The sequence below is a fragment of the Chryseobacterium hilariae genome, from assembly GCF_051400735.1.
Classification (GTDB): Bacteria; Bacteroidota; Bacteroidia; order Flavobacteriales; family Weeksellaceae; genus Chryseobacterium.
The window spans coordinates 230686-288356 of record NZ_JBLFFJ010000004.1 but is presented as its reverse complement, the minus strand read 5'-3'; the positions used below and the strand labels follow the sequence as shown (position 1 = coordinate 288356).

The 57671-nt window shown below is 37.6% G+C and carries 53 protein-coding genes (2 of these 53 only partly in view); 14 read left to right on the top strand and 39 right to left on the bottom strand.

Annotated elements, in window-relative coordinates; all coding sequences use genetic code 11:
- The 7 genes from murD to mraZ all read right to left on the bottom strand — a co-directional run.
- On the bottom strand, nt 1-780 hold the 5' portion of the coding sequence (gene murD / locus ACMGDK_RS13820) for a UDP-N-acetylmuramoyl-L-alanine--D-glutamate ligase (RefSeq protein ID WP_436808493.1). 546 nt of this gene lie to the left of the window's left edge; the window shows 780 of its 1326 coding nt (coding positions 1-780); it begins with the start codon at nt 778-780; its stop codon lies beyond the left edge, outside the window.
- Between the two features lie 83 nt (nt 781-863).
- Nucleotides 864-2105: a phospho-N-acetylmuramoyl-pentapeptide-transferase gene (mraY, locus tag ACMGDK_RS13815; protein ID WP_306841195.1), complete on the bottom strand. Its 1242-nt coding sequence runs from the start codon at nt 2103-2105 to the stop codon at nt 864-866.
- A 20-nt stretch (nt 2106-2125) separates the two neighbouring features.
- Entirely contained in the window at nt 2126-3586 is a 1461-nt protein-coding gene (locus tag ACMGDK_RS13810) for a UDP-N-acetylmuramoyl-L-alanyl-D-glutamate--2,6-diaminopimelate ligase (RefSeq protein ID WP_436808492.1), read from the bottom strand.
- Between the two features lie 62 nt (nt 3587-3648).
- A complete protein-coding gene (locus tag ACMGDK_RS13805) occupies nt 3649-5640 on the bottom strand; it encodes a penicillin-binding transpeptidase domain-containing protein (RefSeq protein ID WP_436808491.1) in 1992 nt (663 codons plus the stop codon).
- The gene (locus tag ACMGDK_RS13800) at nt 5624-5989 is read right to left on the bottom strand and encodes an FtsL-like putative cell division protein (RefSeq protein ID WP_040992842.1); all 366 of its coding nucleotides are present in this window, start codon (nt 5987-5989) and stop codon (nt 5624-5626) included. The genes ACMGDK_RS13805 and ACMGDK_RS13800 overlap by 17 nt, the downstream gene beginning before the upstream one ends.
- A gap of 106 nt (nt 5990-6095) precedes the next feature.
- Nucleotides 6096-6989 (bottom strand): 16S rRNA (cytosine(1402)-N(4))-methyltransferase RsmH, encoded by an 894-nt coding sequence (rsmH, locus tag ACMGDK_RS13795; protein WP_436808490.1) that lies wholly within the window; start codon nt 6987-6989, stop codon nt 6096-6098.
- Between the two features lie 41 nt (nt 6990-7030).
- Complete coding sequence (gene mraZ, locus ACMGDK_RS13790) at nt 7031-7489, bottom strand: division/cell wall cluster transcriptional repressor MraZ (RefSeq protein ID WP_048501622.1); 459 nt, start codon at nt 7487-7489, stop codon at nt 7031-7033.
- 272 nt (nt 7490-7761) lie between these two features.
- Here mraZ and ACMGDK_RS13785 point away from each other — a divergent pair, with 272 nt between their 5' ends.
- The 3 genes from ACMGDK_RS13785 to ACMGDK_RS13775 all read left to right on the top strand — a co-directional run bounded on the left by ACMGDK_RS13785 (nt 7762) and on the right by ACMGDK_RS13775 (nt 9655).
- A complete protein-coding gene (locus tag ACMGDK_RS13785) occupies nt 7762-8523 on the top strand; it encodes an alpha/beta fold hydrolase (protein WP_436808489.1) in 762 nt (253 codons plus the stop codon).
- A gap of 66 nt (nt 8524-8589) precedes the next feature.
- Nucleotides 8590-9213, top strand: coding sequence for a ribosome biogenesis GTP-binding protein YihA/YsxC (gene yihA, locus ACMGDK_RS13780; RefSeq protein WP_436808488.1), 624 nt, complete (start codon nt 8590-8592; stop codon nt 9211-9213).
- Nucleotides 9206-9655, top strand: coding sequence for a GNAT family N-acetyltransferase (locus ACMGDK_RS13775; protein WP_436808487.1), 450 nt, complete (start codon nt 9206-9208; stop codon nt 9653-9655). Before yihA ends, ACMGDK_RS13775 begins: the two co-directional genes overlap by 8 nt.
- 39 nt (nt 9656-9694) lie before the next feature.
- Here the strand turns inward: ACMGDK_RS13775 and ACMGDK_RS13770 are convergent, their stop codons facing one another.
- From ACMGDK_RS13770 to ACMGDK_RS13725, 10 genes are all read right to left on the bottom strand, one after another.
- Nucleotides 9695-10000, bottom strand: a complete 306-nt coding sequence (locus tag ACMGDK_RS13770) for a hypothetical protein (RefSeq protein WP_436808486.1) — start codon at nt 9998-10000, stop codon at nt 9695-9697.
- A 43-nt stretch (nt 10001-10043) separates the two neighbouring features.
- On the bottom strand, nt 10044-11111 hold the full coding sequence (locus tag ACMGDK_RS13765; RefSeq protein WP_436808485.1) for a type I restriction endonuclease: 1068 nt from the start codon (nt 11109-11111) through the stop codon (nt 10044-10046).
- Nucleotides 11112-11243: 132 nt separating this feature from the next.
- Nucleotides 11244-12794, bottom strand: coding sequence for an AAA family ATPase (locus tag ACMGDK_RS13760; RefSeq protein WP_436808484.1), 1551 nt, complete (start codon nt 12792-12794; stop codon nt 11244-11246).
- Between the two features lie 2 nt (nt 12795-12796).
- Nucleotides 12797-13309 carry a hypothetical protein gene (locus ACMGDK_RS13755; RefSeq protein ID WP_436808483.1) on the bottom strand — a complete coding sequence of 171 codons (513 nt, stop codon included), beginning with the start codon at nt 13307-13309 and terminating at the stop codon, nt 12797-12799.
- On the bottom strand, nt 13306-13482 hold the full coding sequence (locus ACMGDK_RS13750; protein ID WP_436808482.1) for a hypothetical protein: 177 nt from the start codon (nt 13480-13482) through the stop codon (nt 13306-13308). Before ACMGDK_RS13750 ends, ACMGDK_RS13755 begins: the two co-directional genes overlap by 4 nt.
- Nucleotides 13483-13493: 11 nt before the next feature.
- A complete protein-coding gene (locus ACMGDK_RS13745; protein WP_436808481.1) occupies nt 13494-15197 on the bottom strand; it encodes a hypothetical protein in 1704 nt (567 codons plus the stop codon).
- 19 nt (nt 15198-15216) lie between these two features.
- Nucleotides 15217-15666 (bottom strand): hypothetical protein, encoded by a 450-nt coding sequence (locus ACMGDK_RS13740; RefSeq protein WP_436808480.1) that lies wholly within the window; start codon nt 15664-15666, stop codon nt 15217-15219.
- Between the two features lie 124 nt (nt 15667-15790).
- Nucleotides 15791-16456 carry a response regulator gene (locus tag ACMGDK_RS13735; protein ID WP_436808479.1) on the bottom strand — a complete coding sequence of 222 codons (666 nt, stop codon included), beginning with the start codon at nt 16454-16456 and terminating at the stop codon, nt 15791-15793.
- A 13-nt stretch (nt 16457-16469) separates the two neighbouring features.
- A complete protein-coding gene (locus ACMGDK_RS13730) occupies nt 16470-18128 on the bottom strand; it encodes an ATP-binding protein (RefSeq protein ID WP_436808478.1) in 1659 nt (552 codons plus the stop codon).
- A 48-nt stretch (nt 18129-18176) separates the two neighbouring features.
- Nucleotides 18177-18356 carry a hypothetical protein gene (locus ACMGDK_RS13725; protein WP_436808477.1) on the bottom strand — a complete coding sequence of 60 codons (180 nt, stop codon included), beginning with the start codon at nt 18354-18356 and terminating at the stop codon, nt 18177-18179.
- A gap of 381 nt (nt 18357-18737) precedes the next feature.
- Here ACMGDK_RS13725 and ACMGDK_RS13720 point away from each other — a divergent pair, with 381 nt between their 5' ends.
- Nucleotides 18738-19592: a hypothetical protein gene (locus ACMGDK_RS13720; protein WP_436808476.1), complete on the top strand. Its 855-nt coding sequence runs from the start codon at nt 18738-18740 to the stop codon at nt 19590-19592.
- Nucleotides 19593-19642: 50 nt separating this feature from the next.
- On the opposite strand, the gene msrA is transcribed toward ACMGDK_RS13720, so the two are convergent.
- The 9 genes from msrA to ACMGDK_RS13675 form a co-directional block, all read right to left on the bottom strand.
- Nucleotides 19643-20197 (bottom strand): peptide-methionine (S)-S-oxide reductase MsrA, encoded by a 555-nt coding sequence (msrA, locus tag ACMGDK_RS13715; RefSeq protein WP_436808475.1) that lies wholly within the window; start codon nt 20195-20197, stop codon nt 19643-19645.
- Nucleotides 20198-20475: 278 nt separating this feature from the next.
- Nucleotides 20476-21444 carry an ROK family protein gene (locus tag ACMGDK_RS13710; RefSeq protein WP_436808474.1) on the bottom strand — a complete coding sequence of 323 codons (969 nt, stop codon included), beginning with the start codon at nt 21442-21444 and terminating at the stop codon, nt 20476-20478.
- Nucleotides 21445-21529: 85 nt separating this feature from the next.
- On the bottom strand, nt 21530-22741 hold the full coding sequence (locus ACMGDK_RS13705; RefSeq protein WP_436808473.1) for a PepSY-associated TM helix domain-containing protein: 1212 nt from the start codon (nt 22739-22741) through the stop codon (nt 21530-21532).
- A gap of 51 nt (nt 22742-22792) precedes the next feature.
- Nucleotides 22793-24910, bottom strand: coding sequence for a TonB-dependent receptor (locus ACMGDK_RS13700; RefSeq protein ID WP_436808472.1), 2118 nt, complete (start codon nt 24908-24910; stop codon nt 22793-22795).
- Nucleotides 24910-26106 (bottom strand): PepSY-associated TM helix domain-containing protein, encoded by a 1197-nt coding sequence (locus ACMGDK_RS13695; protein ID WP_436808471.1) that lies wholly within the window; start codon nt 26104-26106, stop codon nt 24910-24912. Before ACMGDK_RS13695 ends, ACMGDK_RS13700 begins: the two co-directional genes overlap by 1 nt.
- Nucleotides 26107-26146: 40 nt before the next feature.
- Nucleotides 26147-28303 (bottom strand): TonB-dependent siderophore receptor, encoded by a 2157-nt coding sequence (locus tag ACMGDK_RS13690; RefSeq protein WP_436808470.1) that lies wholly within the window; start codon nt 28301-28303, stop codon nt 26147-26149.
- A gap of 154 nt (nt 28304-28457) precedes the next feature.
- Nucleotides 28458-31532: a preprotein translocase subunit SecA gene (gene secA / locus ACMGDK_RS13685; RefSeq protein ID WP_436808469.1), complete on the bottom strand. Its 3075-nt coding sequence runs from the start codon at nt 31530-31532 to the stop codon at nt 28458-28460.
- 126 nt (nt 31533-31658) lie between these two features.
- Nucleotides 31659-31880, bottom strand: a complete 222-nt coding sequence (locus tag ACMGDK_RS13680; RefSeq protein ID WP_002662059.1) for a DUF2795 domain-containing protein — start codon at nt 31878-31880, stop codon at nt 31659-31661.
- A gap of 141 nt (nt 31881-32021) precedes the next feature.
- On the bottom strand, nt 32022-33044 hold the full coding sequence (locus ACMGDK_RS13675) for a GDP-mannose 4,6-dehydratase (RefSeq protein WP_436808468.1): 1023 nt from the start codon (nt 33042-33044) through the stop codon (nt 32022-32024).
- 85 nt (nt 33045-33129) lie between these two features.
- Here ACMGDK_RS13675 and ACMGDK_RS13670 point away from each other — a divergent pair, with 85 nt between their 5' ends.
- Nucleotides 33130-33927: a DUF2797 domain-containing protein gene (locus ACMGDK_RS13670; RefSeq protein WP_436808467.1), complete on the top strand. Its 798-nt coding sequence runs from the start codon at nt 33130-33132 to the stop codon at nt 33925-33927.
- A 36-nt stretch (nt 33928-33963) separates the two neighbouring features.
- On the top strand, nt 33964-36609 hold the full coding sequence (locus tag ACMGDK_RS13665; RefSeq protein WP_436808466.1) for a hypothetical protein: 2646 nt from the start codon (nt 33964-33966) through the stop codon (nt 36607-36609).
- A 58-nt stretch (nt 36610-36667) separates the two neighbouring features.
- On the opposite strand, the gene ACMGDK_RS13660 is transcribed toward ACMGDK_RS13665, so the two are convergent.
- Nucleotides 36668-37018, bottom strand: coding sequence for a hypothetical protein (locus ACMGDK_RS13660; RefSeq protein ID WP_436808465.1), 351 nt, complete (start codon nt 37016-37018; stop codon nt 36668-36670).
- A 173-nt stretch (nt 37019-37191) separates the two neighbouring features.
- Here ACMGDK_RS13660 and ACMGDK_RS13655 point away from each other — a divergent pair, with 173 nt between their 5' ends.
- Nucleotides 37192-37386: a hypothetical protein gene (locus ACMGDK_RS13655; protein ID WP_111953749.1), complete on the top strand. Its 195-nt coding sequence runs from the start codon at nt 37192-37194 to the stop codon at nt 37384-37386.
- 120 nt (nt 37387-37506) lie between these two features.
- Nucleotides 37507-38553 carry a PA0069 family radical SAM protein gene (locus ACMGDK_RS13650; protein ID WP_436808464.1) on the top strand — a complete coding sequence of 349 codons (1047 nt, stop codon included), beginning with the start codon at nt 37507-37509 and terminating at the stop codon, nt 38551-38553.
- A gap of 86 nt (nt 38554-38639) precedes the next feature.
- Here ACMGDK_RS13650 and ACMGDK_RS13645 read toward each other — a convergent pair whose 3' ends face one another.
- Nucleotides 38640-38801, bottom strand: a complete 162-nt coding sequence (locus ACMGDK_RS13645) for a bacteriocin-like protein (RefSeq protein ID WP_167409392.1) — start codon at nt 38799-38801, stop codon at nt 38640-38642.
- Between the two features lie 178 nt (nt 38802-38979).
- Nucleotides 38980-39930, bottom strand: a complete 951-nt coding sequence (locus ACMGDK_RS13640; protein ID WP_436808463.1) for an isopenicillin N synthase family dioxygenase — start codon at nt 39928-39930, stop codon at nt 38980-38982.
- A gap of 84 nt (nt 39931-40014) precedes the next feature.
- On the opposite strand from ACMGDK_RS13640, the gene menD reads away from it, so the two are divergent.
- On the top strand, nt 40015-41691 hold the full coding sequence (gene menD, locus ACMGDK_RS13635; RefSeq protein WP_436808462.1) for a 2-succinyl-5-enolpyruvyl-6-hydroxy-3-cyclohexene-1-carboxylic-acid synthase: 1677 nt from the start codon (nt 40015-40017) through the stop codon (nt 41689-41691).
- Here menD and ACMGDK_RS13630 read toward each other — a convergent pair.
- Nucleotides 41688-42314, bottom strand: a complete 627-nt coding sequence (locus tag ACMGDK_RS13630; protein ID WP_436808461.1) for an aminotransferase class IV — start codon at nt 42312-42314, stop codon at nt 41688-41690. The two genes, menD and ACMGDK_RS13630, sit on opposite strands and share 4 nt — an antisense overlap.
- A complete protein-coding gene (locus ACMGDK_RS13625) occupies nt 42298-43275 on the bottom strand; it encodes an aminodeoxychorismate synthase component I (protein WP_436808460.1) in 978 nt (325 codons plus the stop codon). The genes ACMGDK_RS13630 and ACMGDK_RS13625 overlap by 17 nt, the downstream gene beginning before the upstream one ends.
- Before the next feature lie 47 nt (nt 43276-43322).
- Between ACMGDK_RS13625 and ACMGDK_RS13620 the strand changes: the two genes are divergently transcribed.
- The 4 genes from ACMGDK_RS13620 to ACMGDK_RS13605 all read left to right on the top strand — a co-directional run bounded on the left by ACMGDK_RS13620 (nt 43323) and on the right by ACMGDK_RS13605 (nt 46192).
- Nucleotides 43323-44045 (top strand): hypothetical protein, encoded by a 723-nt coding sequence (locus ACMGDK_RS13620; protein ID WP_436808459.1) that lies wholly within the window; start codon nt 43323-43325, stop codon nt 44043-44045.
- 72 nt (nt 44046-44117) lie between these two features.
- Nucleotides 44118-44855 (top strand): beta-carotene 15,15'-monooxygenase, encoded by a 738-nt coding sequence (locus ACMGDK_RS13615; RefSeq protein ID WP_436808458.1) that lies wholly within the window; start codon nt 44118-44120, stop codon nt 44853-44855.
- Between the two features lie 24 nt (nt 44856-44879).
- A complete protein-coding gene (locus ACMGDK_RS13610) occupies nt 44880-45962 on the top strand; it encodes an AI-2E family transporter (protein ID WP_436808457.1) in 1083 nt (360 codons plus the stop codon).
- Nucleotides 45963-45964: 2 nt separating this feature from the next.
- Entirely contained in the window at nt 45965-46192 is a 228-nt protein-coding gene (locus tag ACMGDK_RS13605; RefSeq protein WP_034701224.1) for a DUF3820 family protein, read from the top strand.
- A gap of 79 nt (nt 46193-46271) precedes the next feature.
- Here the strand turns inward: ACMGDK_RS13605 and uvrB are convergent, their stop codons facing one another.
- The 3 genes from uvrB to ACMGDK_RS13590 all read right to left on the bottom strand — a co-directional run bounded on the left by uvrB (nt 46272) and on the right by ACMGDK_RS13590 (nt 50176).
- A complete protein-coding gene (uvrB, locus tag ACMGDK_RS13600; RefSeq protein WP_436808456.1) occupies nt 46272-48263 on the bottom strand; it encodes an excinuclease ABC subunit UvrB in 1992 nt (663 codons plus the stop codon).
- A gap of 140 nt (nt 48264-48403) precedes the next feature.
- Nucleotides 48404-49801 (bottom strand): M56 family metallopeptidase, encoded by a 1398-nt coding sequence (locus ACMGDK_RS13595; protein ID WP_436808455.1) that lies wholly within the window; start codon nt 49799-49801, stop codon nt 48404-48406.
- A gap of 3 nt (nt 49802-49804) precedes the next feature.
- Complete coding sequence (locus ACMGDK_RS13590) at nt 49805-50176, bottom strand: BlaI/MecI/CopY family transcriptional regulator (RefSeq protein ID WP_436808454.1); 372 nt, start codon at nt 50174-50176, stop codon at nt 49805-49807.
- Between the two features lie 106 nt (nt 50177-50282).
- On the opposite strand from ACMGDK_RS13590, the gene ACMGDK_RS13585 reads away from it, so the two are divergent.
- On the top strand, nt 50283-51500 hold the full coding sequence (locus tag ACMGDK_RS13585) for a PQQ-dependent sugar dehydrogenase (protein ID WP_436808453.1): 1218 nt from the start codon (nt 50283-50285) through the stop codon (nt 51498-51500).
- 80 nt (nt 51501-51580) lie between these two features.
- Here ACMGDK_RS13585 and ACMGDK_RS13580 read toward each other — a convergent pair whose 3' ends face one another.
- The 5 genes from ACMGDK_RS13580 to ACMGDK_RS13560 all read right to left on the bottom strand — a co-directional run.
- Nucleotides 51581-54013: a TonB-dependent receptor plug domain-containing protein gene (locus tag ACMGDK_RS13580; protein WP_436808452.1), complete on the bottom strand. Its 2433-nt coding sequence runs from the start codon at nt 54011-54013 to the stop codon at nt 51581-51583.
- Between the two features lie 162 nt (nt 54014-54175).
- Nucleotides 54176-55333, bottom strand: a complete 1158-nt coding sequence (locus ACMGDK_RS13575) for a pyridoxal phosphate-dependent aminotransferase (protein WP_436808451.1) — start codon at nt 55331-55333, stop codon at nt 54176-54178.
- Nucleotides 55334-55335: 2 nt separating this feature from the next.
- Nucleotides 55336-56421, bottom strand: coding sequence for an FAD-dependent oxidoreductase (locus ACMGDK_RS13570; protein WP_436808450.1), 1086 nt, complete (start codon nt 56419-56421; stop codon nt 55336-55338).
- 23 nt (nt 56422-56444) lie between these two features.
- Entirely contained in the window at nt 56445-57365 is a 921-nt protein-coding gene (locus ACMGDK_RS13565; protein ID WP_436808449.1) for a DsbA family protein, read from the bottom strand.
- Between the two features lie 145 nt (nt 57366-57510).
- Nucleotides 57511-57671 carry the final stretch of a DUF502 domain-containing protein gene (locus tag ACMGDK_RS13560; RefSeq protein ID WP_111953713.1) on the bottom strand. The gene runs 457 nt beyond the window's last position, so only the last 161 of its 618 coding nucleotides appear in the window; its start codon lies beyond the right edge, outside the window; its stop codon occupies nt 57511-57513.

The following is a 57671-nucleotide window of genomic DNA, read 5'->3' as shown; positions in this document are numbered from 1 at the left end:
AGAAAACTCATCCTTCATTTTTACCACGATTTCATCATCATTGATAAAACCACCTTCGGCCAGCTTTTCTTTTGTGGAAAAAGGAATCATTTTCGCTTTTATTTCCAGCTTTTCCAGGATATTTTTGCTCATCTCGTCATCTTTGTTGTAGATAAAGAAATTATCATTTTCCTGGTTTTCAGCAATTCTGAATTTAGCTAAAGCATATTCTTCATAATTATAATTGTACTGATCCAGGTGATCCTGGGAAAGGTTCAGCAGCAGGGAAATATAAGGTCTGAAGTTTTGAATATCATCCAATTGGAAAGAGCTTACTTCCAGAACATAATATTCATGATTTTCATCGGCAACCTGCTTTGCAAAACTGTATCCTATGTTTCCTCCTAATCCTACTTTTAATCCGTCATTTTTCAGGATGTAGTAGATCAGGGAAGTTGTTGTTGTTTTTCCGTTGCTTCCTGTAATGGCAATGATCTTGGCATCGGTGAATTCCGAAGCAAATTCAATTTCAGAGGAAAGTCTTATTCCTTTTTCATGAATTTTGTGAACGATCTCCGCCTTTTTGGGAATTCCCGGGCTTTTTACAATCCAGTCGGCATCTAAAATCCTTTCTTCGTTGTGGTTTCCTTCTTCAAATTCAATTTCATTTTCGGCTAAAAACTGCTTATAGTTATCCTTAATAGCTCCTTTGTCTGAAAGAAAAACCTCCAGACCTTGTTTTTTCGCTAAATAAGCAGCTCCGCATCCGCTCTCTCCACCTCCTAAAACAACTATTTTCATATCTACTTTGATTTAATGATTGAAAGATTATAAGATTCAAAAATTTTTAAATGCTTAAATTTTTCAATATTTTAAATGATTGGTTATCTCATTTTTAATGTGATCAGGCATACAATAGCCAGCACTACACCGATGATGATCATTCTGTTCACGATCTTGCTTTCATGGAAGCCTCCTTTCTGATAATGGTGGTGCAATGGTGACATTCTAAAAAATCTGTTATTCTGAGCATATTCCAGCCCGTATTTTCTTTTTCTGTATTTGAAAACAATAACCTGGAGCATGACAGACACGTTTTCTATCAGGAAGATCCCGCATAAAACCGGAATCAGAAGTTCTTTTCTTAAAATAATCGCTAAAACGGCAATTACCCCTCCAAGCATCAGGCTTCCTGTATCGCCCATAAAAACCTGGGCAGGATAGGTATTGTACCAGAAGAAACCGATCACGGCTCCTACCATGGCTACGGCAAAAATGGTGGTTTCACCCATATTCGGCAGGAACATAATATTGAGGTAGTCTGCAAAAATAATGTTCCCGGAAAGGTAGGCGAACAAGGCGAGGGTAAGCAGTATGATGGCACTGGTTCCTGCTGCCAGTCCGTCTATTCCGTCTGTAATATTGGCTCCGTTTGATACGGCAGTCACGATGAAAATAACGATAGGGATAAAGACAATCCATGCCCACTCATGGGCATCTTTATCATTCATCCAAAAAAGAATACCGCTATAATCGAACTCGTTGTTTTTGGCAAACGGAACAGTAGAAACGGTGATCTTTTCTGTAGGCATAAAGTTCTGTTCTACATTGTTTCTGTTCACCACTTTTGCGTCTGCATATTTTCTTTTAACAGTGATATCCGGATGGAAATACATTGTAATTCCGACAATTAGCCCTAATCCGACCTGACCTACAATTTTAAATTTTCCGCTCAGCCCGTCTTTATTTTTCTTGATTTTCTTTAAATAATCATCTACGAAACCTATAGCACCCATCCATAACATGGAAACAAGCAGCAGAACGATATAGACATTGGTAATTCTGGTAAAGAGTAGCACCGGAATTATCGTTGCGATAATAATAATAAGTCCTCCCATGGTAGGGGTTCCTTCTTTCTGCTTTTGTCCATCTAGCCCAAGGTCACGTACCAATTCGCCCATCTGTTTTGATCTTAGATAGTTGATGATTCTCTTACCGTAGACCAAGGCAATGATGAGAGAAAACAGCACAGCGATACCTGCACGGAAAGAAATGTATTTCAGCATTCCCAATCCCGGTATGTGGATTCCCTGACTGGTTAGATATTCGTATAGATAGTATAGCATGTTCTTTTTTTAATCTAGTTTTATTTGCTCATTAACCTCCAAAGTTCGTTGATCGTTTCTTTGTCGTCAAAATGGTGTTTTACGCCATTAATGTCCTGGTAGTTTTCGTGGCCTTTTCCGGCTACTAAAACAATATCTTTCGGTTCTGCAAACCTGATCGCCATTTTGATGGCTTCTTTTCTGTCCGGAATTGAAGTGTATTTGCTGAAATTTTGAGATTCAACACCTGCTTCAATTTCTTTGATGATCTGGGCCGGATCTTCTGTTCTCGGATTGTCTGAAGTGATGATTGCCAGCGTTGATTTTCTGGTGGCAATATTTCCCATTTCAGGTCTTTTGGAGTGATCTCTGTCGCCTCCGCATCCGAAAACGGTGATCAGCCTTTCGTTTTTCGTTCTTATATCATTGATGCTGTCCAGAATGTTTTCTAAAGCATCCGGAGTATGTGCATAATCGACGATGAAGAAAATTCCTCCGTCTGATTTAAATGTTTCAAATCTTCCGGAAACTCTTTTCAGCTTACTGATTGCCTGCAAAATTTCATCCTGCTCAAAACCCAGTTCGGAAGCAATTCCGAAAACCAGCAGTAGATTATAAATATTGAATTTTCCTGTCAGTGTGGTCCAGAATTCTTTTCCGTTAAAGTTCAGCAGCATCCCGTTGAAATCTATTTCTAAAGATTTCCCGTGGTAATCGGCCATGGTTTTCAGGGCGTAAGACTTTTTCTTTGCCTTTGTGTTCTGGAGCATTACCATGCCGTTCTTGTCATCCACATTCGTGATAGCAACAGCATTATCTTCTAGCCCGTCAAAAAATCTTTTCTTTGTTTTAAGATATTCGTCGAACGTTTTATGATAGTCTAAATGGTCGTGGGTAAGGTTGGTGAAACCAGCCACTTTAAAATGTAAGCCCTCGATTCTGTTTTGGGCAATTCCGTGGGAACTTACCTCCATGAAAGCAAATTCACAGCCTTCTTCAACAGCCTGGGCTAAAATTTTATTGATGGTAATAACATCCGGAGTGGTATGTGTTGCCGGGATAATTTTTTCGCCGATTCTGATTTCTACCGTAGAAAGCAGTGCAGAATCATAACCCAGATTTTTGAAAACATCAAAAAGAAGGGTAGACACAGACGTTTTTCCGTTGGTTCCGGTAACTCCGATCAGCTTAAGTTTCTGAGATGGGTTTCCGTAAAAATTAGAAGCAAGATGTCCCAAAGCTTTAGATGAATCTTTTACCTTAATGTAGGTTACGCCTCCATCCATTGTTTCAGGGAATTCTTCGCATACAACGGCCTTCGCACCTTTTTCAACAGATGATGCAATATATGAATGTCCGTCTGCAACGGTACCTCTCACCGCAATATAGAGCGAGCCTTCCGTAATCTTTCTGCTGTCGAAAACCAATTCTGTAATCTCACGGGCGTCGTCGCCGTGTATTTCCAAAACTGGGATTCTTTTTAATAATTCTGTTATTATCATTTTATATCTGACAGGAATTTTTCCTATCCTTTATTAATAGCCCTTTGGCCTTGTTTCTGTTATTAATTCTGCAGAGACAAATAAATTCTCTGGTTTTTGCTGATGATTGTGCCTTCCAGCGGGAACTGTTCTTTTATTCGTCCAACTCCTTTATAATCAACTCGATATCCTAAGTTTTCCAATTGAGGGATGATATTTTTTCCTATCAATCCAACTACGCTTGGCATTTGCTTGTTGTTTACAGCGATTTTTACATTAGGCTCAACCATTTTATTGAGGTTTACCTTTCTGTCTACAAGCATTTCTTTTTCAATATTCTGCGGCGTTTTAAGGAATGTTTTTCCTGCAATTTCTTTAAATACCGGTGCTGAAACGGCACCTCCGTAAAAGCCTATTGATGTATTGGGCTCACTGATCATCACATAACATGTGTATTTTGGATTATCAGCGGGGTAAAAGCCTGCAAAAGAAGCTCTGTACTTCATTGGGCCAGGAAGCCAGTATTCAAATCGTGCGGTTCCTGTTTTTCCTGCCATTTTCAGGTTAGGTGTAAAGATGCTTCGTCCTGTTCCTTTTTCTACGGCTTTGGTCAGTGCGCTGGTCATCATTTTGATTGCTTTTTCCGAAGCCATTTTATTCACCATTACTTCGGGTTTTGCACTGTACACTACTTTTCCTTCTTTCACAATCTTGTCGATGAATAAGGGCTTAAGCATTTTACCGCCGTTAGCAACCCCGTTATAGAAGGTTGTTAGCTGTAACAGATTGATATTTGATGAATATCCGTAAGAAATAGAGGCCAGTGTTGCGGCATTCCATCTCTTGTGCTGTGGAGTCAGAATCTTCGGTTTTGTGATTCCCGGAAGTTCTATATCCATTTTATCAAATAACTTCCATCTTTTCAGGTGCTCAAGGAAGATCTGGGGTTTTTCTGCGTAATATTTTGTAATTAATTTTGCAGTTCCCACGTTACTTGACTTTGCTAAAACATCACTTATATCATAGGTTCCTCCGCCATGGCCGTCTGAAATTCTCTGTTTTGCATAGGTCCAAACTCCACCACCTACATTTACGGTTGTATTTTCATCAATAAATCCGTCATCCATTGCTGCCAACAGAGAAATGGTCTTAAAGGTAGAACCGGGCTCAATATTATCTTTTAAAGCATAGTTGTAAGAGTCTTCGTATTCTCCGGACTCTGTTCTTCTCAGGTTCACAAGAGCACGAACCTTTCCGGTTTGTGTTTCCATGACAATCACAGTTCCGTGTTTAGCTTCATAGGTGATCAGTTGCTTCTGTAAAGCAGAGTGTGCAATATCCTGAATTCTAAGGTCTAAGGTGGTGTAAACATCTTCACCATCTATAGGTTCTTTTACTTTCCAGTAATCAATTGGCTTCCATTGTGATGAGTTGATTCTTTGCTCCAATCTTTTTCCGTCAGTTCCTGTAAGGTATTTTGAAAAAGCACCTTCAAGACCGGCTTTCACTTCGCCGTTATCCATACCGATGGTTCCTGCTCCAATTTCTGATGTAGCCAGTTCTCTTTTATAATTTCTGTCGACGATAAAACCTCCTTTATTTTTTCCTTTTTTAAAGATCGGAAAGTTCCTGATCCTGTCATATTGGTCAAAATCAAGGCCTTTAACCAAAGTATAGTATTGGTTTTTCTTCTTTTTCTGTTCGTCAAATTTCTTTCTGAATTCTCCTCTGGGTTTTCCGAACATTCTGCTCAAAGAATCTGTTAATGCACCGATATTGTTGCTGTAGATTGTATCCTTCATTGTTTTAAAATCAAGGTAGATATCATAGCGCATTACGGTTGTTGCCAGAATAGATCCGTCTGAAGCAAACAGGTTTCCGCGGGCAGCCTTGAGAGTGGCTTCACGGTAATTTTTATTAATGTAATCGTCCTTAATTTCCTGAACATTAGTGTTTTGCAGGATTATGATCCTTGCAAGAAACATCACAAATACGCACAGGACTCCTACAGCGAAGAGATAGCCCCATCTTAACGTTTTTTTACGTTTGTTATCGTATTCATTTTGTTTTTGCATCTGTACTGTCCAGTTTTATTAGCAATTTATGAGGATGGTTTTCCAAAGTCATCAGTGAGTCTTTTGCTACTTCCTTCCCCAGTTGGGATTCCATTTTTACTTTAATCAGCTTACTCTGGGCGTAAGCGTTTCTTGATTTATATTCTTCAGTTTCTTCTTTTAATGCATTGACAATCTTGATCTTCTTGTTGACGAGGTGGTTGCTATAAATCATCGCCATCATGAGGACGAACAACAGTAAAAAATACTTGTAATGAGTTTTGATCTCATCACGGTTCAGAAAGTTTCCTTTTATAATATCTATAAAAGTGAGTTTTTTCTGAGGGCGGTTTGTTGTTCGTTTTGCCAATTTGTTTATGTCAATTTGTTTGCAGTGAATCCGCTTTGCTTGTCAATGGTCAATTTCTTATGAATCTTTATTCACTTTTCACAATTGACAATTCACTTATTCGCTTTTACACTTTAATTCCGGTTCTCATTTTTGCACTTCTTGCTCGAGAGTTTTCTTCAATCTCCTTATCATCCGGGATGATCGCTTTACTTTTAAGCAATTCGAATACCTTTTTATAGTTTCCGTAGATATCTCTCTGCTGCTCTCCTTCAAACATTCCATTCTTCAGGAATCTTTTTACCAAACGGTCTTCTAATGAATGATAAGAAATCACAACAAGTCTTCCTTCCGGTCTTAAAACATTGAGGGCCTGAACAAGCATTTCTTTCAGAGCTTCAAGTTCCTGGTTAACTTCTATTCTTATTGCCTGGAAAAGCTGGGCATAGAATTTATTAACCTTATGAGGAGGAAGGTAGCTGAATAGCTTTTTCAGATCTTCTGTCGTTGTAATGGTTTTTGTTTTTCTGTGATGAACAATATCTCTTGCCAGCTTTCTTGCTTCTCTAAGTTCACCATAGTGATAAAAGATATCGGCAAGCTCTGTTTCTTCATATTCATTGATCACTCTTTTGGCATCAAGACTCTGCATGATGTTCATTCTCATATCCAGAGGAGCATTGTTTCTTGTAGAAAAACCCCTTTCTGCCTCATCAAACTGATGGGATGAAACACCAAGGTCTGCCAGCACTCCGTCTACCTGGGAAACACCATACATCAGCATAGAGTTTTCCAAAAACCTGAAATTCTGATTTACCAGCGTAAATCTGGGGTCATCAATTGTATTTTTAAGAGCATCCAGATCCTGGTCGAAACTGAAAAGTTTTCCTTTTTCTGAAAGTCTACTCAAAATCTCTCTTGAGTGGCCTCCTCCTCCAAAAGTGCAGTCCACGTATATTCCGTCAGGATTCGTCACCAAATCATCAACGCTCTGCTTCAATAAAACGGGGTTGTGGTACATACTTAATTGTGTTTTTACTTGCTTTTTACACCAAGTGTTGTTTATTCTTCATCGAAAGAGCCCATTACATCTTCGGCCAGGCTCGCAAAATCCGCTTCGTTGGTAGAAATCACCTTTTCATAGGCTTCTTTATCCCAAATTTCAAAAAGCTCTCCTGCGCTGGTAATTACAGTGTCTTTCTGAAGGTTTGCAAAATGAACCAGATCTTTTGAAATCTGAAGCCTTCCCGCATTGTCCAACTCTACTGTTTTTACCCCTGCCGTAAACATTCGAATGAAATCAGCATTCTTTTTAATGAATCTGTTTAGCTTATTAATTTTGCCCATCAGTTTGTCCCATGCATTCATAGGGTAGACTTCGAGACAAGGTTGGAACACAGATCTCTTGACTACAAACGCCTTATCGTCGAAGTTTTCCATCTGTTTGATCAGGGAGGAGGGAACTTTTAAACGGCCTTTGTCGTCAATTTTACACTCATATGTTCCAATGAAACTTTTCATTTGGGACAAATTTATATAATAATTTCCAAAATTTCCCACTTTTTCCCACTTTTTGACTTAATGTTAATAAGTTTTATTAAAGATTCAATTTGAAATGGGTAAGTTATTGATATGTTGCCTGTTGTAAAACTTGTTATTTAAGCCATAATAAAGAGGTTGTGAAAAAAATAAAGAAAAAGGATGATATTATATTATTTTTACTTTAAATTAGGGTAATCAAAATTTTTTTGAGGTTTAATTTGTATTTTTGCAGAGCTTTATTAAGGCATTTTATGATATTTAGTACAAAAAAAGAAAAGAAATATACTTTTGTAGAGGCGGGAGAAGGACATCCATTGGTGCTGTTGCACGGTTTAATGGGTGGTTTGAGTAATTTCGATAAGATGGTAGATTTTTTTTCGGAAAAGGGATTCAGGGTATATGTTCCCCAGTTGCCTATCTATGATCTGCCGGTACTCAATACTAATCTTACTACTATTGCCAAATATATTATCAAGTTTATAGAAAGTCATATTTCCGGGCCTGTTACTATTGTAGGAAACTCTATGGGAGGACATGTGGGGCTTATTCTGACTTTGGCAAGACCGGATCTGGTGAAAAATCTTGTACTAACAGGAAGCTCCGGATTGTATGAAAGAACTTTTGGGGACAGTTTCCCAAGAAAAAATGACCGCTCCTATATCAGGAAGAAAACGGAAGAGGTTTTTTATGATCCTGCTATCGCCACAGAAGATCTTGTAGACGAAGTTTTTTCTGTAGTAAATGACAGAATGAAAGGAATTAAAACAGTAATGCTGGCAAGAAGCGCAATCAAACATAATATGTTGAACGATCTTCCTAAGATTACCACACCAACGTGTCTGATCTGGGGGAGACAGGATAATGTAACGCCTCCTGAGGTGGCAGAAGATATGCACAAGTTTATTCCAAATTCGGATCTCTTCTGGATCGAGAAATGCGGACATGCTGCGATGATGGAGAAGCCGGACGAGTTCAATGAAATTCTCTACAGCTGGTTAAAAGACAAAGTTTAAAACAAATAAATGATAAACCATTAAGAGCTTTTCTTAATGGTTTGTTTTTCTAAAAATATTCGAGAGATGGTTATTAAAACAGCAAATTTTGTAAAGAGTAGCGGAAAATGGCAGGAATGCCCTGAGCCGACTATGCCTGAATATGCTTTTATCGGAAGGTCTAATGTCGGAAAATCATCATTAATCAACGCGATAATGAATCACAAAGATCTGGCAAAAACTTCCGGAACTCCGGGAAAAACTCAGCTGATCAATCATTTTTTAGTAAATGAAGACTGGTATCTGACGGATTTGCCGGGTTATGGATATGCAAAGGTTTCAAAATCTATAAGAAAGGATTTTGAGAAGCTGATCACCAACTATATCTTAAACAGAAGAAACCTGGTGAATCTTTTCGTTTTGGTAGATTCACGGCATACTCCGCAAAAAATAGATCTGGAATTTATCCAGTGGTGCGGAGAAAGCGGGATTCCTTTTTCAATTGTTTTCACGAAAGTTGATAAGCTGAAACCGAATGTTGCAATACAAAATGTAGAAAACTATAAAAACGAGCTGCACAAAACCTGGGATGATTTGCCCGAACTGTATGTAACTTCTGCGGAAAAGAAAACGGGTGGTGATGAAATTCTGAACTTCATTCAGAAAACGAATGAATTCTTGAAAAATAATAATGTAAGTTTTGATGAGTAATATAATCTGGAAAATTAAAACCTTCGATGAGTTTACGGTTCCTGAGCTGTATGCTGTTTTAAAGGCCCGTATTGATGTTTTTGTGATCGAACAGAACTGTCCTTATCCTGATCTGGATAATTACGACCAGAAGGGAATTCATATCTGGGCTGAAGAAGATGGACAGATTCTTGCGTACTGCCGTGTTTTTGACAAAGGAATAAAGTATGATGAAACTTCTCTTGGGAGAGTTCTTACAACAGAACAGGCGAGAGGCAAAAACCTGGGGCGACAGCTGATTAAGTATGCTGTAGAAACAATAGAAAACCGTTTCCATACTTCAGAGATCAAGATTTCGGCACAGGATTATTTATTAAGGTTTTACTCCGAATTCGGATTTGTAGATACCGGGAAAAAATACCAGGAAGATGATATTCCACATACGGAAATGATAAGAAAATAGAAAAGCGAAGAGAAATCTTCGCTTTTTTGTGGTGTGAACTTAATTACACCCGGAGCAGTATGACCTGTCAACATATTGCTTACTACTTCCGGTATAATAATAACAGCCCCCTCGTGATCCTACGTAAAGCTTATTTCCGTTATAAGTACAGCCTCCACTTTGCGAGTAAAAAGACTTTGATCTTTTAGAATCTGAGCTTTTACTGGATTTACTCTTCTTTGTTTTTTTCTTCTGTTTTTTTGATGCTAATTCTATTTTGGAAACCGTACTGTTTACTGTTGCTGTGAAGCCTGCCGGAAGAAGTAAACCTGTAGCCAAGAGGGTAGTGAATAGTAGTTTTTTCATGGTTGTAGGGTTTATATGATAATAGTTTTCATGGTTATGAGGTTTAGTAATTCTCTAATGTTTTAATCAGCTGATCTCTGAAATTGTATATTTCATCAAGATTGTTCAACAGTATCTTTTCACCTGCGTCTTTTCCATTGTGAAAGGTTTCAATATATTTATTAGCCGTGTTGAAATGAAATCTGCAAAGCGGCTTTCTGTTATTATCATCAAGTAAAACCCCAAAATAGGAAAGCGTATCTCTGTAAGCAATTCTGCTGGAAGGAACTTTTTCTCTTAAAATGGCTTTTGCGATTTGAAAAGCTTCTAATTCTTCTTCTGTAGTAACAATTTTGGAATCATTATTTTCATCAATAGGAGTAGCTGTTTTTACAGGTTCTTCCTGTTTTTCAATCTGTTCATTAATGCTTAATGCAGATTTTAGTCTAAAGCTTATAGATTCGTTGATAGAAAGAGTCAAGGCTTTTTTCGTATATTCTTTAAAAGAAACCATTCTGCTTGCTGTCATGGGCTTTTCGAAGAATCTTCCAACCAATAGTTTTACCATTTCATCAGAGGGATCTTCGATTTCCTTTTCAAATTCTTTTCGGATGGCTTTTATGTATTTCAATGCTTCTGCAGAATCCAGTATATTTTCCAGATTGTAATCATTTTTTGTAAAGCTCTCCAATATCTTGATGGAACTGTCTTTCAGATCTTCAATATTGATGGTAAAAAATGGTTTTTCATCCATAATATTGGGTTTTTCCAGATCTGTATAAAAATTGTAAACAATTCCATTAGTCAAAATCCCAAATCTTGACTTTGAGACATGATAATATCTGTGCAACTGGGAGTTATGAGCATCTGCGCTTTCTTTCCAGTGTTTGCATTCGATGATTAGAATAGGATCGTCATTTTTCCTTATCACATAATCTACTTTTTCTCCTTTTTTGGTTCCAATATCACAAATGTGCTCAGGAATTACTTCGGTGGGATTGAAAATATCATAGCCTAAGATTTGTATAAAAGGCATGACAAAGGCGTTTTTGGTGGCTTCTTCAGTGTTGATCTGTTCTTTTAACCCAACAACTTTCTGATGCAGCTGTTCTAATTTTAGTTTGAGATCCATAGGTCAGATGATGTTTAAATTCTTCTCCAAAAATATCTCGTAAAAAAAAGGTTTCCTTACGGTAATCCGTAAAATGAAAAACCTTTCAAAGAATTTAAAAGGTTTGTATCTGAATATTGTAAGATCATTCTGCTATATAATGATGGTGCGTCTAGCCGAAATTTTATCATTCGGGGATGAATCCCATGCCAATCCTGAAGCAGGCAAAGCTCTTTCTTTGCCCCAGCTTCTAATTGCTTCAATTCTTTCAGGGCTGGTTTTGCTCAACGGGACAATATTTTGGAAGCACCTTTCATAGAGTTCATCGGAGATAAAAGAATCTCCATTGATTACAGCCTGTATAGCAACATCTCTCACGGCTCCTTCTAGATCCGATCCTGCGAAGCCCACCGAAATGACTGTCAGCTTTTCAAAAGTTGAAGAAGAAGGTGGTGGTAAAAGATTTTTTTTAAGATAAAGATTGATAATATCCGCTCTTTCCGACTCCTGGGGAAGGTCTACAAAGAAAAGTTCATCGAATCTGCCTTTCCTAAGCAGTTCTGGAGGTAGTTTTGTCACATCATTGGCTGTTGCTACCACAAAAACTTTTTCGGTGCTTTCCTGCAGCCAGAATAGAAACTGACCAATCATTCTTGTTGTCACTCCCGATGAATCGTTGGCATTGGCGGCTAATCCTTTTTCAATTTCATCAATCCATAAAATACAAGGAGCTGCATTGTCTGCCGATTCAAATGCTTCTTTTAATCTGTTTTCAGACTGTCCCACATACATTCCCTGGATGGATGCAAAATCTAAACGGTACAACGGAAGATTCCATGTAGCAGCGATGAATTTTGCAGACAAAGATTTCCCACAGCCCGGAACTCCCACTAATAATACGCCTCTCGGCGGACGAAGTTTTCTTGACTTTAAATCAGCAGTTAACAGCTGTTTCTGATTATCGAGCCACTGATGTAAGCCGCTAAGCCCCCCCACAGATATCAGAGATGGGTCTACTTTTACCTTTTCGAGACCGGAAATATCGCTGAAGAGCTTATCTTTTTCCATGCTCAGACTTTTGATATCATCTTTTGTAAGAGAACCTTTTGCCATTTGAGTTGCCAGAACATTTTCAGCTTCTATTTTGGTCATATTGGCTAAAATAGTTGCTGCCATTTTCAGGTCATTTTCATCCCAGTCAATAGGGATGGAACCTTTATAGGGAACTACACAGTCCTTGACGACGGTCAGCATTTCTTCTTCGTTAGGAGGATCTAACGTAAGGGTCATTCCTAAACGCTGCAACTGTGACCAGACACCTTTTGTGGAGATAATGCAGATACTTCCGCCTTTTTCAATAGCTTGGACCACGCAATCATAAATATGTCTGGATACGATATTATCATCCTCAATATCACTTACTTCCGTGAAAATAAAAGTAAGGTTTTGTCTTTGTGAATTATTCTGAACGGCAAAATCGATTCCGCCGGCAACGGAACGGTCATCGTTGACTGTTTTTCTTGTTTTGATATCTATCGTTCCTTGTGATAAACTATGGATATAGATCGGAATATTAATTTCTTCCGACAGTTGCTGTATTATTTCTAGAACTCTCGATCTTTCTATGCTCCGGATTGAGATAAAAGGGATTCTTGCCCGGAACATTCTGGATAAAGAATTTTTAAATTCTTCTTTGTTTGCCATATTTAAAAAATAATTTTTCTTCCTGTTGAGGAATTTGGATTAGGAATTTCTTCAAAAGATTGGTTTTGCTGGAATTCACAGATACTGAATGAATTGATTACCATCAGCAACTTTTCTCTTTCTTGGCTGTCTTTCGGGGTATTGTTCTTTAAATTTTTTTTTAAATCATTTACAAAACCTGTGAAATCTTTCGAAAAGTTTTCCCTCAGTTCAGTTGGAAGGCCTTTTGAATAGATAAATTTTGCCAAAACAGCTAATGTTTTTTTATTATTCTGAAGCAAAAATTCCAATTCTTCAATAGTTTTAATGTGCTGAAGATTAAAATTTCTCTGATATTGGTCCAGCCATATTTTTTTTCGGGCCTTATAGGCTTCTTCGGCTCTTGTATAAAAACGTTCAGCAGTTCCGGCGTCAAGGCGAAAATGCCCAGAATTCATTTCATCCAATACATCTTCACCTTTTCCAAAACGGTCAAAAATATCTGCCCAATCAGCGTAAGTAACAGGTGATTTCATGATTGAGTTTTTATTCTCGGATTAATGAACTGATGAGGAGGAATAATATCCCAATCTGGAAATTTTACTTTTTCTTTTTCCCCTTCGGTTCTTCCCTGGAACAAATTCGGTCTTGGCTGTTGTTCGGGCTTATGGTTTTTATTCTCTTCAGAATTGTTTTTAATATCGTTCATATCTGTAATTATTAGGAAGGTTGTAAAACGGTTCTTGTATTTCTGGATGTACTTGAAAAATCTTCGGGTGTTATGGACATTAAGTTCTGCCTTAAAATTTCAGCTTTTGCATCTTCCAAGGCAAATTCTTTTCTATAATCTACTGTTTCAGCAATGCACCCTCGTAACACTTCCTTAGACTTGTTCTTTCTTTCTGTGATCGTTTCTATTGTTTTTTTCTTTGCTTTTTTATGGCTACTGATAGAGTTCCAAATAATCAACCCACCAATCAAAGTGCCGATTATTCCTATAATTCCAAACTTAAAAATGATTAAACTAACGGCAGAAATTATAATTCCGAAGAAAATTAAAGCGAATGGAAATGTCAGTTTTTTTAATTCATTTTCGAGAAAATCAGTCCAGTACCGATGGTGCTTTTGTAATTGTTCTGTTTCGTCACTTCCATCGGAAGTTGAAGTCTTAAAACCGTCGATAATCAACTCAACATTTTCCTCTATATTATTTCTGTATTTCGCAGTAAAAGTGTCATGAGCTTCTACAATCCAGGGCTGGCTAATGGAAACAGCAAGAGCCTGTGTAGCTTTTGTGGCACCAGTTAATTCAGGATCGAATGCTGCATTCGTCAACATCTGAAGAAAGTCTACTTTTTCGTCAAAAATGTGTTTTTCTTCATTCATTAAAGATTGCGCTGATTTTTTATCTCCATCCTCCTGAATGATAAGCTGATTGAGCCTGACTTCATTTTGCAATGGAAGTTCTTCATCATCAAAATTGGTCACCAGTAAGGAAAGAATTTCATCAAGCTGAATCTTTATAGCTTTAGAATAATCTGTGGTGGTTTGGAAAATATTTTTAAAGTGTATATCTAGTGCATGATGAGATCTTGCCTGGGTTACAGAAATTTTCAGATTGTCCCAATTCGTAGCAAATTCTTCAAGTAACGGGTATTTTTTTGAGGATAAAGAACCTTTTGTTTCAAAAAATTGAGTCCACTGAGCTTTCTGTTTATCAATGTAGCTGTCCGTTTGAGTGAGCTGATCAATCCAGCTCTTGACGTTAGTAATCATTAACTGATGGGAGGCGGGCTGAAAAACTCCGGTTGTGATGGCCTCCAGGATAATGATAAATTCCCTATCCAGGTTGTGTGGGTTCTGATGAAGAAAATATCTGTTCATCCATTGAAAACATGCATTATTTCTTCCTAATCTTCTCGTGACAAGCATAAGAAAAAGAGTTGTTTTGTAATCGTTTCTTTTTAAGCTTTCAGTCAGTGCTTTTTCAGAGATGTCTTTATCATCCCGAATCCAGGACGCAAGTATGACCAAGGCAGGGGCAAGCCAATAATTCGGGGCTTTTATCATAACCTCTTCGGTTGTGTGGCGTAATGTATCATCGCCTATAATTCCTGTATCTACACCCTGGAGAATTCCGGTAGCCATTCTACGGACTTCTGCATAATATCCAAACTTTATCTGAAGGTCCTGTTTCAGATTTCCCTGTCGTGTTTCGGCGAGTTGCAGCGCCTTATGTTTTATATCCGATTCTACAAAATCAGAGAATGAAAGAGCCAGCTGTAATAAATCACTTTTTAGGTGGTCATGTTTTGTATTAAGGCCTCCCAATTCTATATTGACTTCCCGCAAGTCTGTTTTGAGCGAGCTCAAGGCACTATTGATCCTTGAAAGGTCTGCGTATGAAATTACTTTTTGTGACATTGTATTTGATTTTTTATGGTTATAGTCTGGCTGCTGTTCCGTCTTCGCGGATGAGGATGAGCTTATCTTTATATACTTCTACAAAAAGATAAGCGTTGTGTTTAGCGAGGGTTCTTGCTTTTTCAAAATGCTGGGGAAGTGGTTCTCCTATGGTATAATGTTTAATGATTTGCCCGGCACTTAGATCTAAAGTGTGAACTTCATAAGGGTGTCCTAAATAGCATTTAGCCAAAATTCCTACGGGAAGATCAGCGAGCTGAGCGGAACCAAATTCTTCATGAATCTTTGCCATCATTTCTTCCTTTCCTCTTGTTTCAATAAGGAGCTCTGTATCCATTGTTTTAATTAAGTTCAGATATTTCTCCGAACGTTTTTTTAGAATATCTCTATTACTTAAAATTTGATTAGAAGTGGATATGATTTCGGATTTGCCGGTAAGTATTTCATTTTGAAAAATTATTTTCGCCATTGCCTGAGTTTTTAAATTTGATACTAACAAAAATATTGGACAGGGAATAGTTTTCCTTACGGATTCCCGTAAATAGGAAAAGCCTTCCAAAAATTGAAAGGCCTGTCTAGAAAATAAAACAAGGTTAAATAATTCCCAGGTCTTTGCAGAAAGCGACAAGCTGTTCATTGCTCGCTACATTAAGGTTTTCTTTTAAGCTATTGAGCCTTTTTTCCACGCTGCTTAGGCTGTTGGGTTTAATATTATTAGCCTGTAGATAAGTTGGTATATTTTTTTGCAGTACTCCCTGAGAAAGAAGAGAAACGAGTGTAATATCATAAGATGTAAACTCATAACTATTGAGTTTTTTCACTTCCCGTTTAAAATCGAGAGACAGATAACTTTCATTGGCGTAAACGGCTGCAATCGCTTTTTTCAATTCTTTAGAATCATTTCTGGCTTTACGGACAAATCCGTTGATCTTGCAGTCATTAAAAAGGGAGTCTATAATTCCTGATTTATGCTCACCGGAAAAGACAATGACTTTTAATGATGGTTGTAAGTCTCTTACCTCTTCAATCAGTTGTTTTCCATCTTTAATATTCTGTAGGCGGTGGTCTTCTTCATATGAAAGATCAGTGATCAATAAGTCGTAAAGGTCATTTTCCCGAATAGATTTTTGAACTTTTGCTAAAGCATCATCACAATAATATACATAGTCAACATTAGGAATGTTGAGTTCTTCTAATGTTTTTTGGACAGATATGCTGCTGCTTTCGTGGTCTTCGGCTATTAAAATTTTTTTGAACATTCTTTAGGTCTTTTTAAGAAACAGGAAATGAAATATTAATCTTCAATCCTTTTTCGGATTTATTGTCAAAAATAATTTCTCCTTGGATAGCAGCAATACGGGTTCCCGTATTTGTCAGTCCATTTTTGTAGATCATATCACCCGGAATTCCGATTCCATCGTCTGTATATTGGATTTTGACTAAATTATTTATCCTTTCAAATTTAAAAATGACACGTGAAGCCTGACTGTGTTTTTTCATGTTCACAAGCAGTTCACGGATGACCTGATAAATATCTTCAAAGGAGGATTGAGAAATTCCGGCCCATATTTCGTTTTCGTTCCCTACTATATAGGTATCTATCGTTTCATTTTTAAAAGAGGCGATAAGGTTGGATATTCTATCGTTATTGTCCTTTTTATCATGTTCCGGATCAGGTTCTTCGTAGGAAATATCCCTGGACTTCTCATAAACAAATTCCAGCTCATCAAGAGCATTTTCCCTGTCAAAATCTACCTGGTTTTCTATTTTGGTCATGACTTGGTATATACCGTTGGCTACGACGTCATGGACTCTTTTTGAGATTCTTAATTGATCATTTTTTAATTTGATTTCATTCTCCTGCTTAAGCCTGGCTTGTCTTCTACGGTACAAAATAATGATGGCTACGATGGCAACTATTGCGACCGCCAGAGCAGCTTCCTGACGTATCAACTGATTTTCCTTTTGAGCCTGATCAACTTTTAGCCGTTGGTTTTCTGTTTCTTTCTTCTCACTGTCGTATTTAATATAGGCAAAACGGTTTCTATTTGCATTTTTGTAATTTTGAATACTGTCTGAAAGTGTTTTATATTTTATAAAATTGGAGATAGCGTTAGAAGGTTTGTCAACAAAAGAAATTCTTTCAATAGCTTCCAGGCGATCTTCAGGACTTTTTATTTTTTCTGCTGTGCTAAGCATTTGTTTTGCATAAAACAATGAAGTAGCTGGGTTCGTTTGCTGATAGATCTCTGCTAAATGGGAATAACTTGAATTTGCGCCCCAGTTGTCATCTTGCTTTAACTTTTGTATTAATAATTTTTTGAATTCTGTATGAGCTGGATAATTTTTATCCTGAAGCCACCGAGTATAAACAATATTCTCTTTAATTCTATTTTGGAGATTGATATCTTTTATTTTTAATAGATCGATACTTTGTAAGGCTTTTAATGCTGAAGAGTATTGGCCTTGTCGGTACTCTGATGCTGCTTTATTATTAAGAATAGTATATTTCTTTTCAATAGATTCATTTTTTTCCGCAAGTGCTTTATTATACCATTCTGTAGCTGACGAGTATTCTTTTTGATCATATTTTATGTCTCCCAGGGTATTATATACAGAGTAGAGACTTTCGTCACCTTCTTTCATAAAATTGAGAGCATCCACTAAAGTTGTTTCAGCACCGAATATATCGCCGGTATATTTTTGGGCAATTGCCTGACAGATTAAACTCTTAGAGATATTGGAAGAATCTTTTGTCTTATAATAATAGTTTAGTGCCTGCTGAAATTTTGAATAAGCCTCAAGATTATTTTTAAGGAGCAAGTTTGTCCCTTCATTATATAATTTATCTGCCTTTGCTAGATAATCTGTTTCCGTTTTTTCTTTACAAGAAACAAGAATGATTAGTAAAAATAATAGAGATCGTATCATATTACTAATATAAAAAAACCGTTCTAAAAAAGAACGGTCTTGTTTTTCCTATTTTTTGGGTGGAAGAACAGGTCCTGTATCACCTCCGGTATCCCCCGGATCCAAACCTTCTCCCGGATCTGTCAACTGAACTGTTATCTGTTCCTGATTATTACTATTATCTGATGTCGTGTTTGCATTGTTATTTGAAAATGCTAATCCCAGTAGCATCAATATTAATTCTAACATTGTTTTAAAAATTTAAAATTTGGCATTAGTGTTCTTCCCCACGAAACAGATCGTAAGCAGTGTTACACGGATAAAAATTTCGAAGCGCTTCTTAAATTTTTGGGAAGTAAACCTTCAAAAACGGAGGAGAAACATCTGCTTCCCAACCCGGAGTTTTCCTCCGTTTTATCTGGTGAGTTTTGAAATCAGTTTCGTATTTTTGTTTTCTAATGTTTTGTTTGTCACTGATTTCTGAAGCAAAGGTGCGACAAATGATGACGCATGTGTTAGACAAAACATGGACATCGATAGACAGGATATGGACAGGAACTTCATTGCGGAAACCCGTAATGCGACATGATCGAAAATCACCTATTTTGTAATTGCCTTTAAAAACTAATTATGTCCAAAATAAAACTACTAATTCATGAGGTTTTCAAGCAGGGGGGAATTGATTCAGGGAAAAATAAAAAAAATGGGATTGCCCTTTTTTTAAGTGTGCATTTAGAGGAAGCTCTGAATTTGGATATTGATGAGAGAACTCTTGTTAGATATTATGATGCCTATATTGCCGGAACCAGGAATGAAATAAACATTGAACCCTATAAGTTGGATAAGCTAAGCAAGTATGTTGGGTATGATAATTTTGCACATTTTTCCAGAACCTATGTTAAAAGAGATGATGATGCCAATAAAACAACGGTAAAGATTAATATTGATGAAGACGAAGAATCAATAACAGATAGGTTTTCAAAACTAATTATCAATATTACCAATGAACAGCATTTCAAAATGCCTGAATTTATGAAGCAAAATGGCTTGGGTATTATGGAAATTGCATTGCTGGTATGCCTTGTCACTGGAAATATTGTATTCTCCAACAACAAGAAAATTAATAACGGATCTCTTACCTTAGGCTTAATAGCAGGGATGAAACCTGATGATGAAAAGAAATATATGTATTGGGATGGGGAAAGGTATGTTGCAACAGATAGTAGTTATATAAGACCCGGACTTGATGTTGTAGCCATGAATAAGCATCAATTTCAGCATTTTAAAAAGATTATGAGAAAAGATACTCTTACCGACCAGAATGCTCTTGGCAGGACGTGGTATTCAAAGTATTATAATGAAGTTGAGTTTTTTACGGACGATGGAATAGATCCGGATAACGGAAGAGAATTACGAAAATCAACGTCTCTTATTATTTATAAATATGCCGGCAAACAAAAAGATTCTATAGAAGCAGAAGAATAAATTTTCATACAAAAAAAAGCGAACATCAAAAGATATTCGCTTTATATTTTTTACGCTTCATTCAGCATTCCCAGTTCTCCGAAATGTTTTTTGAATTTCTGGATTTTCGGACCTACTACTGCGCTGCAGTATGGCTGTGTGGGATTTTCGTTATAATAACCCTGGTGATACTGTTCTGCAGGCCAAAACTTCTCGAACTGCGTTACTTCTGTTACATATTTTCCTGGCCATTTTCCTGATTCTTCAGATTTTTTAAGGGCTTCCTCGGCTTTAGCTTTTTCCGCATCATCTTTATAATAAATAACGGAACGGTATTGTGTTCCGATATCATTACCCTGTCTGTTCAGCTGGGTAGGATCGTGAAGGAAGAAAAAGACATCCATCAGCTGTGCATAAGAAATGATTTTAGGGTCAAAAGTAATCTGTACCACTTCAGCGTGTCCCGTTTCTCCCGTACACACTTCTTCATAAGTTGGATTGTCTTTGTGGCCTCCTGAATATCCGGAGATAGCAGATTGCACGCCTTTAAGCATATTGAAACAGCTTTCCACGCACCAGAAGCATCCGCCGCCGAAAGTGATCTGTTCTAAATTATTATTATCCATTATTTTTTAATTATTTATTTGCCGGTTTCTTCTCTCTGCATTTGCAGAAAATGAGTAAAAAACCAATCAAAAATAAGAAAACTTTTTCATTTCGGATGATAAACAGAATGATTTAAAACAAAATTGATAGCATGTTTTAATGATTGATGAAACGATAAATTGAAAGATATTACACAAAATAATTCTGTGGGATCTGTGGAAAAATCAATTAAGTATGTTGTTTAAAAACAAAAAAGCATCCCCAAAAGGACGCTTCTATTATTTTAATGCTGTTTCAGTTATTTTTCCCAAACTAAAGCACTTGCTCCAAGAATGGCAGCATCTGCTTCATCAAGTTCACTGAAAACCAGTTTCACTTTATTTCTGAAGATCGGAAGAAGATTTCTTTCCATATGAAGTTTGGCAGGCTTCAAAATAAAATCACCGGCTTTGATCACGCCGCCGAATAAAAGAATGGCTTCCGGTGAAGAAAACATGACGAAATTCGCCAAAGCTTCACCCAGTTTCTGTCCCGTATATCTGAAAACCTCAATAGAAATCGGGTCACCTTTTATGGCGCATTCATGTACCGTTTTTGAGTTAATGGATTCTTCCGGATATTGGCTCAGCATAGATTCAGGAAATTCAGCCCTCATTTTTTTTGCGGTGATGGCAATTCCCGTGGCTGATGCATAAGCTTCCAGGCTTCCTTCGGATCCCGTGCTCCAGTGCTTTCTTCCGCCAGGTTTTACGATGGTATGGCCAAGTTCACCTGCAAAACCGTCATGTCCGTAAATCAGGCTTCCATTAGAAATGATTCCACTGCCTACACCTGTTCCCAGAGTGATCATAATGAAATCCTTCATACCACGGGCTGCACCGAAAAGCATTTCTCCAAGAGCTGCTGCATTGGCATCATTAGTAATGGTACATGGCAGGCTGAATTTGGCTTTCATCAGCTCGCTGAAAGGGATCAGTCCCTTCCAGGGTAAGTTGGGAGCCTGTTCGATGGTTCCTTTATAATAGTTGGCATTAGGAGCGCCTACCCCAATTCCGTCAAAGTTTTTTTCTGTACCGTATTTTTCGATCAGGGGCTGAACCTGTTCATACAAAGCATCGATAAAGTCTTCCACTTTTTCGTATTCATCAGTTCTCAGACTTCCTTTTTCCAGAACTTCACCGCGATGGTTTACTACTCCGAACTTTGTATTCGTCCCGCCGATATCAATTCCTAGAGCAACTTGTTTTGATAAATCTATTAATGACATTTCCTGTTTTATAAATTCTAAAGGGTTAAAATTATAAAAAAGATTGTATTAATGAATTATTAACAAACTTTTATTTGAAAAACTTTTAAGCAGCTTTTATCGCTTTCTTTTTTCTTCTTCCCCACCAAATCATAAATCCGGTGACAGGCAAGGAAGCACACAGGAGGCTGACAATAAATGCAATGATCTTTGTAGGAAGCCCTAAAATTGCCCCGACATGAATATCATAATTGGCTGCTACTGCTTTTTCCCCGAAGTTTTTGTCCTTAGGATCGTGGGTGTGGAGCAGTTCACCGGAGTTTTCATCAAAGATCAGGCTGCTGCTTTTGTGATAAGAATAAGAAAGATGCTTTACAAACACTTCAAAATTAGGATGCTCATGATCATCCATATGCTCATGGCCAAGGTCAATCGCAAAGCCGAAAGCATCAGGATATTTTTGCTGTACAGTATTAATGACTTTGTCGAGCGTTCCTTCTGTTCTTAATTCTATCGGAGCCTTTGTTTTAATATGGGAGAAATCCGGATATTTTGTTTCTCCGCCGGAGAATATCACGTAGATCATAGCCTGTACAACAAAAAAGGCGTAAAAAAGTCCTGTAATTGCAAAGATCAGAGCGAAGATGGAGGAATAAAAGCCGAGCACATTATGGAGGTCATAATTCTTTCTTTTCCAGCTTTTAATGTTTTTCCATTTAAAAGAAAAACGTTGCTTTCTGGCTGCTTTATTTTTAGGCCACCAGAGAACAATTCCTGTAATAAGCATGATAATAAATATGATAACAGGAATTCCCACTACATAAGTTCCCCAATCCTGCTTCAGTAAAAAGCTCCAGTGGATCATTTTTACAATATTAAAGAATCCGTTCTTTTCATCATATGTTCTGAGGACTTTTCCCGTATAAGGATTTACATAAGCCGCTTTATAGATCGGAAACTCATCAAAATAATTCCAGGTATCCGTATTATGCTCGTACCAATAAAATATGTATGACATTTTTTTATCGATAGGGACGTTTACCCAATGGATAGGATACTTTTCTTTTACCTGTTCGGCAACAGATTTTTCTATTACTCTGATGGGGAGAACCTGCTTTTGTGCTATATTCTGTTCGTTGTGGTAGATTACATCCTTTCTGGTGAGGTTTTCTATTTCGTCTTTGAAAACATAAAGTGCCCCTGTAATGGAAATGATAAAAATCAAAAAGCCAATTCCCAGACCCAGCCACAGGTGCAGCTTGGCTGACCATTTTTTGAAAAAGCCCGGTTTTTTCTTATGATGATGTTTTTTTCTCATATCGCAGTTCAAAGTATCACAAAGATAAATTTATCTTTTTATTTAGTTTAATTAAAATTTATATTCAAGCATCAGAGTACCTCTTCTCCCCAGGGAATTCACGAATTCGCTGTCACGGGCTGACCACCATGCAATGGCTGGCTGATACATTTTGTTGAACAGATTTTCAATACCTAAAGAAACTCTCCAGTTTGTATTGATTTCGTAGCTCGATTTAAAATTAAAAACAGTGTATTCGGGAACATAACCTTCTCCGTACACAAATAATCCGGTTTTTGCATTTGGCTGAAATCTGTCCTGCTCAAAGGCATGCAGCATGTCAAAACCAATTGATAGAGTTTGTATAGGTCTTGCCTGAATGTAAGCAAGTACTTTGGGCGCAGAAATCCGGCTGTTATTGATTTTTGCTGAATAATCTCCGTCGTCTTTAATAGAGGTAATTCCTTCCATCCAGCTGTAGCTTCCTCCGAAATTGATCCATTTTGCAGGGGTAAAATGCAGGAATCCCTCCACACCGTAAACAATTTCCGGCGACCTCTGTATGGTTAATGCCCGGTCTGCGCTCTGTACAAATGAAGCCCCCAGTTTTGAAGTGCTTACATAAGAGGTGATTTCGTAGTTGACCCATTTTGAAATCTGTCCTGTAGCACCGAATTCATAATTATTGACAATGATAGGCTTGGTTTCAAGATTTTGAATGGTTCCCTGGGTAGATGTTCTCAGAATTCTTCCCAGCTCATTGATAGAGTAGGACTGTGAAAAGCTTCCGAACAGGTTAACGAAAGGTTCAATATTGTAACGTACTCCTAAATTGGCCACTAATGCATTATACTTTAGTTTTCCACCTGTGACAAAAATACTTGTTGTGAAAGTACCATCACTTTTTATTGAAGAAAGGGTATTGAAATCTCCCACTTTAACGTTCATGTTTTCGTAGCGAAGACCTCCTTTAATGGTTAATTTTTTCAGTAAGTCAATTTTAACCAACACAAAAGGAGCCAGGTTGGTCATATTCATGTCCGGTGTCCAGTAACGCCCATCTTCAAGCTTCTGAACGGTCTGGTCATTAAGGATATCCATTCCATACATCACTTCAGTCTGTGAGTTTTGAGTGTTCCAGAGCTTTGTATCAAAGTTGAATCTGGCGCCATACTTTTTGGAAATCACATTAGATTGTCCACCACCGAAGAATGTATCGCTGTATCCGTATACCGTCCTGAAATCCTGCATATAAGCATTGAAATTCAATGAAGTGGTTCCTCCGAAAAGATTCTGGTTATCATAATTAATTCTGAAATTGTGGTTTCTAGGTGTTCCCTGAGGAGTGGTTTCAAGATTTTTTCCTACGCCTTCGCCAATGGTTGGCTTAAAACCGTATTTTCCGGTTACCAGACCTAAGTTAAGATCAGACCTTGACGAATATCCAATGTAAGAAGCTTCAATTCTCTGGTCATTGTTGATATTGTACCCTAGTTTGAGCATTCCGTTATAGTTATCCATTTTTGCAGTGCTGTAGGTAGGAGTAAGGTTTGCTCCGTCGGCATCTTTCATATAGCCTGTTCTTTCATAAGCAAGAGAGAAAACATAATCAAATTTATTCACCTTTCCGGATAGCAGCTGGCTGGCCCTTACTCCTAAGGTTCCTCCATACGTCTGGGCAGTAAAACCAACCTGGGTAAGTCCGGAAATTTTTTTATCAGATTTGCTTCTTCTGGTGATGTAGTTGATGATTCCTCCATCTGCTCCGTTTCCGTAGATAGAAGAGGCTCCTTTGATCACTTCAATTCTTTCAATAACAGAAGGATCAATGCTTCTGATGTCTCTTGCGCCATTCCTTAGTGGTGTAGACTGAGGAATCCCGTCAATAAGGACAAGAACCTGACGGCCTCTTAAAGTCTGGCCTGTATTGGAGGTCTGGCCGGAGTTGGTTCCTAAACTGGGAACCGTATACTGAAGAATGCTGGTGATATCTGAATTGACGGTAAGCTGAGACTGTATCTGCTTTTCTGCAACAATCGTTACTGAGCTTGGTATTTCTTTAATACTTTCTTTTTTTCTGGAAGCAGTCATCACAACTTCATCCACATTGTTGGTCTGCAGGCTGTCTTTAACCTGTGCAAAAACTGTTGCCGACCCTAAGCATGCGGCTGATAAAAGCGCTTTTTTCATTATATTTTCTTTCCTTGTTTCTTTTGTTTTCCCCACCATACTAAAAAACCGGTAACGGGGAGTGATGTGCAGATGAGGCCCGTAATGAACCATAGAATTTTCCCGAACAGTCCAAAATAAGATCCTGTGTGGATATCATAGTTGGCATTGGCATATTTTTCTGCATTGCTCAGTTTCTGATGAGGTTTATCTGCAAGAAGTTTCCCTGAATATTTGTCGAAAACCAGCGTATTTCTTTCACTGTATCGTCCTTCTTGTCCGTAGATTGTGACCGGGATATTTTTTAGCTCTTTTCCTTTTTTGTTTTTTCCATTCAGTGGAATTCTGAAGCTGGAAGATGTGGGATAAAGTTTTCTGGCTTCCCGAGCTGTAATATCAAAAACAGATGTGTTTTTGATCATCAGGGAGTCCGGAGATTTAATTTCCTTTTCTTTTGGCAGCTCCAAAGAGCCCGAAAGTGTAAGGTTGAAAGTGTTTTTTACATACGGATAGGCAAAGTAAATTCCTGTAATACTCATCAGCAGTGCCAAGAATGAAGCATAAAAACCTAATACATTATGAAGGTCGTAATTTTTACGTTTCCAGGTCTTCACGTTTTCCCAGCTGAACCAGAAGCGTCCTTTTCTTGCTTTTTTGTTCTTTGGCCACCACAAAATAATTCCCGTGATCAGCATGAAGATAAACAGTACGGTAGGAATTCCCACCACATATTTCCCCCAATCTGATTTTAATAATAAACTCCAGTGAATGGCTTTTAAAATTGGAAAGAGGTCATATTTTTCATTGTATACGGCTAAAATTTTCCCGCTGTACTGATCTACATAGACCAGTTTATTGATCTTAACCTCTTCAAAATAATTCCAGCCATTTTTATTCTTTTCGTAGTAAGAGAAACGGTAGGATTTATTCTGATCTAAAGAAATTTCCACAGCATTTACAGGATATTTTTCATTAAGTTCCAGGCTGACTTTTTCTTTCAGAACATTTATAGAAATTGGAGTTTCCGTAGCTTTCTGCACATACATGGCTTCTTTCCTGAGACTGTTTTGTATTTCATCTTTAAAAACATATAAAGTCCCTGTAAGAGAAACAATGAAAACAATGATACCAACGGACAAACCAAACCACAAATGCAGTTTGGCAGACCATTTCTTTGTAAAAGAAGGTTTCTTTTTATGGTGGTGCTTTTTCTTCATAGAAAAAAGTTAACCTCCGGAGAGACTAACTTTTAATTATTTAAAATTTATATCCGATTGATAGTCTCCAGTTACGTGGAGCATTGTAGATCCATGCATATGAACCGTCATCTGATCTATACCCGCTGTAAAGTTTTCTGTTCAAAACGTTGTTCAGCAATAGATTAACATCAAATTTTCTGGCTACATAAGAAATACCAAAGTTGGTGTCAAAATAATCTTCAAGGCTTTGATCATACTTTGCCGTTGTTCCAAACCAGGACTGTCTCCCTCCCTGATACTGATAACCTGCAGAAATACCGAATCCTTTTAAATTGCCACGTTCAAATCTGTAGCTTAACCAGGTATTCTGTACATTTTTGGCATTTCCGGGAGATTGTACACCTATTCTGCTGGCATCGGTGTCTTTGATTGTTTTGGCATCCGTATAGGCATAATTTACCACAATGTTTAATCCTTTTACGATTTCTCCTTTAATATCAGCTTCAAAACCACGTGATCTTTGTTCTCCCGTTGGAATCATAAAAGCATTTCCATTATTATCATTTGAGTTTCCGGCAACCAAGATGTTTTTTCTTCGAATTTCATACACCGCAAAGGTAGAGTTCCATTTTCCTCCCAACCAGTCTTTTTTTAGTCCCAACTCAATATTCTGTCCTCTGAACGGATCTGTAATTGACGTTCCGCCAATCCCTGTTGCAGACTGTGGTACAAATGTTTTGTCATAAACTCCATAAACTGAGAAGTCTTTCATAATGGAATAGCTTACTGCTACTCTTGGTGTAAATTCACCAGCTGTATCTTTAGGAACTATATTTCCTTCTGAGTAGTAAGGATATCCTGCGAAAGTGGTTCCGCTTGTGTATCTTCCTGCTAGTGTAAGACGAAGTTTATTATTGAACATTTCTATCTGATCCTGTGCATAATATGAGGTGTATTTTACACCTTGGTCATTATAAAAAGGAGCGGAAGAATTTAAAGTGTAAAAGCTGTCTGGAGGCAATGTAGAAGGATCTACGCCATATTGTACATCCTGAATATTAATGGGATAAACCCCGGCATCGTATCCTGAAAAGTCTGCATTGTATTTTCTGTCCCCATAATCAAATCCTGCAATAATTTTGTGAACGATATTTCCTGTATTCAGGGTTCCTCTTAAATAAGTCTGAAATATGTGGTTTTTTCCAACGGCCTGCCAATTACTTAAGGTTCTATTGAATATGTTTTTATCATTAGGATCAAAAGTTCCCCACCATGAGCCACCGTCATAATTCATATCCATGTAGGCATACTGTGTACTCCAAACCCAGTCTTTGAATAATTTCTGATCCAAGGTTAAGAATAAGCTCTGATCTTTTACTTCAGTTTTTTTGAAGTTGGGATCATTAAAATTGGTATGAACATTCAATGAAGCATAACCGTCATTAGACATTAGATATGCCCCCGGCTGGTTGAATTTTAAATATTGATAATTATACTGAGCCGTGAAAGTCGTTGTTTTTGTAGGTCTGAATGTAATAGATGGAGCGATGATTATTTTACTTGTCTTATCATTTTCTGACCATGATTTATTAGAGCTTCCCATTAAGTTTAAACGGTAATCCAAAACACCGTCCTTCACAATAACACCGTCAAGATCAGCTTCACCTCTGAAAAGGTTATAGCTTCCTGTTATAAATCTTACGCTGTTGGCAAACTTTCCGGTTGGTTTTTTTGTTACTACATTATAAAACCCGGCAGGATCACCCATAGATCCCATGAAGCCAGCAGGTCCTTTTACGAATTCTATTCTGTCGATGATAGATGCGTCCGGATTAATTGGTCCCCATGTTGAAGAAACATTCATTCCGTTCATATAAGTCGCAATACTTGCCCCTCTCATGAAAACGTTTGAGTAAACATTGTCCCAATGCTCTACTTTTCTGGCACCACTTACGTTACGGACAATTCCTTCGGACATGTTTAAAGTGATCTGGTCGGACAGAACTTGACCGCTTATAGACTGTACATTCTGCGGTAACTCAATAAGAGGAGTCTGCAGTCTTAATGAACCAGAAACTTCGTTGAGCTTATATTTTTGATAATATCTTCCATTAACAACAACTTCCTCAATATCATTAGATTTAATTGTATCCTTTTCCTGGGAAAAAATCAGGATAGAGCCCAACATTGATGCGCAGATCAGTACATTTTTCATGAATAAGTCAAATTTTCTGCAAATATATTGTTTTTAATTGTTCTAAATAAATAATCGAATTGATATTTATCATAAAACTATTAAGTGGTGAATAACAAAACCCCGCTTCAGCATTGCTGAAGCGGGGTTTTTATGAGATTTTATTATTGAATCCTTAAGCCGGAATTTCTCCTTTGTATAAGAATGAAATAATTTCTTTGTTCATTTTGTCTACCATTTCACTGAATAAGTGGAATGATTCCTGTTTGTAAATTACCAATGGATCTTTCTGTTCGTAAACAGCTCCCTGCGAAGATCTTCTCAGGTCATCCATTTCACGAAGGTGAAGTTTCCAGTTTTCATCAATGATGGATAAAGTAATGTTCTTCTCAAAATCATTGATAAGGCTCTCACACTGAGTTTCATAAGCTTCTTTAAGATCGGCAACAATCGTCATCGTCTTGTGTCCGTCTGTAAAAGGAACCTGAATCATTTTGAACATGGAACCCTGGTTTTGATATACATTCTCAATAATAGGGAATGATTTCTCTTTCAGTAAGTTCAGTTTCATTTTGTAATCTTCCTGAGCTGCTTTGAAAAGAAGGTCTGTTAATTCAGGAATCTGCTTGCTCTTGAAATCATTTTCAGAAACCGGAGATTCCATAGTGAAGAACTTAATGACATCAAATTCGAAATCTTTATAGTTTCCTGTAGCTTTTCCTTTAGCAACAATTGAATTGGAAACATCGAAAATCATGTTCGTAATGTCATATTTCAGGTGATCCCCGAACAGGGCATTCTTTCTTCTTTTATAGATCACGTCACGCTGCTTGTTCATTACGTCATCATACTCAAGAAGTCTCTTTCTGATCCCGAAGTTGTTTTCTTCCACTTTCTTCTGAGCTCTTTCAATAGACTTGCTGATCATAGAGTGCTGAATGACTTCACCTTCCTTATGCCCCATTCTGTCCATCATTTTTGCGATTCTCTCAGAACCGAATAAACGCATCAGGTTATCTTCAAGAGATACATAGAACTGAGAGCTACCAGGATCTCCTTGACGTCCCGCTCTACCTCTGAGCTGTCTGTCCACACGTCTTGAATCGTGTCTTTCAGTACCGATAATGGCTAAACCGCCAGCTTCTTTTACTTCTTTGGTAAGCTTGATATCCGTACCACGACCTGCCATGTTCGTTGCAATCGTCACAACTCCTGGCTGTCCGGCTCCGGCAACAATCTCAGCCTCTTTTTTGTGAAGCTTCGCATTCAGTACCTGGTGCGGAATTTTTCTTAATTGAAGCGCCTTAGAAAGCAATTGAGATATTTCAACAGAAGTAGTACCTACAAGTACAGGTCTTTTTGCTGCTGTTAATTTTTCAATTTCCTCGATTACGGCGTTATATTTTTCACGGTTAGTTTTGAAAACTAAATCCTGTCTGTCATGTCTTAAAATAGGACGGTTCGTAGGAATTACCACAACATCTAATTTGTAGATTTCCCAAAGCTCTCCCGCCTCTGTTTCAGCAGTACCCGTCATCCCCGCAAGCTTATTGTACATACGGAAATAGTTCTGAAGCGTTACTGTCGCAAAGGTCTGCGTAGCCGCTTCAATCTTTACATTTTCTTTAGCTTCGATCGCCTGGTGAAGACCGTCTGAATAACGTCTTCCTTCCATGATACGGCCTGTCTGCTCGTCAACGATTTTCACTTCACCGTCTATTACCACATATTCATCATCTTTTTCAAATAATGTATATGCTTTTAACAGCTGGCTCATTGTGTGTACACGCTCAGATTTTTCAGCGAATTCAGAGAAAAGTTTTTCTTTAGCTTCAAATTCTTCTTCTTTAGATAAATTTTTAGCCTCAACTTCTGCGATTTCTGTTCCGATATCCGGAAGAACGAAGAAATTGTTATCTTCATTTCCCTGAGACATGTATTCAACGCCTTTATCTGTAAGATCTACCTGATTGTTTTTCTCTTCAATAACGAAGTATAGGTCTTTATCTACGATCGGCATATCACGGTTGTTGTCCTGCATATATTGCGCTTCAACTTTCTGAAGCAATGCCCTGTTTCCGCTTTCCGATAAGAATTTGATTAATTGTCTGTTTTTAGGAAGACCTCTGTAGGCCTGAAGCAATTTGAATCCTCCTTCTTTTGTGTTTCCTGCAGCGATTAATTTTTTTGCCTCATTAAAGATGGCAGAAACTGTTTTTTTCTGAACTTCAACAATTCTGTCGATAGAAGGTTTAAGAACATCAAACTCCTGTCTATCTCCTTGAGGAACCGGACCTGAAATAATCAACGGTGTTCTGGCATCATCCACCAATACGGAATCTACCTCATCCACAATGGCAAAGTTCAATTCTCTCTGTACAAGTTCTGTAGGTGAAGTTACCATGTTATCTCTCAGATAATCGAAACCGAATTCGTTATTCGTTCCGTAGGTAATATCTGAATTGTATGCTTTTCTTCTTCCGTCTGAGTTCGGCTGGTGGTTATCGATACAGTCGATAGACATTCCGTGGAACTGATAAAGAGGCCCCATCCATGCCGAGTCTCTTTTCGCAAGATAGTCGTTTACGGTTACTACGTGAACTCCTCTTTCAGGAAGTGCATTTAAGTAAATAGGCAATGTTCCTACCAGGGTTTTACCTTCACCGGTTGCCATTTCGGCAATTTTACCGCTGTGAAGAATAACACCTCCGATAAACTGAACATCATAATGAACCATATCCCAAACTACAGGAGTTCCGGCTGCGTCCCATGAGCTTTTCCAGATTGCAGTATCTCCCTGGATTTCTACGAAATCTTTACCCGCAGCAGCCAGTTGTCTGTCCCAATCTGTTGCTTTAACACGGATTCCTCCGTTCTGGGCCCATCTTCTTGCTGTTTCTTTTACCAGGGCAAAAGCTTCAGGAAGGATCTGAGCAAGAACTTTCTCTTCAATGTCGTATGATTCTTTTTTCAGAGATTCAATCTTTGAGAAAAGAGCTTCTTTTTCATCTACATTAGTTGAATTTTTTACCTGCTCTTTTATCTGTTCTATCTGCGCTGTTATTTTGCTGGTTGAAGATTTTATGTTCTCTTTAAATTCAGCAGTTTTTTCTCTCAGCCCATCATCAGTTAACTGTTGAATGGCTGGTTCTACAGCTTTGATTTTTGTTACAACTTTTTTTACTTCTTTTAGGTCCTGCGCTTTTTTGTCTCCCAAAAACCCTTTAAGAACTTTGTTTAAAAAACTCATAAATTTTTTGCTTTATGCTTAAAGCATATTGCTTTAAGCGTTTTACTGACACGCTTATCGTGTGATGTTATATATAAAAAAGGGCAAAAAAGCTCTAAGCATGACGCTCAAAGCTTATTGCTTTCATTAATATTCGTCTTCGTTCCAAAGGAAATCCTCGTCGGTAGGATAATCACTCCAAACCTCTTCGATAGATTCATAGATCTCTCCTTCGTCTTCAATTGCCTGAAGGTTTTCAACTACTTCCATTGGTGCACCAGTTCTGATTGCATAGTCAATAAGTTCTGCTTTTGTCATTGGCCAAGGTGCGTCACTTAGGTATGAGGCTAATTCTAATGTCCAGTACATAATTTTCTGATTTTTTGCAAAAGTATAAAATTAGCTTATATTATACGCTTTTTTATACTTGATTTTCAATTCTTTTTGATTAATTTTTATTAATTCGCCGTCATAGACTGCATTACAGCCGTGTCAGCAACTTACATGCTGTCATTTTCTCAAAAACCATTCCACAAATTTTTTTATGCCATTTTGGAAGTCTGTGTCTGGTTTGTAGCCAATTAATGTCTTCGCTTTTGTGATATCTGCATTGGTTTTATGGACATCCCCCGGCTGCATTGGCAGATTTTTCTTCATGGCAGAAATTCCTAAGGTGGTTTCTATTGTACGCAGCATTTCAGATAAAGTAACCACCTCGCTTTCTCCAAGATTAATAATTTCATAAACTCCGGAATGAGCCTCTAAATAAAGGATGGATTTCGTGATTCCGTCGATAATATCATCAATATAAGTATAATCTCTTGCTGTATTTCCATCACCATAAAATGAAATTTCCTGTCCTTCCGAGATCAGTTTTGTAAATTTATGGATGGCAAGATCCGGTCTCTGTCTGGGACCATATACCGTGAAAAACCTAAGCTGGATCATATCTATATGATAAAGGTTATGGTAAACATGTCCCAGAATTTCACCGCTTTTTTTGGTGGCAGCATAAGGAGAAATGGGATGGTCTACATTATCTGCTTCTGAAAAAGGAGTCTTTTCATTGTTGCCGTAAACGCTTGATGAAGAGGCGCATATGAATTTATTGATGTTGAATTCTTTGCAGAGTTCCCAAAGATTCATCGTTCCACGTACATTCACCTCTTCATATTCCAGAGGTCTTTCAATAGACGGACGTACTCCTGCAAGAGCCGCAAGATGAATAACAAGGTCGATTTTGTGACTTTTAAAAATAGTTTCAAGTCCTTTTTTATCACGGATATCCTGATAATACATCTGATATCTGTCTGACTGTGATATAGCGATTAAATGTCTGATATCGGTCTCTTTGTCCGAAAACTCAAAATCCGAAATTTTATCGATAGACTCTAATGTGTTTTTAATTTTTGTCTGATAATTATAGAAATCATCAAAATTGTCAACGTTTATGACAGAATGTCCATTCTTTAATAATCGTTCTATTAAATGTGAACCTATAAAGCCGCTTCCTCCAGTTACAAGATAAATCATTTGTGGATTTTTAATGGACAAAAATATAAATTTACTTTTTGAAAATATAATCATTAAATTTACTTAAAAAAGTAATATAAATAGTATGCAGTTTCAAGGGCAAATTTTAAAAATGACGAGCTTCGATGCACAGCCAATTCAATATTATCTCAATCTTTCGGGAGACCTTATCCATATGAACGAGCTGTTCGGAAAAGAACTGAGGATAAAACATACCGGATTTCAGTGTGTTAATTGCGGAGAGGACAAGCCTGTTTATAGAATGGGGTTCTGTAAGAGCTGCTTCTTCGAAAGCCCTTATGCAAGTGATACAATTATTCGTCCAGAGCTTTCCACGGCTCATCTGGGAGTTGCTGAACGTGATCTGGAAATAGAAAAACAAATCCAGCTGCAGCCTCATACCGTATATCTTGCCTATACCGGTGATGTAAAAGTAGGTGTAACGAGAAATAACCAAATCCCGACAAGATGGATAGATCAGGGAGCTACTTTTGCACTTCCTATCGCCAGAACAGAGAACCGTTACGAGGCAGGAATGATTGAGGTTGCCTTAAAAGAGCATCTTCCTGATAAAACAAACTGGAAAAAAATGCTTCAGGATGATTTTGAGGGAGAGATGGATCTTGCCGACTTTCAGCAGAAGATCAGACAGTATTTTCCCGAAGATTTCCAGAAATTTTACAGCGAAGGAGAAAACTTATGGATGTTTGATTATCCTTTTGAAAAACCGGAAAAAGTAACTTCTTTTACGCTGGACAAAAAACCAGAGTTTACGGGTAAGCTTACAGGTATCAAAGGACAGTATTTAAGTTTTAGTGGGGGAGACTTTATGAATGTAAGAGGTCATGAGGGTTATGTTATTGAATTGGAAATAAAAAATTAATCCTTATATTTAAAATAACGAAAACTAATCACAAATATGAAAACATGGGTTAAAAAGTTATTGATAGGCCTTGGAATTCTGCTGGTCATTCTTCTGGCTGCAAATTTCGGGTTGAATATATGGCTTAAAACCCAGCTTCCGGACTATATAAAGAATAATACCGACTATAAGGTTTCCTATAAAAAACTGGATGTAGATCTTGGTTCAGGGAATATTTTTGTGGCAGGAATAACGGTAAACAGCAAAGATCCCCAAAATGCCAACGTGATTGGGCTCCAGGGAACAATTGATAGCATAAAGATCAGCCGTTTCGGAATTTATGACGCTGTTTTCAATAAAAAAATCAGCTCATCTGATCTTCTGCTGGCTAAACCCAATTTAAATATCAGTCTCGCAAAACCAGTAGATCGCAAAACGGGAAAAAAAAGAAATCCGGTTTTATTTGAGAATATAAGGATCAATAAAGGAACGATCAATATTTTCAAGCATACCAAACAGAAATTTCTGTCTGTTCAGGAGCTCGATCTTTTTGTAGAAAACCTTCAGATGACCGAAGAATCTGTAGAAGATAAACTTCCGGTAGTTTTTGACCGTTATGATATCAAAGGGAAGAATTTTTTCTTTCGCCCGGATAATGTTTATGCCATTACAATCAGCAATATTGTAACATCAAACGGGCAGATGTCAGTCGGAAATTTCCGATTGATTCCGCTGCTTTCTTTTGAACAGTTTAAAAGATTTTATCCAAAAAAGCCTAAACTGTTTGAATTTTCCATTCCAAAGATGGATTTTAAAGATGTGGTTTTAAAGAAGAATAAAGTTTCGCTGGCTAATGCTGATTTTCAAAATCCGGTTCTTACTGTTCATAATACAGGAATAAAGCCCAAAAAGGCTGAAAATAAATTGAATTTTGAGGTCAATCTGGAAGACGTGAAGCTTAACAACCTCTCGGTATTGGTCAATAAACCTGACGGAAGCAGACTGTTTTTTGCAAAAACACTGAATGTGAAAGTCAATCAGCTGAAGTTTGATAAAGTCACGGCAGCAGAAGTAATTCCTGTTGGATATAAAGATTTTCATTTTTCAGGAAGGGAAATACAGTATTCGAATCACCGGAACTTTGCTATTGAGAGGTTTGCATTAAATCCGAAAAGCGGTGAAATCAGGAATCTGATTCTGTCTTCCGGAAAAACGGTAGCAGAAAGAGGTTCTATGAACTTGAAAACCAGTCATATTGCGTTCAATATCAACAAGCTTGAATTTATTGAAAGAAAACTTAAGCTGGATCTTAAAGATGTCCTTGTTGAAAATATAAGCGGAACAATTAAGGCCGCTAAAAACAGGATTAAAAGGAAACCGGGCCCGGGAATAATACAGTTAGTAACAGTCCGGAAAATGACCGTTAAAAATTCGGATATTGTTTATGATAAAGGAACGCAGCCATTAGCATTTCATGACCTTAATGCAACTGTTAATGCAATTGAAATTGCCCCAAAACCAAATAATGAGGGGCTCTCTTTCAAAATTAAAGACTATTTTCTCACAACCAGGAACTTTGCTTATAAAACACAGTTCTATAATTTAAGCGCAGGTCTTTTAAAATTAAATAAAAATAAGATCCAGATCAATAACTTTGCAATGAAGCCTCTCGTTTCAAGAGCCCAGTTTATCAAAATGATACCTGTTGAACGTGATCTATATGATCTCAAGGCTGTGCAGATAACGGCGGATGGAAGCTGGAATCTGTTTTCAGACAATAAGTCGATTAATGCTTCAAATGTGACCGTTCTTTCTGCCGATGCCAATATCTTCAGGAGTAAAATCCCGAAAGATGATCCTAAAATAAAGCCTTTGTATTCCAGGCTGCTCCGGTCTATAAAAATTCCAATGACCGTCAATAATCTTGAACTGAAAAATTCAGTTTTGGTCTATGAAGAAGATACTCCGGAAAGCGCAGGGCCCGGAAAACTAACGTTCAGTAGTTTTAATATGAACGTTAAAAACCTTAATTCTGGCAAAACAAAAGGAAAATCTACCAAAGTAGATATCAGGATCAATTGCTCATTCATGAACCTGGCACCGCTTTCAGTGAACTGGGGCTTTGATGTGGCAGACCATAATGATGGATTTTCAATTTCAGGGAAAACATCCAATCTTCCTGCTAGCGGAATTAATCCGTTCATCAGGCCTTACCTTCATGTCACGGCCACTTCAGGTACAATTCAGGAAATGTTATTTAACTTCAAAGGGAATCCTGCAGGAATAAACGGAACATTTAACCTGAAACATAAAGACCTCAAAATTGCTGTTCTCAATAAGGATAATCGTGAGAAAAAAGGAGTGCTGACCGCTGTTGCTAATCTTTTTATAAAATCCAATTCTGAACAGTTTCCGGAAGCGGTGGCGGTGGAAAATGTTGAGCGGGACCCTACAAAATCGTTCTTCAATCTGTTCTGGAAAGGAATTGAGCAGGGACTGAAGAAAACCTTAATAAGCAAGAATATTGAGAAAACAGAAAAGACCGTAAAAAATGCAGTTTCCTCTGTGAAAGATGTGAAAGAGACTGTGAAGGAACTGAAACAGGAGATAAAGGTCAAGAAAGAAGCTGAACCAAAGAAAAAGGAAAAAAAAGGTTTTCTAAAGAATGTCTTCAGGAAAAAAGAAAAGCCCGAAACTGAGTAATTCCGGGATTATATCTTTAAGCTTAAAGCCTGATTTTCAAATTTTGAAATTAATTCTTTTAAAAATTAAATTCATCGCTTTCCTGGATAGGGATATCTCTTAAAAACTCATCAAATTTTTCTCCCGGATAGTTGCTTTCCGCTCCGTAAGAATCTATGATCATTCCGTGGTTTCCGGCGTTGTCCTTTACAACATACAATACTGCATTATCGTCTGGATTGCTGTCCCCTTCAAAACGGTATGTTTTTAAAATGGTCAGCTCGGAAGGCTGGTATACTTTTTCTGAATTTTCAAATTTCATCTCGCAAGCCTCATTCATTCTGAACTCTCTGTGAATTCCTCTTTTTGAAAGAGTATTCATAACCTGGCTCAACGTTGTCATCCTGTCTATATTTTCTGAATTATCCATAATATTATTTTTTAAAAGTACTACAATAATTAAACCATTGATTTGCTAAATTTAAATAAAAAGGCAATTGCATCTTTCATTGAAATCATACGTAATGTTAACAAAATTTATAATTCAAAAAAATAAAATAGGTATACTTTTTGCAATAGATACGTTAATAAATCAGACAAAATATGAAAAAAGAAGTTGGCGTTTTACTGGCAGGGGGAGTTGGTCTTTTGGCAGTATTAGGTTTTATTGGAATAAAAAAGATATTGACTAAAAAAGATAAAAAATATAGTGATACCTATTCGGATTATCACAGACATTTTGATGAAAAAAACCACGACGATGAATATCACGGGGTGGAATTTTATGCACTGAAGTAGTAAAAGAATATATTTAATTATGTTAAATCCGGCTCTGTCAAAGGGGCCGGATTTTTTGTGGATAACTTTAATGTTAAAACTTATTATTTTATAAGAAATCCATTATAATTTTACATCATAATGCAGAACGAAAAATTCATAAAAGGACAGGGAGCGCAGCGAAACGTGGTCAACCGTTTCGACAGGTATACCTATGAGCCGGATGATGAAGATTTCGAAACCATAAAAACCTCTTTTACGGAAGTTTTTCCGAAAACTATTGTGAATCAGGTGAAAAGCGAAGACCTGCCAATGGAGTATTCCATGAATCCGTACCAGGGCTGCGAACATGGATGTTCCTATTGCTTCGCAAGGCCTACTCATGAATACTGGGGTTACAGCGCCGGAATTGATTTTGAAAGAAAAATCATGGTAAAGAAAAATGCTCCGGAATTGCTAGAGAAATTTTTCCAGAAAAGAGGTTATAAACCAGCGCCCATTCTGCTTTCGGGAAATACCGACTGCTATCAGCCTGCAGAAAGGCAGTTTGAAATCACCAGGAAACTGCTTCAGGTCTGCTTGGATTACAGACATCCGGTGAATATTCTGACAAAAAATGCACTTGTTCTGAGAGATCTGGATATTTTAAAACCTATGGCAGAGCAGAATCTGGTCTCTGTGTCACTTAGTATTCCTACTATTAATGAAGATCTTAGACGCAAAATGGAACCGAGAACAAGCTCGGCTCCGAATAAATTGAAGGCCGTGGAGATTCTTACAGAAAACAAAATTCCCGTGCATGTCATGGTGGCGCCCATTATTCCCGGTCTGAACAGTGATGAGCCGTTAAGTATTTTAAAAGCTATTTCTGATGCAGGGGCCTTAAGCTTCGGCTATACGTTGGTAAGGCTGAATGATACGGTAGAGCCTGTTTTTGTTAACTGGATAGAAACCCATTTCCCGGACAGAGCACAAAAGGTTTTAAATCTTATCCGCTCCATGCGTGGCGGAAAACTAGGTGACAAAAGATATTTTGAAAGGCAGAGAGGTGAGGGGAATATCGCTGAAATGATCCATAATACATTCAAAATCGGGAGGAAGAAATTTTTTGAAGGGAAAGAATTTACCAAGCTTTCTACAGCAAATTTTACCGGGGCTAAAGATCAGCAATTGAGGTTGTTCGATTGAACTTAAAATCATGTTTTAGCTCAAAAGTGGTTGTAAAAAAAACCGCTCCAAAAAGGAACGGTTTTCTTATTCGTTTTGATTTCAAATTACATAGAATCATCCGGACATTGGAAATCATCGCTGCAAGCTGCACAGATTACAGTTCCGCTGCAATAATACATGCAGAATTCCGGTTCCGGAAGCTTAATTGCTCCTGCTCCTGAGATGCTTTTTAACTGGCCTTTGTTTAGTTTTTTTAAATTTTTCATACTGTTTTAATTAAAAATTTGATAGTACGATAAAGATAATTAAAATATTTTTAACTAAAACAAGATGTGGTAGAAAGGAGATTAAACTTTTTTGATAAATTTTAATCTGTATTAAAACAAAAGTCAATAATTAATCTGAGGGTTACCCCTATACATACCAATTATTGACTTTTTATATTTACTTTTTGATAAGTCCTAATTCAATAAGTCTTTCATGTAAAAATTCTCCTGCAGTTGTATCTTCATATAACTTAGGATTGTTTTCGTCAATACAGTTTTCAAGAGCATTCAGTGACATCTCGCTTACCGGATGCATAAAGAAAGGAATTGAGTATCTTGAAGTTCCCCATAATTCTTTTGGTGGGTTAACCACTCTGTGAATAGTGGATTTCAGCTTGTTATTAGTATGTCTTGACAACATATCTCCAACATTGATCATTAATTCGTCCGGTTCTGCAATCGCATCGATCCATTCTCCGTTGTGGTTTTGAACCTGAAGGCCTTTTCCCTGAGATCCCATCAAAAGAGTGATCAGGTTGATGTCTCCGTGAGCAGCTGCTCTTACTGCATCATCAGGCTCCTGAGTAATTGGAGGATAGTGGATAGGTCTTAAAATAGAGTTTCCTTCAGCGATCTTGTCGTCAAAATAAAACTCATCCAGACCCAGATACAGCGCCAAAGCTCTTAATACATACTGGCCTGTTTTTTCAAGCATTTGGTAGGCTTTTTTACCTACTTCATTGAATTTTGGAAGCTCATCAACAGTCACGTTGTCAGGATACTGGGATTTGTATTTTGAATCATCAGACACATACTGTCCAAAATGCCAAAATTCTTTTAAATCACCTTTTTTGAAACCTTTAGCGGTTTCTTTACCGAATCCTACGTAACCTCTCTGGCCGCCGATTCCTGGAATTTCATACTTCTGCTTTGTTTCTACAGGCAGTTCAAAAAAGTTTTTAACCTCTCCGTAGAGTTCATCTACTAATTTGTCATCAAGAAAATGGCCTTTTAAGGCAACAAAACCAATTTCTTCATAAGCTTTTCCGATTTCATTTACAAATTTCTGTTTGCGTTCCGGGTTGTCCGAAAGGAAATCACGCAGGTCTACACTAGGTATTTTATCCATTTTTAGAAATTTACGAATCACAAAATTACATATTTTTTAAATGAAATGATTTTAAAATAAGTATTTATCAGTTAAATTTGCTGTATGAAAAAATATTCTTCGAAGAGAAGTATTCAGATACTTGCCCATCTTCTTCAGCAGTACGGAATTTCAGATGTTATCATTTCACCGGGATCCAGAAATGCACCCCTGGCGATCCATTTTTCAGAAATTGATGGCTTCAACTGTTATAGTATTGTGGATGAAAGAAGTGCAGCTTTTGTAGGAATAGGTATGGCTAAAAGTGAGAAAAAACCGGTAGCAATAACGTGTACCAGTGGTTCGGCAGTAGCAAACTATTACCCTGCAGTTACAGAAGCTTTCTATCAGAATGTTCCGCTTCTGATCCTTACTGCCGACCGGCCTACGGATTTTGTAGATATTTTTGACGGGCAGACCATCAGGCAGAAGGATATTTTTCATCAGCATTCTTATGGCGACTTTCAGCTCTTGGAAGACAGTAAAGAAAATGCGGAGGACATTAATTTTGACATTATTAAAAAAGCAATCGAGCTCTGTTTTGAAAAACAGGGTCCGGTTCATATCAATATTCCTTTAGAGGAGCCATTGTACGAATTGGTTTCAGAGCTTCCTTCTTTTCCTACCGTTGAAAAAACTATCAGACAGAAGGAGTATGAGGTGCCATCCAATTTAATTGCAGACTGGCATACGTCCCAAAGGATCATGATTTTGGTGGGAACCAAAGATCACAGCCCGGAGCTGGAAAACCAATTAACACAGCTGGTGAAAAACCATTCTGTTGTTGTATTGAGTGAAGCCAACTCTAATCTGTATCATGAGAAGTTTTTCAGACATATAGACCGTTATATCTTTAATTTTACTGAAGAAGACTATAAAACCTATGCTCCGGATCTTTTGATTACGATAGGGCAGAATGTAGTTTCCAAAAAAGTAAAACAGTTTCTGAGAAATGCCCGTCCGAAGCAGCATTGGCACCTGGATGAAGTATGGCAGCCGGATACCTATTTCTCTCTGACTGAAAAGATAGAGGTGAAGCCTGAGGTTTTCTTTTCAAAATTTCTGAAATTTATCAATCTTGAGCCGAGACCTTATTTTAATCTTTGGGATGTTTTAAGGGATAAAAAAGATGCAAAGCATGAACAGTTCCTGAATAAAGCTGAATTTTCGGATTTTTATTTCTTTAATAAAGCTTCACAGACCATTCCTGAGAACTATAATATTCATTTCAGTAATTCCTCAGCGATCAGATATGCACAGCTGTTTGATTTTGGAAAAAGGAAAATGTACTGCAACAGAGGAACTAGCGGTATAGACGGCTCTACTTCTACAGCAATGGGCTTTGCCATAAAAAACGCAAATCCGACTCTGCTAATTACGGGAGATCTTGGGTTCTTCTATGATATCAACGGACTTTGGAACCAATACATTCCGCCGTTTGTAAGAATTATTATTTTCAATAACGGTGAAGGGAATATCTTTAAAATCATTCCGGGACCGGGCAATGCCAACCCAAATACTTTAGACGAATTTATAGCAACGAAACATCGCAAACATGCTGAACACCTGGCGAAGCATTTTGGTTTCTCTTATATTAAAGTTGAAGATGAGCCCACGTTAGACAGGGTTTTGGAAAATTTCTTCAAACCAGACCTTCAGCCAAAAATCCTTGAAGTAAATACCTACGGGAAAAACAGTGCGGATGTTCAGAAGGCTTATTTTGAATTCATGAAAGGAAATTAAAGGTCAAGATATTCTTCGTTTCCCGGTAAATTTGTAATCTTGTCAATAGGATAAATAAACATATCATCAAAATCATTCAGAGCATTAATCAGTTGAAAATGAGAAAACTGCTTAATGTTCTGAAGGGTGATTTCAGCTTCTTTTATCTTCTTATGTTTCAGGAGATTCTGTCGCTGTACTCCGTTCAGAAGATAGGTTGCCGGCGTGAACCAATCCTTACCCTTTAAGAAAAGAATATTGGAAAAAGAAGTATCGGTGATGTGGTTGTTTTTAACAATGATGATCTCTTCAGCTTTTGATTTCATTTTCATTTTGTCCAATTCCTTACGGTCTTCAAACTTGAAAGAGTAGTCGAAGCTGTTGTTTTCAACCAGCTGAAAGCTTTGTATTTCAGGAATGGCATATGGGATCATCATGGTCCTTACCCTTTTCTCCAGGTCATAGGAAAGTCTCAGTTTGAAAAGACCGTCTTCATCATGTTCTAGATTTTTGAAGATCTTGGCCAGATCAATAGAGCCCTCTTTACCGAAATGGGCAAAAGTCTGGTTGATGCGTTTTTGATGTAGTTCCAAAAGAAAAATCTCCTGATCTTCTATTTTTATGCTTTCAATGAATTGGGACATAGATTTTATTTTTCATTTCCTGATATTCGTCTTCTAACTTGCTCATATGTGTTATACCGCCACCACTTTTGAAATAAAGCCGGTCGCCTTCTTTTTCAATAAAGCGGATCATTACGCAACTGTCAAGATTTTCACCGTCAAACCAGCCGCATACTCCGGTATAATAACCTCTGTCATATCCTTCCGCATCTAAGATTATTTCCAGCGTTCTGGGCTTTGGAGCTCCAAGAATTGATCCGGCGGGAAGCAGCTTTTTCATCAAGCTTCCTATTTTTCCTGCAAATTCAGGCTTTACCTTCCCTGAAATTTCAGAACTCATCGCATACAAATCTTTCTGCTGTGTCCTGATGAGGTCTATATGCTGGAACTGGTCAACTTTCACATCATCTGCAACCATGCTGAGGTCATTCCGGAGAAGATCAACAACCGTATAATGCTCCGCTTTCTCTTTCTTATCGTTTTTCAAAACTTCAGCTGCATTTTCCAATGATGCATCAATAGTACCTTTCATTGGGTAGGTCAAGATTTTGCCGTCAATAATCTTTACAAAAGTTTCAGGAGAAAAAAATACAAAAAAATCTTTATAAAAAACTTTGTACTTTGCATTTGAGTGATAAAATATTTCTTCAAGGCTTAAATTGGTCTGAATTTCGGTTTTTCTGGTATAATTGACAAGATAAGAATTTCCAAGACGGATATTTTTCTGAACATTGTCAAATCCTTTTTTAAAGCTTTCCAGCGTTTCCGGAAATGATTTCCATTCAATTTTTTTATTGAGGCTGTATTTCTGTTTTGAGTTTGAAAATAGTTGAAAATCAATTAATAAACCTGATTTATTAATTTCATTTTCTCTATAGATTTCTATATTCTCCGAAAGGAAATCGATCATGAAAAAGTACGGAACCTTCTGAAAGGAAAGTTCGTCCATTTCCATAAATTTTTGATGATTCATTGAAAACATCCTGCAAAAATAATTAATGATGATTACTTTTGTGTAAAAATTTTTTAATGCAGAGCAGATATCCTCAGAAACCGGGAATTGATTTTATACTGAAGCAGGCTTTTTTCTATTGGAATAAGACGCTTTTCTTTCAATTAATATTTTCAATATTTTATTTTGGAATCTTTTTTACAGTGTTTTTCTTCTTCGATGGAAAGTATGATATTTTAACCCAATATGCAGAAGTAGCAAAACATGCAAAAGAAGGTGTGGAAGCATATTCTGCACAGATTGTAAAAATGCAGTCGAATCCGGGATTTAAATATTTTTCCTGGGCTATTATGGGGACCTCTATTTTTCTTTATCCCCTCAATATCGGGTTTTATCAGATTTACAGGAAAATTGACCTGAATGAGAAGCTGGAATTAGGAGACCTTCTTGTAGGATATAACGGGTTTAATTTTTTTAAATATATAGGCTATTATATTTTCTGGTCATTTGTTTATGTTTATACATTTCAGACCATTATCCTTGCCGTTATCTGGGTATTTGTCACCATTTTTGTAGCTCCGCTGCTGTTTTTTACAAATAAGAGGATTTTTGAAGCGATTTCGCTGAACCTTCAGGCATTAAGGAAATATTTTTTAGAAATATTGGTATGCGTTATTGTTGCGGTTTTCTTTAAGTATATAGGATTTGCATTGTTTTTTATAGGCGGACTCTTTACGTTCCCGTTTTGGAATGCAATGATTTACTCTCTGTATAAAACGGTTTTCTCGGAAAAAAGTTAAATTTTAAAAAGGTTTAATATGTTTTTATGGCAAAAAAAGTTAAATTTGGTGAAACCATTAAAATATTAAACTATGTCAGAATTTAATGAATTTGATCAGCAGGGATCCGTTCCAAACAGAGATACAGGATCTATTATTTCGCATTCTTTTGAAATGTATAAAGGCGTTTTTCTTTACGGGATTGTCGCAATGATAATTTACCTTATAGGAGGCTTCATCATACAGTCTGTCAGTGGATTCAATTCTGCATCCATGATGGAGGAAATGAGAGATGCAGGTGGAGATTACTCAAGCTTCAACTACTGGAATGCCCCGGGATTTTCGCTTTATCTTTCGCTATCCGGTCTTTTGGGCATCTTACTCGCTCCATTATATGTAGGACTTATTTACATTGTGAATAAATATAATACTAAAAATCAGATCGATTTTGCAGATTTATTTATCGGTTACAAGCAGAATTTTGTGAATATCCTGATCTACAGTATTCTTTCAGGGATTATTTCAAGTGTTGCGATGGCGCTGTGCTTCTTCCCGTTTATTTTTGTTTATCCTTTCCTTTTATTGGGATATCCTATTTTATTATTCGAAAATGCATCGGCTACTGAAGCATTAGGGAAGTCTTTTAATATTGCCAAGGAAAATTACGGAACGTTTCTTGGAACTACCGTATTGGGAGGACTGATCTCTATTGCAGGAATTGTTTTATGCGGGATTGGTATTATTTTAACAGCTCCTTTCATGATGATCGTTATGTATTCTGCTTATTGTGCTTTTTTAGGAAAACCGAGACAAATCGAATTTAAGAAATAAATAAAATAATAAGATAGAAACACAATGGATAAAGATAAACAGATAAGCAATGTTGCGATAAAACAAGTTGCCCTGCTGGCTATAATTCTGGTGCTTACAGGATTAATCTGTTTTAATCTTTCACTGTTCATCCCGTCAGTGCTTGGGGCGATCACTATTTATGTGGTCTGCAGAAGATATAATTTCTATCTGCAGGAAGAAAAAAAATGGAAACCCTGGCAGTCATCGCTTGTTTTGATGTTGGCCAGTCTTATTATCCTTATTCTTCCGATCTATTTTATTGCCGACCTTCTTATCGATAAACTTGGGAATGCCCAGGTTTACATGGCGAAGTTCAATGTGTTCCTGGATAAGATACATTCATATATCTATTCTAAAACAAGTTTTGATATTCTCAGCAAAGAGAATATGGATAAAGTAAAGAGCTCTGCAGGAAAGTTTTCCACATCAGCAGTTAGCGGGACATTTAATACGCTTACTGTAGTACTGTCCATGTATTTTATCCTTTATTTTATGTTGGATAGGCCAAGGCTGTTTGAGAAGATCCTTAGTTCTTCCGCCCCCTTAAAGAGAGCTAATATTTCTTTGATCGGCGATAAGCTTAGAAAGCTGATCATGGCCAACGCGATTGGAATTCCTGTTGTTGCTTTAGGGCAGGGCATTGTAGCATTGATAGGATATTTTATCTTTGGAGCACCCAGTCCGGTTCTTCTTTTTGCTTTAACGGCTGCTGCTTCAATGGTCCCTGTTGTAGGTGCGGCTATTGTATACATTCCCGTATGTATTTTTATGATTGCGGAGGGAAATACAGGCCAGGGGCTTGGTTTGGCGGTCTATTGTTTAGTCGTGGTTGGACTTACGGATAACCTGCTTCGGTTTACCCTTTTAAAGAAACTCGAAAATATCCATCCGTTGAATACCGTGTTCGGAATTATCATGGGAATGAACTTATTCGGTTTTATGGGACTGATTTTCGGACCAATCCTTATTTCGTTTACTCTGCTTCTGATCCAGGTTTACAGGAATGAATTTTCAGATGAAGAGACACCGCCGGATCTTAAACTGCCGGATAATGATGAGGAAGAAAAGGTTAATTTAATTGTATAAAAGTGGAAGGCGTAAATTCAGAAATATTAAAAGAAATCTGCATCGTAAAGATGCCTTTCGGAAAATACGAAGGAACAGTGCTTGCTGATCTTCCGGTAAGCTATCTGGAATGGTTCAACAGAAAGGGTATGCCTAAAGGAAAATTAGGAATGCAGCTTTCAACCGTTTACGAAATTAAGCTCAATGGACTGATGGACCTTCTGATTCCGATCAGGGCCTCTTTAAGATAAGAAAAGATCTTTTCTGATTATAATTATACATTTAGGGCGGCATCGAAGATGCCGCCCTAAATTATTATAATGCAATCAATTATTCTTTCAAAGCCGCGATCTCATCTCTAAGCTTAGCCGCTTTTATAAAATCAAGATTTTTAGCAGCAGCTTCCATTTCTTTCTGCTTCTGTCCGATGATTTTTTCAATGTCTTTGCCTCCATAGCTGGCTTTCGTTTCAGCAGCTTTCTGAAGAATCTCTTTTTGAGTGTATTTTGGATCCGGGAAGTCTTTACTTCTTCCCACAAGATTTTCCGAAATCTTTTTATTTAAGGCCTGAGGAACAAGTCCGTTAGCTTCATTATGCTGTATTTGTTTGTTACGGCGGTATTCCGTTTCATCCAGGGCGGCCTGCATAGATTTTGTGATTTTATCGGCATACATAATCGCTTTTCCGTTAACATTTCTTGCTGCACGTCCTACGGTCTGGATCATCGACCTTCTGCTTCTGAGCATTCCCTCCTTATCGGCATCCAGAATGGCTACCAGAGACACTTCCGGAAGGTCAAGCCCCTCTCTTAAAAGATTGACCCCGATGAGTACATCGAAAATCCCCAAACGAAGGTCCTGCATAATTTGGATACGTTCCAGCGTTTCTACATCTGAGTGGATATATCTTGTTCTGATCCCGAATTTCATAAAATATTTGGTAAGTTCTTCGGCCATTTTCTTTGTTAAAGTAGTAACCAGAACCCTTTCATCAGCCTCAGCCCTTTTTCGGATCTCTTCCATCAGATCATCAATCTGGTTCAGGCTTGGCCTTACCTCAATAATGGGATCCAGAAGGCCTGTCGGACGGATGATCTGCTCAATATAAGCTCCTCCGGTTTTCTCCAGTTCATAATCTGCTGGCGTTGCGGAAACATAGATCACCTGATTTTGCATGGCTTCAAATTCCTCAAACTTAAGTGGCCTGTTGTCCATGGCTGCCGGAAGCCGGAAACCATATTCCACCAAAGCTTCCTTTCTGCTCCGGTCGCCGCCGTACATGGCATGAACCTGGGGAACGGTAACGTGGCTTTCGTCAATAACCATCAAAAAGTCTTTCGGGAAGTAATCAATCAGGCAGAATGGCCTTGAGCCGGGAAGCCTTCCGTCAAGATATCTTGAATAATTCTCAATCCCTGAGCAGTAACCCAGTTCCTTGATCATTTCAAGATCCAGTTCTGTTCTCTCCTGAAGTCTTTTAGCTTCCAGAGGTTTTTCAATAGAATTAAAGAAATCCACCTGCTTTACCATATCATCCTGGATGCTTCTGATAGCTCCGTTTAAAGTTTCCTTCGATGTTACAAAGAGGTTGGCGGGATAAATCTGAATCTGGTCAAAATTAGAATCCACATTTCCACTTACAGGATCAAAACTCTGTATTTTTTCAATTTCATCTCCAAAAAACTGAATTCTCACTGCATTGTCAGCATATGCCGGGAAAACATCAATAACGTCCCCTTTTACACGGAATGTACCTCTTTGGAAGTCTCCCAATGTTCTGGCATACAATGCATTAACTAAGGAATGGAGAAGAGCGGTTCTCGTTACTTTTTCTCCAATAGCTAATGTAATGAGTGATTTATGAAATTCTGAAGGGTTTCCGATACCGTAAATACAAGAAACCGAAGCTACGATCAGTACGTCTCTTCTTCCCGAAAGCAGGCTGGCTGTTGCAGAAAGTCGCAGTTTCTCTACTTCTTCATTAATGCTTAGGTCCTTCTCAATATAAGTTCCGGTTGTCGCAATATAGGCTTCCGGTTGGTAATAGTCATAGTAGCTGACAAAATACTCAACAGCGTTATCAGGAAAGAATTCCTTAAACTCCATGAATAGCTGGGCTGCCAGAGTTTTGTTGTGGGCAAGAACCAAAGTAGGTTTCTGTACATTCTGGACAACATTGGCGACAGTAAATGTTTTCCCGGAGCCCGTTACACCAAGAAGGGTCTGGTATTTTTCGCCGATCTCAATGCCTTCTGTAAGCTTTTCGATCGCTTGTGGCTGGTCGCCTGTAGGTTTATATTCTGATTGAAGATTAAAATTCATAGGAAATGATGTATACAACAAAAATACGAAAGAAATTTTTAGCCTTCATAAAGTATTTGAAGATGAATGTTTTAAATTTTCATCCGATAATGCATACAAAATAAAAAAAGCGCTAAACTTATAGCGCTTATTAACTGATCTTACTGGAAACTCATCGTGGCTGGTAGCTTGTATACGCTTGCTACAGCTTTTCCATTTCTTGTGGCTGGTTTCCAGACAACTCCATTACTTGCCTCGGTAATGGTTCTGATGATTTCTTTATTAAGTCCTTCATGATCACCTGAGGCTGTTACTTGACTTACTTTTCCTGTTTCATCAATGTGTATAAATGCCGTTGTTTTTACGAATTTCTCTTTTCCGTTAAATATACTGGCGTCAAGCATTGATGAAACTTTTGAACGAAATGATTTTATCCCTTCAGGAAATTCTGCCTGAATAACATCCTTGTTCTGTTGTGTGTTTACATTTGTGTTATTACCTTCATTGTCAGACGGCTGTACCGTTTTTTTGGGAGAAATGGTATCTGTAATAGTTTTTAGACCTTCCTTTTTGTATCCAATTGCTGTACGGGGCTTCTCCTCTTTTATTTGTTCGAAATAACTAGGCACTAAAGTGGCCTGAGACGACTGCGGATTTTTGGCAGGCCTTACGTTTGCTTTTTGAGCAGGTTTATCAGCTGCAGGATTAATTGCATAGGTTCTTTCGGCGAATAGAGCTGTTGCTGCAATGATAGCTGTGATTCCTGCCGCTTTGTTCAGGACAATGAATCTTGATTTTTTCTTTGTCATCATAATAAATCGTTTTTTGGTGTTATTAAAATTAAATGAATGGGTAAAAGGCAGATTCTGGATATTGATAATCTCATCAAGAATCAAATTCTGGTACTCTTTTATATCGTATCTGCTGTTCAAAACAGCTTCGTCTGCAAGAAATTCATGGTTGGTGATGATTGCTTTTTTATAAATATGAAGAATTGGATTGAACCATGTGAAAATTTTCAGGATATCTATAAAAATAAGATCTATGCTGTGTTTCTGGTCAATATGGTTTTTTTCATGCAGGAAGATCATTGGATCAATTATATTATTTTTTATATAACTCCCGCCTAAATAAATAGTACTCCAAAAGCTAAATGGAGGAAGGTTTTCATGGGTTACTATAACCGTGTAATTCTGATAGATCATTTTTTCACCCTGTATTTTTTTGATAGCTATAATTGACAGGATGCTTTTTATTAAAAGGAAAAGAGCAACGGTTCCATAGATGAACCATATCAGATTCATCCAATCAAAAATTTCCTGGGCGGGCTGGATGGGGATGATCTGCTGTGCCGTATCTTCAAATATGATCCTAGATTTATTATCTGTTTTTGGCGGCTGTACTGTGATGGAAATGAATGGGATCACATAGGAGAAAATCAAAGAAGAAATCAAATAAAACCTGTTAAATCGGTACATTTTTTCTTTTTGCAAAAACAGGTAATATACAGCCATAAATACCGAAGAGCACAGCAGTATTTTTAGAATAATGATGAACATTTTTTATTCTTTTATCTGTTGATCTATTATATCACGGAGTTCTTTCAGCTGCTTCTGACTGAATTTTGCATTAGAAGTAAAAAATGATGCAAACTGAGTCACCGAGCTGTTGAAAAAACGGTCAATCATAGAGGTCATTTCCTCGTTGAAATATTCCCCTTTTTCTACTTTTGGATAGTATTCACGGGAATTTCCATATAATGTATAGCCTACCAGGTCTTTATTCTGCATTCTTTTCAGCAGGGTAGCAATTGTGGTGGCGGCAGGTTTGGGTTCCGGGTAAGACTCAAGGATGTCTTTCATGAAAATCCGTTTTTTTTTCCAAAGAATTTCCATAAGGCTTTTTTCGGAATCGGTTAATTTTATCTCTTTCATTCTACAGTTTTGTAATTTGTTCTACAAATGTAGAATTAAAATTTATACCAGCAAATTTTTGTGGCATTATTTTTCCATTATTTTTGTTATCACTAATTACAATACTATGAAATTCAACCCAATTTATGTATCGGCACTCAGTGTTTTTTTACTTGTATGTTCATGTAGTAAAAACAGTGCAAATGCCCAGCAGACAGGAACCGACGGTAGTGTAGAAACCGTAAAACCGAATACAGACTACAAACCAGCTTTTAAAGGACAAACCAGAACTAAAGCTGTAAAAACCACAACAGCCTATAAAGTTGAAGTCCTTAATAAAGATCTTGGCAAACCTTGGGGGATTATAAATCTTCCCGATGGAAGGTTTCTTATTACCGATAAAAACGGGCATATGAATGTAGTTTCAACTGATGGGAAACAGGTTTCTAAAATCGGAGGATTCCCAAAAGTAGATTCAAAAGGACAGGGAGGAATGCTGGATGTAGCCCTTGATCCGGATTTTAAGACGAATAATATTATTTATTTCAGTTTTTCAGAACCGTTTGGTGAAGGAAATCTGACATCGGTGGCCAGAGGAAAACTTTCAGCAGATCTTAAAAATATTTCAGAAGTTAAAGTTATTTTCCGTGCAGAACCTTCCTACGATGGTGATAAGCATTATGGAAGCAGGCTGGCTTTTGATAAGGACGGAAATTTATTTGTAAGTACCGGGGAAAGGTCTGACAAAGAAACAAGAGTGTATGCTCAGAAAACAGATAATTATTTAGGAAAAATATTAAAAATTACAAAAGACGGAAAACCTGCCCCCGGAAATCCATTTATCGGAAAACAAGGATACAAGCCAGAAATTTATGCCTATGGTATAAGGAATCCGCAGGGAATGGCAATAGACCCGAACGGAACTCTTTGGGATGTTGAAATGGGTCCCAGAGGTGGTGATGAAATCAATCTGATACAACCCGGGAAAAATTATGGCTGGGGAGATGTTACCTATGGAATTGAATATTCCGGAGCGAAAGTAGGAGATGGTATTACCCAAAAAGAAGGAACGGAACAGCCGGTTTATTACTGGGATCCTGTGATCTCTCCAAGCGGAGTCACTTTCTATACAGGGAATATAGAAGAATGGAAAGGAAATCTTATTATCGGGTGTTTAAGTGGCGAGCACATTAACAGGATCGTAATGAAAGATAATAAAGTGGTGGGAGAAGAACGCCTTCTTGCTGACCAGAAAGAACGTTTCAGAGATGTGCTGGATGGAATGGATGGCAGCCTGTATGCCGTTACAGACAGTGGTAAGCTCTATAAAATCTCTAAAAAATAAAAAGAGGCTGTATCAGCAGATTATTTCAACAAAATCAAAATTGCTGATTATTCTTACGCTGATACAGCCTTTTATACTATTTAAAACTTAAAGTTAAGTCTTGCGAAAGCCTGTCTTCCTGCAAAACCCATCTGTACAGGATCGAAAATACCACCTGATTCTGTATTGCCGTCTACATGTGCTGTCTGCAGAGTAGGATAGCGGTTAAAAAGATTTTTGCTTCCGATGGTAAGATTGAAGCTTTTGGAAAACTCATAACCAAAGGAAAGGTCAGTCGTTACTTTTGCACCATATAGCTGATAATCATCTGCACCATTGTAGCCTATCAGCTTTACTTTATCAAATCTTACCAGCTGAAGGTTAGCATTGAATTTATCAATTTTATAGTTTAAATTCAGATTGACTTTTGTTTTGGGAGCAGACGCTAAAATAAACGCTCTTTCTCTCGCACTCAGGTAGACGTCCTCTTTTCCTTTTAATTTTTCTGAAGTATTTATCTTTGTGATTTCCATTTCGTTATAATTTCCTGCTAAAGTAGCGGAAAGCTTTCCTGAACCAATATTTTCAGTGTAACTTAAGATAATATCAACACCTTTTGTGCTGGTATCTATTGCATTAGTGAAAAACTGAGCCTGGTCGATATGATTATCGGCTAGGATTTGACCTATTGCATCATCCTCTTGAGTGAAATTTCCTGTTAAAACTATACGGTCTTTTACTTTAATATAGTATCCATCCACGGTTGCAGTAAATTTTCCTGAGTTAAAAGTGAATCCGGCACTTCCGTTTAACGAGGTTTCCTGCTTTAATTGTGGAATTCCAACTGTTTGTGCAAGGTCACTATCATTAGCCGCAAGCTGTATAGTGACCAGGTTTCCCCCTTGAAAGTTTGTAAACTGAAGACTATAGTACTTTTGTGCCAGAGAAGGCGCCCTGAATCCTGTAGAAACAGAACCTCTGAATGCAAATTGGGGAGTAATGGCATACCGCGTTGCAAATTTACCATTTAGAGTGCTTCCGAAATCACTGTAGTTTTCAAACCTTCCTGCCACGCTGATCATCCAGCTTTTGGTGATATCCAGTTCGGTGTCTACATAAGCAGCAAAATTATTCCTGTTTTTGTTAAATTCCTGTGAATATCCGGGAAAGCCCTGGGAACCTCCGGGACGCACTTCACCTGAAATGGGATTGGTAACAAGCTGACCTTCGGGAGTATCCGGTGTTACAATATTTCCGTTAATGTCATACATTGCATACGATGCTTCTTCTCCTTTGATGATCCCAAATTCTTCATATCTGAATTCGGATCCGAGAGCAATGTTTAATCCTTCCAATACCTTAAACTGTTTTGAAGCATTAAAACCTGTCGTATTCTGCAAAAGAGAGTGTCCGCCGGCATTAAAACTCGTTGGAGATTTTATTCCCAAAGTTGCATTTATTGTATTGTCTATCTGATAAGTAAATCTGTTACTTCCGAATGCATTGTAAAAATCTACATCCCAGTTAGCCACCTTAAATTTTAATCCGTTGTCAAAAGTGAAATCTGTAATGCTGGTATCTTCTATAGGATTAAAACCGTTAGGATAAACTTCAGGAATATTTCCGTCTGCATCCGGTGATCTTGTCCAAGCATAGGCATTCGTCTTACGATAGGAAAAGCCCTGGCGGGAGTAGAATTTCAAGCCATCAGACAGAGGAAGCTCTACATTTCCGAAGAAATAAATATTCTGAGATTTTGCATCTCCAAACCTCTCTCTCGGTGATGAATACTTTTCCGGGTTTGCATTCCGTATGGTACGGTCTTTATTGACAAATTCAACAGTGAAATTACCGAAACCTCCTTTGTTGCCTATTCTTGTTCCTAAATTTCCACTGAAATCAAAAGTAGTTCCGTCTACTTTATGATCTGATACTACATCTTTATTCCCTGGACTTTCAAAAAGATTCATTCCATAAAAGGCATTCCCCTCAAAACCGTGGTTGCGGTCATTAAGAATAACATTGATAACCCCGGCTATCGCATCGGATCCATATTGTGCAGAAGCTCCGTCCCGAAGCACTTCAATTCTTTTTATGGCCCCGATCGGTATAGTATTCATATCTGATCCGGTATTTCCTCTTCCTTTTGTTCCGAAAACATTGATCAGCGAGGACTGATGATATCTTTTTCCATTCAGTAAAAGAAGGGTCTGATCCGGGCCAAGCCCGCGAAGGGTTGCAGGATCTGTTGCATCAGCTCCGTCTGACCCGGACTGCTTATTGGAATTAAAGGACGGCGCGCTGAACTGTAGAAGCTGGTTCACTTCTATCTGTCCCGTTGACTGGCTTACCTGTTTGATATCAATTACATCAACGGGAACAGGAGTGTTGGTAACAGTTCTTTTTTTATTCCGGCTTCCGGTAATGGAAACTTCCTCTATTTTTGATTCTTTGGAGATCGTATCATTTGTATTTTGGGAATACAACATGGATACTGTTCCCAAAAAAAGAACACTGGTGTACTTTAGTTTCATATTTCATATTTAAGTTAGTGATTGTATCAAAAATATTGAATTTTAACCTCAAATCAATATGAAAATATGCTATTGTGTAAGAATTATTTAAATAAACTGTATTTTTAGCTTAATTCGGAAAATTATTAATTAAAAATTTAATAATAACGAAAATTATTAACATTAAAAACTTTTAATAATACGGTCAAGCCCTTCTACCAGGATTTCAGTGGAAGTAGAAAAGCAGATCCTGATATGACCTTCAGCACCTTTTCCAAACCATCTTTCAGAGCCGGGAACAACAGCTACTTTTCCTTCTTTTAAAACATGCTCGGTAAAGGCTTCACTTGAAAACCCATTTTCAATTTTTGGGAAAATTACAAAGGTTGCTTCCGGTAAATTGGGGGTTAAAATACCCGAATTACTTAACATGCTATAGGCAAGATCTCTATTATGCTCCAGGTGCTCCAGGAAGCCATTAAACCAGGGTTTCCCCTTTTCAATAGCTACACTTGCTGCGATTTGAGACAACGTGGAAACGCCTTCAATAGTAGAATTGAAATGGGATTTTTCTGTAAAATCATCCAAAATCTCCTGATCATTGCACAAAACCGCTCCAATTCTCAAACCGGCAATCCCGAATGATTTTGAAAACCCAAAAACAGTAAAGCTTTTCTTTTTAGCAGCTTCTGACACTGAAGAATAGGTATTGAATTCTTTTTTGTTATAAACAATATCGCTCCATATCTCGTCACTCATTACCCACAGATCATGGGCTTCAGCTATTTGGGAAATCTTTATCAAAACCTCTTTTGAATAAACCCTTCCCACCGGATTGTGAGGGTTACAGATGCTGATCAGTTTTGTTTTTGATGAGATTAAAGAAGTCAGCATTTCAAAATCGATCTCTCCTGTTTTGGAATCTACAGCGCATAATTTGATGTTTCCACCTGCTGCTTCCACTGTTTTTTTGAACAGGAAATCAACCGGGTCGAAAATGATAGCTTCATCTCCGGGGCCCAAAACATATTTGGCAATCAGAAACATCCCTTGGGCAGCACTGTTTACGGCCAAAATATTTTCTGGCGTGAAGCTTCCGTTCTTTTCCGTATTGAAGTGTTTTGCAACGCTTTTTTTGAATTCCGGAATTCCTGAAAACGGGCCATAGCTGAGGTATCCGTCTTTAATATATTCAATAATTCCCTGCTCGATCTCGGTAGACATTCTGAAATCCGGATCTGCAGCTGTTAAAGGAATAATTCCGTTTTCCAGGGTTGCCCATCTTCCGTTATATGCTTTTCTTTTCAGGGCTTCGAAGTTGATATCTTTATTTGTAAACATTTTTATTTGTATGAAATTGGTAAGGTGTTTTTTTGCTGCTCGTTTAATGGCAGCAGGAACTGGTTCAGTAATGCTCTTCCGTTTTTGATGTGGATCTCTATTTCTGCTTTTCTCTCTTCCTCATATTTCTGGAACGTTTCCGGAAGATTATTTCCTTCCAGTAAGAGATTTGTTAAAACATAAGAATCTTTTAGAGCCGAAGTAACACCCTGACTTGTAAAAGGAATCAGAGGGTGGGCTGCATCGCCTACGAATACAACATTTTCGTGGTAAAAAGGATTGAGCTTTTCCAATTCATACACTCTCCATATATGGGCATTTTCATAGCTGGAATCATGGATGATTGACGAGATCAGAGGGTTCCAGTCTCCGAAATTATCCACAATGAACTGTTTGATACAGTCCGGGGTATAGTCTTCATTGATGAAAAATCTGGTAATATCAAACTGGCAATACCAAAGGATTTTTGTAGAGGAAAGCTTTAATACTCCGAAAGTAAGGCCGCCATTTTCGTGGTGAAACTTCAAAAAATTGCTTTCAAGTTTGCTGGCAATTTCTTCATTTTCGACAATGTTGACGACTTCATTTTCTAAAACGGGTTTCATTTTTTCATCCTCAAAAATTTTTCTTCTGATTCTGCTTCTTGAGCCATCTGAAGCTACAATAACATCGGCTTCCAGGGACGTACCGTCATTCAGTGTTATACAGGATTTTCCATCAGAAAAACCATTCAGGGTGACTGTTGTATCATATGATATTTTATCGGAAGGAATGCCTTCGGCCAAAATCTCTATCAGGGCACTTCTTGAAACCACAAAAACATCTTCAAGCTCCTTTTCAGAAAGGATCTCACCATTTTGGTGGTAATGAAGATATTTTTTTAAAAATTGGCCTTTTTTGTAGAGATCATCAATATTAATGATGTTGGAAAGGTATTCAATGCCTTCTTTGGGGAGGATAAATCCGTGTCCTTTCAGGTCATTTTGAGTTCTTCTTTCATAAATATGGTAGTCAATATTATTTTTTTCCAAATAATTTGCCATACTCAATCCGGAAACTCCCGCTCCTATGATTGCAACTTTGTACATCCTTATTAGTTTTTATATAGTGTTTAGTTTTTATTAAAAATCCAAAGATCTCCGTTTTTGTATTTTTTGCGGGAGACTTTGTTTTCTTCAGTGAGTTTCTGAAGCGTATCAAATGCTTTATCGAAAGAAATATTGGAGAGAACCGCAAATTCCTGAGTGGTTAAAGTAGGGTAAACTGCAAATAATTGATCAGGTTCTGTAGAATATTCCTGTTTTTTTACGTCAGGGCTTATTTTTGTTATTCTGCGTTCAAAATCTGTATAAGGTTTGAAGCCGTAGAGAATATCTAAGATCTCATCATCTTTAGTAAAGATCAGAGTAGGGAATCCTCTTACACCAAGCTGTCTTCCAAGGTCCAGATCTTTTTTGAATTCAATCTGAGCTTTAGATTCATAATCCTCTTTCCACTGGGCTACATCTAATCCTGCCATTTCCGCTGCTTTTTCAAGATGCTCTGCTTTAGTGATATTTAATTTATCAAGAAAAACCATTTCACGGGTAATTCTCATATAGTCTACAGCTTTCTTTTTATCCTGCATTTGTGCTGCTTTAAAAGCAATGGATGGGGGATAAGAAGAATTTAACGGGTCTGTCAGCCAGACTCCTCCTTCAATAGGCATCTTATAATAAGGGCTTACCTCTTCCCAATGTCCGGCAACATCACTTGGCTTACTGATCCCTCCGGAGTTGTAAATGTCCCATGACGGTAAAAGCCCTCCCATTCTGTAATCTATTTCTACAGCATTGCCGTATTCTAATTTCATTTTTCTCAGCTGGGCTTCAATTCCCCAGCAGGAAGAACAGATGGGATCTGTATAATAAATAATGGTGATTTTATCTTTGGTGCCCTGAAGCTGCTCTGGTGAATATTCTGAGTCTTGGGTTTCCAGGATTTCGCATATGCCTTTTTCCGGATCACAATTTAGAAGAGGATTCTTGTTCATATTATTGTTATTTGTAAATAAGTTAAAGAATAAAAATAGGTAGGTAAAAATGTCCAAAATATTTTTTTTTGGTTAACATAATATCTGGGTTGGATAAAGAAATAATAGCCGGATGGGCCATTATTGAAAGAATAATTAAGTAGAATTATTCCGGAGCTTTAAAGATATTGTCGTCAGAATGGAAACCTGCGACACCACCACTTACTGCAAACTTCATGGCAGAAGCTGCAGTCATCCCCACTACAGGTTTGATATTTTTTTCTTCAGTTACAATTACCCAGCCTGAAATAGCATAGGAATGGGGCA

Bases quoted from the DNA above. Each gene is read 5' to 3' on its own strand.
- mraY (WP_306841195.1), bottom strand. From the start codon at position 2,105: ATGCTATACTATCTATACGAATATCTAACCAGTCAGGGAATCCACATA.
- ACMGDK_RS13810 (WP_436808492.1), bottom strand. From the start codon at position 3,586: ATGATAATAACAGAATTATTAAAAAGAATCCCAGTTTTGGAAATACAC.
- ACMGDK_RS13805 (WP_436808491.1), bottom strand. From the start codon at position 5,640: ATGCAAAAACAAAATGAATACGATAACAAACGTAAAAAAACGTTAAGA.
- rsmH (WP_436808490.1), bottom strand. From the start codon at position 6,989: ATGTACCACAACCCCGTTTTATTGAAGCAGAGCGTTGATGATTTGGTG.
- mraZ (WP_048501622.1), bottom strand. From the start codon at position 7,489: ATGAAAAGTTTCATTGGAACATATGAGTGTAAAATTGACGACAAAGGC.
- ACMGDK_RS13785 (WP_436808489.1), top strand. From the start codon at position 7,762: ATGATATTTAGTACAAAAAAAGAAAAGAAATATACTTTTGTAGAGGCG.
- yihA (WP_436808488.1), top strand. From the start codon at position 8,590: ATGGTTATTAAAACAGCAAATTTTGTAAAGAGTAGCGGAAAATGGCAG.
- ACMGDK_RS13775 (WP_436808487.1), top strand. From the start codon at position 9,206: ATGAGTAATATAATCTGGAAAATTAAAACCTTCGATGAGTTTACGGTT.
- ACMGDK_RS13770 (WP_436808486.1), bottom strand. From the start codon at position 10,000: ATGAAAAAACTACTATTCACTACCCTCTTGGCTACAGGTTTACTTCTT.
- ACMGDK_RS13765 (WP_436808485.1), bottom strand. From the start codon at position 11,111: ATGGATCTCAAACTAAAATTAGAACAGCTGCATCAGAAAGTTGTTGGG.
- ACMGDK_RS13760 (WP_436808484.1), bottom strand. From the start codon at position 12,794: ATGGCAAACAAAGAAGAATTTAAAAATTCTTTATCCAGAATGTTCCGG.
- ACMGDK_RS13755 (WP_436808483.1), bottom strand. From the start codon at position 13,309: ATGAAATCACCTGTTACTTACGCTGATTGGGCAGATATTTTTGACCGT.
- ACMGDK_RS13750 (WP_436808482.1), bottom strand. From the start codon at position 13,482: ATGAACGATATTAAAAACAATTCTGAAGAGAATAAAAACCATAAGCCC.
- ACMGDK_RS13745 (WP_436808481.1), bottom strand. From the start codon at position 15,197: ATGTCACAAAAAGTAATTTCATACGCAGACCTTTCAAGGATCAATAGT.
- ACMGDK_RS13740 (WP_436808480.1), bottom strand. From the start codon at position 15,666: ATGGCGAAAATAATTTTTCAAAATGAAATACTTACCGGCAAATCCGAA.
- ACMGDK_RS13735 (WP_436808479.1), bottom strand. From the start codon at position 16,456: ATGTTCAAAAAAATTTTAATAGCCGAAGACCACGAAAGCAGCAGCATA.
- ACMGDK_RS13730 (WP_436808478.1), bottom strand. From the start codon at position 18,128: ATGATACGATCTCTATTATTTTTACTAATCATTCTTGTTTCTTGTAAA.
- ACMGDK_RS13725 (WP_436808477.1), bottom strand. From the start codon at position 18,356: ATGTTAGAATTAATATTGATGCTACTGGGATTAGCATTTTCAAATAAC.
- ACMGDK_RS13720 (WP_436808476.1), top strand. From the start codon at position 18,738: ATGTCCAAAATAAAACTACTAATTCATGAGGTTTTCAAGCAGGGGGGA.
- msrA (WP_436808475.1), bottom strand. From the start codon at position 20,197: ATGGATAATAATAATTTAGAACAGATCACTTTCGGCGGCGGATGCTTC.
- ACMGDK_RS13710 (WP_436808474.1), bottom strand. From the start codon at position 21,444: ATGTCATTAATAGATTTATCAAAACAAGTTGCTCTAGGAATTGATATC.
- ACMGDK_RS13705 (WP_436808473.1), bottom strand. From the start codon at position 22,741: ATGAGAAAAAAACATCATCATAAGAAAAAACCGGGCTTTTTCAAAAAA.
- ACMGDK_RS13700 (WP_436808472.1), bottom strand. From the start codon at position 24,910: ATGAAAAAAGCGCTTTTATCAGCCGCATGCTTAGGGTCGGCAACAGTT.
- ACMGDK_RS13695 (WP_436808471.1), bottom strand. From the start codon at position 26,106: ATGAAGAAAAAGCACCACCATAAAAAGAAACCTTCTTTTACAAAGAAA.
- ACMGDK_RS13690 (WP_436808470.1), bottom strand. From the start codon at position 28,303: ATGAAAAATGTACTGATCTGCGCATCAATGTTGGGCTCTATCCTGATT.
- secA (WP_436808469.1), bottom strand. From the start codon at position 31,532: ATGAGTTTTTTAAACAAAGTTCTTAAAGGGTTTTTGGGAGACAAAAAA.
- ACMGDK_RS13680 (WP_002662059.1), bottom strand. From the start codon at position 31,880: ATGTACTGGACATTAGAATTAGCCTCATACCTAAGTGACGCACCTTGG.
- ACMGDK_RS13675 (WP_436808468.1), bottom strand. From the start codon at position 33,044: ATGATTTATCTTGTAACTGGAGGAAGCGGCTTTATAGGTTCACATTTA.
- ACMGDK_RS13670 (WP_436808467.1), top strand. From the start codon at position 33,130: ATGCAGTTTCAAGGGCAAATTTTAAAAATGACGAGCTTCGATGCACAG.
- ACMGDK_RS13665 (WP_436808466.1), top strand. From the start codon at position 33,964: ATGAAAACATGGGTTAAAAAGTTATTGATAGGCCTTGGAATTCTGCTG.
- ACMGDK_RS13660 (WP_436808465.1), bottom strand. From the start codon at position 37,018: ATGGATAATTCAGAAAATATAGACAGGATGACAACGTTGAGCCAGGTT.
- ACMGDK_RS13655 (WP_111953749.1), top strand. From the start codon at position 37,192: ATGAAAAAAGAAGTTGGCGTTTTACTGGCAGGGGGAGTTGGTCTTTTG.
- ACMGDK_RS13650 (WP_436808464.1), top strand. From the start codon at position 37,507: ATGCAGAACGAAAAATTCATAAAAGGACAGGGAGCGCAGCGAAACGTG.
- ACMGDK_RS13645 (WP_167409392.1), bottom strand. From the start codon at position 38,801: ATGAAAAATTTAAAAAAACTAAACAAAGGCCAGTTAAAAAGCATCTCA.
- ACMGDK_RS13640 (WP_436808463.1), bottom strand. From the start codon at position 39,930: ATGGATAAAATACCTAGTGTAGACCTGCGTGATTTCCTTTCGGACAAC.
- menD (WP_436808462.1), top strand. From the start codon at position 40,015: ATGAAAAAATATTCTTCGAAGAGAAGTATTCAGATACTTGCCCATCTT.
- ACMGDK_RS13630 (WP_436808461.1), bottom strand. From the start codon at position 42,314: ATGTCCCAATTCATTGAAAGCATAAAAATAGAAGATCAGGAGATTTTT.
- ACMGDK_RS13625 (WP_436808460.1), bottom strand. From the start codon at position 43,275: ATGTTTTCAATGAATCATCAAAAATTTATGGAAATGGACGAACTTTCC.
- ACMGDK_RS13620 (WP_436808459.1), top strand. From the start codon at position 43,323: ATGCAGAGCAGATATCCTCAGAAACCGGGAATTGATTTTATACTGAAG.
- ACMGDK_RS13615 (WP_436808458.1), top strand. From the start codon at position 44,118: ATGTCAGAATTTAATGAATTTGATCAGCAGGGATCCGTTCCAAACAGA.
- ACMGDK_RS13610 (WP_436808457.1), top strand. From the start codon at position 44,880: ATGGATAAAGATAAACAGATAAGCAATGTTGCGATAAAACAAGTTGCC.
- uvrB (WP_436808456.1), bottom strand. From the start codon at position 48,263: ATGAATTTTAATCTTCAATCAGAATATAAACCTACAGGCGACCAGCCA.
- ACMGDK_RS13595 (WP_436808455.1), bottom strand. From the start codon at position 49,801: ATGTTCATCATTATTCTAAAAATACTGCTGTGCTCTTCGGTATTTATG.
- ACMGDK_RS13590 (WP_436808454.1), bottom strand. From the start codon at position 50,176: ATGAAAGAGATAAAATTAACCGATTCCGAAAAAAGCCTTATGGAAATT.
- ACMGDK_RS13585 (WP_436808453.1), top strand. From the start codon at position 50,283: ATGAAATTCAACCCAATTTATGTATCGGCACTCAGTGTTTTTTTACTT.
- ACMGDK_RS13580 (WP_436808452.1), bottom strand. From the start codon at position 54,013: ATGAAACTAAAGTACACCAGTGTTCTTTTTTTGGGAACAGTATCCATG.
- ACMGDK_RS13575 (WP_436808451.1), bottom strand. From the start codon at position 55,333: ATGTTTACAAATAAAGATATCAACTTCGAAGCCCTGAAAAGAAAAGCA.
- ACMGDK_RS13570 (WP_436808450.1), bottom strand. From the start codon at position 56,421: ATGTACAAAGTTGCAATCATAGGAGCGGGAGTTTCCGGATTGAGTATG.
- ACMGDK_RS13565 (WP_436808449.1), bottom strand. From the start codon at position 57,365: ATGAACAAGAATCCTCTTCTAAATTGTGATCCGGAAAAAGGCATATGC.